Here is a 45,278-nt window from a genome sequence, read left to right as displayed (position 1 = left end):
TAGCTCGATGATATCCTCGGTCAACCGCTCCTCGTCTGGCAGACCGCAAGGGATCTTGCGCTGCGTGGAGCGATGCTGCCCAAGGATACGGCAAGCCCGGCGCTCAGATACGCCAAGGCTTTGCCGCACATGATCAATGCATCGACGGCGGCGAGAAGGGCTCAGAAGTTTCCCCGTGCAGCCTCGGCCAGAACCATCTTGTCCAGCGTCAGATCAGATACCGCGCGCCTGAGCCGCTGGTTCTCCGTTTCCAACTGCTTCAGGCGCTTCAGTTGATCCCGTCTCATGCCGCCATACTCCTTGCGCCATCGGTAGTAGGTCTGCTGCGTCACGCCAATCTGGCGAACGGCAGTTGCTGAACTAGTTGGCCCCGACCGAAGGGACGTTTGAGCGCCAACTGTGTTTTCCAACTCTTGTGTCTCAGATATGAACGGCCGCTTCCGCCCATCTGAACCATCCGACCAATTCCCTCAGATTTCCGCAACGTCGGCATTCCCGACCTTGCGGCCAGCGCACCATACTTGCCGATACCCACGGAGCACCGGTCCTAGGCTGCGAGGTCCGGTAACTGCGCATTCCGGACCTTGGGCAGTTTCGGTAGATGTCCGGTTAGCTGCAGCGGTGACCAGACATGATTTCTGTGCAGGTCCGGTCCCAATGCGGAACCGGAAAATGGGTTGTCAGGATGCGGTGAAGCGGTATCCTTCAGACGCCTTTTCGATGTTGCCAATCCCCGGATAGGCGAAGTGATACCCCAGAACTCGGTGTCCATCGGTCGCCACACGATCCAGAAGAGCCTTGCGACTGGCAATAGCCATGTCCGGGATCGAATCGAACCCGAAGGCCCAATCTGGATGCTGGACGCTCAGGAACTCGCTGGCCATCGCGTCTCCGGTGATGATCAGTCCGTCACCGCCATCGACAAGAACAGAGATATGGCCCGGTGTATGTCCCGGCGTGTCGAGCACGCTTACACCGGCAGCGATGCCGTCGCCTTCCTTGACCAGTTGAACTCGGTCCTGGACTGCCAAGAGATCACGTCGCGCACCCTGGGCGAACGGTTTGAAATCATCAGGCATCATCCCTTCGGTCTCAGGGTCGGTCCAGAAAGCAAACTCAGTTTCACCGACATAATACGTTGCATTGGGCAGAGCGAGCGAGCCGTCTTCCAGAAGCGTGCCCCAGACATGGTCTGGATGGGCATGGGTGAATACGACCTTGTTTATCGAGGCGGGGTCGATCCCATTAATACTGAGGTTTTCCAACAGTTTTCCTGCGGTCGGCTGGAATTTTTTGCCGGACCCGTTGTCGATCAGGATTGTCTCGCCTCCAACGCGCAGCAACGCATGGTTGGTCTCGGGCTGAACCGTTTCCGGGACCGAGCCCATGAGGCCCGTCATGAAGGCCTCGAATTCTTCCTTCGGTGCATTCGGGGCCAGCACGGCCGACGGGATTGTGAGGTGGCCGTCGCTGATCACTGTGAGTTCGATGTCACCGACCATAGTAGAATGCGTTTCGGACCCAAAAGCCCACCCTGACCGGGGCATGAATGGCGTGGCGGCGGCACTGACGGAAAGGGCCAGAAAGCGGCGGCGATGAAGATGGGTAATGTTCTCGTAAGTCATTGGCGTCCTCCCATAAGCCCCATCCAATTCGCAGAGCAATCTGCCGAAGTTTCCAATTTGGCGGGACAAAGGTGAGCATAGGGGCACCTGTCTCGTCCCACCAAGCGATATCTTTTCGGCTAGACACGGATGAAACTCGAAAGCCGACATCCGACAGATAACCTCGGATGTCTCCAATGTCGGCAAACTTGCCCTTCAGGCATCAGCGGTAGCGCCGGTGCGCCTTCGACGAGGCCGACGGCAGCGAACTGCGCAATCCTGCCGTTCACGCTCTGTGAGCGCTTCGCAGGTGCAGCATCACCCCCTGAACCGAAAGCAGCCATTCATGTTCGACGCAGAGAACGGCGGCAGGGAGCCCACTGCCGACCCATCGAGAATTCGCTGCGCGCGCTCGCAGAGAGATCATAGCAGCAATCCAGCGAAAACCGACAATACAACGCGACGAGAAAAGCCGCATTCGGGCAAGCCGCAGCAATGTTTCAGGGGCGAATGAGCAAGTTGCGGACGTTCCGGACTCGTACAGCCGCAGCGAGCGCGATTGCTGAAATCCGCGCCAGTTCTTCGCGACTGCGGCGACGCGAGTTCCCCGGCGCAGCGAATTTCCCCAGACCGGTCATTGGTGGGAGCCATCCACCCCATCTGCCCTGCAGGACCAGGCTGTTCTTCCACCCAAAAGTCAACTCGGGAATTGTGACCCCGTCGAATTGGGCAAAACAACTTGCAGGTCGTCTCGACACTTGCGGATGCCAGTCGGGACGGCATACTTGGTCCATGGCAATTCGATTTCTGTGTGTCCTGTCCCTTTTGATCGCGACACTTTCTTCGGCCTTCGCCGAGACAGATCGCCGGGTGGCGCTGGTGATCGGCAACGCGGGCTATAGCCACGTCCCGCTGCTCGCCAACCCGGCCAACGACGCGACCGATATCGCCGCCGCGCTGAAACGGCTGGACTTCGACGTGACGCTGGCGCTCGACGCCGACGACACCGCGATGCAGCGGCTGTTGCGCGACTTCGCAGGCGCCGCGCGTGAGGCGGACCTCTCGCTCGTCTACTACGCCGGCCACGGGATCGAGGTCGATCAGACGAATTACCTGATCCCGGTGAATGCAGAGTTACGCCGCGATCTCGACGTGGATTTCGAGGCCCTGCCGCTCGACCTCGTGATGCAGTCGCTCGTCGGCGCGGGGGGACTGAAGATCGTGCTGATCGATGCCTGCCGCGACAATCCCTTCGCCGCGCAACTGCAATTGGCAAAGGGCACGCGGTCGATCGGCACCGGGCTCGGCCGGGTCGACCCGATCGGCGGCGTGCGTGCGGGCGGCATCCTCGTTGGTTACGCCGCGCGCGAGGGCACCGTAGCGCTCGACGGCGCGGGGCGCAACTCGCCGTACGCGGCGGCGCTGCTCGAGTACCTCGAGGAGCCGGGGCTGGAGATCAGCCAGCTCTTCCGCAAGGTCCGCGACCGGGTGTTCGACCTGACCGGCGGGGCGCAGGAGCCGTTCACCTACGGGGCCTTGCCAAGCGGTGAGTTTTTCCTTGGTGAGGCCAGTGTTCAGCCTGCCGTTGCTCTGGCCCCACCGGTCTCCCCCCAGGTATCCCAACTCAACGACGAATTGTCTGTCTATTCCGCGGCAGAGAAGCTTGGCTCATTGCGTGGTTGGGCGTTGTACTTCGATCAGTTTCCGAGGGGACGATTGGAGAAAAGCGCAATCGCACGCGAAGAACAGCAGCTGATGAACGTCATTCAGTCACGCGTTTTCGGAAGGTATCGCGGTGCCAGCGAGACCGCGGCGTTGGACAACGAATTGCGAAAAAGCGCCCTTGGCATTTTCGGCATCGGCGATGAACTAGCGCGCGACATTCAGTCGGAGCTAAAGGACCGGGGCAACCAGATTGGTGTTGTTGATGGTCAGATCGGCGCAAGAACGATGCGCGCTCTTGCCGCTGTTCAGGCGGCAAACCGTCTGCCCATAACAGGTTTGCCAACTCGCGCGACATTATCGGTCTTGGGCCAGATCGGGCCCGAGGCGCCAGCGGCCGACCTGTCTGCCACATCCGGACCTATTGCCAAGGTGATTGACCGGGACGCGGCTGCATTGCTTGAAGGCGACCCTCGGCTTGATCGGCTTCTGCAGACATTCCACGAGCGAGAGATCATTTACGGGTATTTCGGCGGGCGTCTGTATGCTGCGGTTTATCTTGGCACCACGATCGGAGAGCCTGATCTGGCCCGGTACAATCGTGAGACGGGCGGCGCGCTGGTCGAGATCACCACTGCCGCAGAACAGGAATTTGTTTCGGACCTGGTCAGGTATGACCGCAAGCTCTGGACAAGGGGAAATTCTGGTCTTCGGTCGGATTATGGGCCAACCATCGGATTGTCGAAAGCAGGTGGACGGTTGCGCTGGCGTTCCGGAGCAGCGCTTGCTTATTCAGCCCCGGTTTCAACTTTTTCCGGCGTTACAAGCTCGGAAATCGCATATGGCCGGCTTGTGCCGGATGAGCCGCTCTCGAAGGATGCGCGGATTGTTGGCCGGGTTCGTTGGGCAATGTCGCTTCAACCATCGCACTCGATCATTCTCGAAATTGAATAGAGTTTAACGCGGGCGGATCTTCAGCTGCGTCCCCCGGTTGACTTCTCAACATCCACGACATCCTGGCAACGGCGATCCAACCCGAGTTTCCCAAGTGATCTGACGTTTTCGCTCGGGCGATCGGTGTATTTCTATTATTCTTTAGTCAGTTGAGCGGCATGAGGGCGATTGGTAATGTCTCACCCAGCGGGTGCGGGACAGAGGGACGATCTGAGGCTCGACTTCGACCGTCGCGTGCGGTCGCTCCCGCGGCGGACGACCGGTCTGGGTTTGGGCCATTTTGACCGAATTCAACGACTGCTTTCGGGAAGCTGTGCTGCAGCGCCGCTACGGATTTCGGAATTTGGCGATCTCATGGACGCAGGTTTTGCCGCACAAGCAAAAGGCAGAAACGTCCGCTGACTTGACCTCGGTTGGGCGTGTGACGAAGATCCGGTCCACTTTGCCGAAGGCAGTTGATGAATGCGCACGGGAGGCGATGCTGCGATGCGGAGAATGACCGCAAGGTCGGCGAAGCGGACCTACCAACGGTGCATTAAAGGGTTTTCTCTAGTATCCAATCGAGCACTGGAAATCAGGATCGGATCGGTATTCAGGTTCGGAATGTGATTGGACCGACAGGCGCAATTGGCGCATCGTTTCCACATGCACAGACTTGCTGCACTCTTGATGTCTGGAACACTCACCTCGATTGCCGCCGCCGATGGTATCGAGGTGGATCTCGAACTGGTCTTAATGGTCGATGTCTCCCGGTCCATGACGGAGAATGAGATGGAGATCCAGCGTCGGGGCTATGCTGCTGCCTTGCAGTCGGATGCCGTCTTCGCTGCGGTTCAGTCTGGATTGCTGCAACGGGTCGCAGTGAGCTACGTCGAATGGGCCGGCACGCAGGAGGTGATCGTTGACTGGCGGCTTCTCGAAACAAGGGAGGACCTTGCTGCCTTTGCGGAGACGCTGACGGCTGAGTTCAATCCGGCACTGCGGCGCACCTCGATTTCCGAAGCGTTGGTGTTTGGCGCCCAACTGATCGACACAAACATCTACGATGGTCTGCGCCGGGTTATCGACATTTCGGGCGATGGTCCAAACAACCAGGGACGGCCCGTGACCCAGGCCCGCGACGCTGTTCTGGACAAAGGCATCGTTATCAATGGTCTCCCTCTAATGACTCGAGAAGGCATGGGGAGTGATTGGCATCTTGAAGGTCTCGACGTCTACTATGAAAACTGCGTCACAGGGGGGGCAGGATCTTTCGTGATCCCGGTATTGGGCTGGGCTGATTTCGCTGAAGCGGTACGGCAGAAACTCATCCTGGAAATAGTCGGCGTTTCACAACCAGAAAAGCTTGTGCCTGTGCAAATGACCACGCGGAACCCGACCGACTGTTTAATCGGTGAAAAGATCTGGCGGCAGCGTCGGCTTTATTGGAACGAGCCATAGCGCACCACCCTGATCTGCCGCGGCTATGTACTTCAAAGATCCAGAAACGAACGCTGGCCTTTAGTTGCGAAGCAACTGGGGGGCCGGTAACTGCGCTTTACTGCCGGTGACTGCGCATGAACCCTTCGCACGTGCAGCATCTCCGCCAGTGCCGCGCCGAGAGCGATCTGACGGCACATATCCGTGTCGGCGCCGCGCGTGAGGGGCGAGCGCACGCTGTAGGTGCCACGTCCCTCGGCGTCGAAACCGGCTACGAAGCAATGGATATAGCCGGTCGGCAGTTCCGGGAAACGTGGGAAGGCGGCCGCGTCTGCATCGCTGATTATGACAGCCCACGGCTTCCCACCATTAATGAGAACGTGCTCGAAAGCCCGTGCGAGGACCCGGATAGCCCTCGGATCCGTTACGCGCACCAGGCGACCGTCCCTCCTGTAGTCGTAGCATGAGGACGCAAATGACCGGGCGATCCTGCTGGCGTCTTTCTTCATGGCCCGTTGCAGGGAGCGGCTCATGTGAGCGGCCATGCCATCGCTCTCTGCTGGGGAACACAGAGTAGCCTTAATAAGGCTACTTCCTCCAAAACGCTCTTACACGTGCGCGTACGCGTGTAACGCAGGAACGGGGAAAGTAGCCTTAATAAGGCTACTCTGCACTGCAGAATCTCAGTATGTGCATCACCTGATCTCAATTTGACTCCTCGGCTCGTTTTGTTGCGTCTTCTTTCAAGACCTCGCCGGCAGCTGAGAGATAGGCGCCCCGCAGAAACTTTCGGCCACCTGTGCTCGAAATCCTGGCTCCTTTTGACGTCAGCTTCGTACCAAGCCCACGATTGATCTGGGACGCGTCATTGCCAAGCGCCCATTCGTTATAAATTGTCCTGATCGTAGTCAGGGAGATGTCGTTCTGCACATCGGTGAAGACCAGGCAGTCATCCATGAAGCGCTGGATCACGTCCTGTTCGGCCAAATAAGCCTCGGTCTCCGCAGCGATGGATGGAGGCAGGTCGCCCATTCCGTCGCGCAGATAAAACGCCAGACCGTCAAGCATCCAACGCAGGATCCCCGGAGCTTCCTCGTGCAACCGGTCCTTAAGTGTACTATCCGGGCTGTCAGGCGTGTTGGGCCACGGCACCATACGCAACCGTCGACGAGTGGCCGCATCTACGGTTTTTATGGTCAGTTTCTCGTTGGCGACCATTGTCAGCTTTCCGGCCGGCCAAAATTCGAAGCTGTCTTGGCGCATGAAGTTGGCGCGCATGGGAGCTTCATTTCCGGACCAGGCTTTCACGCGGCCCATGTCCCATGCGCGGCCTTCCTCGGGTTCAGAAACCACGACGTGGCGCTTTCCCCGCAACACGGCGATTTCCTGTGCATGAGCTCGACGGCCGCTGCGGTCGATGGTGAATGCCGATTCCTGAGCGGTCACCTGGTAGTCACCCAGCGCGTATCCGATGGCCTTGATGAAGACGCCCTTTCCGTTGCCGCCGCCTCCATAGAAGAAATGGACGGTTTCCTCATTCATCTGTCCGGTCAGGCAGAGCCCGCCATATTTCTGAAGGTAGGCGATCACGTCTTCCTGCCCAGCGTGGGCCTCTTGCAGGAACTTCAGAAATGTCGGGCAATCGGCTGAATCGGCGGGCGTAAAGCGCCTCGGCTGGTCGGCCCGTTCCGGCAAGATCGTGTTGCGCATCGCCCTGCAACGTCTCGCCCGTCACTACGAAGAAGAATATGGACCGGGCCGCGGCATGATCGGTTGAGCCGACAAAGACGATTACCTCGTGTCTCGGGCGCTCCTCGGAGCGCCCGTTTTTTCGGGAGGTCCATCCGTACTGGCCGTTATTTCCGATCTGCCTGACGTGGCGTGCAAAAGCTCAGACGATCGCCTCGTCCACCGCCCCGGATAGTTTTTCGAGCGCGCAGGGGGCATTTCTTGACGCAAAACAAGGCGCGCCAGCCTGCCTTCGATCATACTGCCGACGACCCCATTCCGGTAGAGGGTTCGAGCCATGACCTACAGCATTCCCCTCAACGACCCGCCCGAAATCGAGCAAGAGGCGCACCAATGCTGGTCTGCAGCCTATGAAAGCTGGACCACGGCGTGTTCGCGGATCATTCGCGGTGCGCAGGCGGTCAGCGAAGAGGCAATCGAGGCCGAAATGGCGCGCTATCCGGGCGCGCTCACCGACGAAGGGTCGGCAACTCTGGGGGGCGTTGGCCTGTTGGAGCATTTCGGGAACGTTCATTTCGAACCCGTTTCCGGTGCCGCGCTGACCACGGACATGCTGGCCGCACGCCTCCGGCAATACGGCTATATCTACATGCTCTTCTGGGCGCGGGGGCGGACGGGAGATGTCTTCAGCCACGCCGTCGTCGTGTCGCATGCCCACGGCGGCAGGATGCGGGTCATGGATCCGGGAAGAGGACGGGGGCTGATGATGCGGCCCACGGATTACTATCGCAACGCGCTGGCGATTTTCGTCGGAACCCACGCGCGGGCGCACGAGTCCTGATTGCGGAACGAAACGTCTTCATTGCGGAACGAAACGTCTTCGGAAGTCCGGGAACACCGGTTTTCGTACCGAAAAACGCCCGGTCAAGTAGACCGGGCGATGCAAACGTCTCTTGATGCGTGCGGTCAGGCGGCGGCGCCGGACGCCTCCTCGCGCAGCCAGTTGAGGACCGTTTCCGGCGAAGAGACGCCATAGGGGTCCTCGCCATGGTTGTCGGAAATGCCGGGCTCTTCGAACCAGGCTTCGACCACGCCGTCCTTGATCACCGCTGCGTAGCGCCAGGAGCGCAGGCCGAAGCCGACATTGTCCTTGCGCACCAGCATGCCCATGCGGCGGGTGAACTCGCCCGAGCCGTCCGGGATCACCTTGACGTTTTCCAGTACCTGACCCTGCGCCCACTTGTTCATGACGAAGCTGTCATTGACCGACATGCAATAGATCTCGTCGATGCCAAGGGCGGCGAAATCGGCGAAACCATTCTCGAAACCGGGCAACTGGTAGGTCGAGCAGGTGGGGGTGAAAGCACCGGGCAGGGAGAACAGGATCACGCGCTTGCCGGCGAAGTAATCCTCGGTCGTCATGTCCTGCCAGCGAAAAGGATTGGGGCCGCTTACGGATTCGTCGCGGACTCGGGTGTGAAAGGTGACTTTCGGAAGTTTGTAGCCGACTTGCATTGGGCAATCCCCGTAAATGTTCTGAACGTCTGGGTCGCGCAGGACCGTCGCGCAAGGTAGGACCGAGGCTGCCAGGCGCGCTTTGGGGCAGGCATGCAAATGCGGCAAATCCGCCATGCATTGCGGGACATCCCGAAATCTGATGTTACATTTGACCATACGGCCCTATCAGACGGGGCGGAGAGGTAGCATCATGCGCGATCTGAAGATCCCCGGCGAACGCCATCCCGAAAAGGCCCACCGGTCGGACAATGCCCAGCCCAAGAAACCGAGCTGGATTCGCGTCCGCGCGCCGGGCGGAGAAGGGTATAACAGCACCCACAAGATCCTGCGCGAGAACAATCTGCCGACCGTTTGCGAAGAGGCCGGATGTCCGAACGTGGGCGAATGCTGGTCACGTGGCCACGCCACGATGATGATCATGGGCGAGATCTGTACCCGCGGCTGCACCTTCTGCAACGTGGCAACGGGGCGGCCCGATGCGCTTGACGTTTTTGAGCCGGGCCGTGTGGCCGATGCGGTTCAGAAACTGGGCCTGAAACATGTCGTCATCACCTCGGTGGACCGCGACGACCTCGAAGATGGCGGGGCGGAACATTTCGCGCAGACCATCCGCGCCATCCGCCACCGCTCTCCGGAATCCACGATCGAGATCCTGACCCCGGATTTTCTCAAGTGCGACCCGAAAGTTCTTGAAATCGTATTGGAAGCGAAGCCGGACGTTTTCAACCACAACCTCGAGACGGTGCCGGGCCTCTACCCGACCGTGCGTCCGGGCGCCCGCTATTTCCACTCGCTTCGGTTGCTGCAACGGGTAAAGGAAATCGACCCCACGATGTTCACCAAGTCGGGCATCATGGTGGGCCTCGGCGAGGATCGCCAGGGCGTGCTGCAGGCGATGGATGACATGCGCTCGGCCGATATCGATTTCCTGACCATCGGCCAATACCTTCAGCCGACGCCGAAACACCATGCGGTGGAACGGTTCGTGACACCCGAGGAGTTCAAATCCTACGAGAAGGCCGCCTATGGCAAGGGCTTCCTCATGGTCTCGGCCACGCCCCTGACACGTTCCAGCTATCACGCTGGTGACGATTTCGAGCGCCTGCGCAGTGCGCGCCTGAAAAAGCTCGGCCGCGCCTGAGAAAACCCGGCGGGCGGGCGCGTGCTTTCGCGCGCGCGCCGCTGCCAGAGGCTCAGGCCCCGATTCACTCGATCGGGGCGAGGCTCGCAAGGTAGAAGGCAAGCGCTTCCAGGTCTTCCTTGGGCAATTGCGCCAACCCGGCAATCACCGATTCCATCTCGTTGCTGGCGGTTTCATCCCGAGGGCTGTGACCGCTTTCGAGAAACCACGCGACCTCGTCCCGGCTCCAGTCCAGCGCGGCCGGGGTCACGTTAGGCGCGACGCTGCTGCCCGAGAGGCCCGGCGCGCCGGCCATCCAGCGGCTCCTGTCCAACCCGCCCCAACGATCCCGCGGCGTGTGGCACTCCGCGCAATGGCCGAGCGCCTCGGCAAGGTAACGTCCGCGTTCGACCCGCTCGCTGGGCGCCGCGCCGACGAAATTCGGATCGAGATAGCGTTTCTTCCAGAGCCCGATCGTGCTGCGTAGCGACCATGGCAGGGAAATCTCGTGCGGTTGCGGCACCTCGTCGGAGGCGGGCAGGCTGTCGAGAAACGCCTTGAGGTCGGCAATATCCTGCAACTCCATCCGGATATAGCTCGTGTAGGGCATCACCGGGTAGAGATGGCGCCCGTCCGGCGTCACGCCGCGCTTGAGCACGGAGGCTAGCCCTGCAAGATCGTAGCTGCCAATGCCATGCACCGGATCGGAGGAGATATTCGGCGTAATGAACTCGCCGAACTCGGTCGAAAGCCGTCGACCGCCCGACAGAATCGGCGCCTGCTGCGCTTCCGCACCCCGATCCGCATGGCATGACGCACAGCCCGCCGCGAGGAAGACCTGCCGGCCGGCAACGGCATCGCCTGCCATTTGGGGCAGTTCCTCGGAACTGAACGGGAGCGGACGTGTCAGCCAGAAAGCCAGCGCCAGCCCCCCGATCACCAACAGGAAAAACAGGGTTAGAACGCGGCGCATGCCGATTTTCCTTTCGGGACTCGGGCTTCGGGACGGAGGCACCATAGGGTTTCCCGCGTGCTAACGCAAAGGTTGCATCCTGTCCTTATCGGCATGGTTCCGCTACGGCAGGACGGGTGGCGATTTTCGAGGCAGGGCGTGCGGAAAACGCCGGCTTCAGAAGCGCGGCAGGCCCGGTCGGCGCCCAATCTGGTCCGCTTGCATCCAGTCCGGCAGAATGCCCAGCCGTTCCAGCCCGACAAGGGCCAGGCAGAGCGCGATCACGGCGAAGACGAGCAGAACCCGCTTGAGCGAGGGCGGGTGCTGCGCCCAGCGTTTCATGCGTATGAACCAGTGAGCGCTGAGCATATGGCCTCCGGGATCGGTTCTTGGTGCGCGGCTCAGACGGCCTCGGGGGCGTCTTGCGGATCGTCGATGAAACGGACGGTGCCGATATAGGGCAGGTTCCGGTTGCGTTGGGCGAAATCGATTCCATAGCCCACGACGAACTTGTCCGGGATCTCGAACCCGGTCCAGCTGGCCTTGTAGGCGACCTCGCGCCGGGCGGGCTTGTCCAGCAGGCAGATCGTGCGCAGCCGCTTTGGATTGCGCGCGCCAAGGAAGGCCGCGACGCGGGTCATCGTGTGTCCCGTGTCGATGATGTCCTCGACTACGAGCACGTCGCGCCCTTCAATTTCACCGCGCAAGTCCTTGAGAATACGAACTTCCCGACTGGATTTCATCGCGTTTCCATAGGAGGAGGCCTCGAGGAAATCGACCTCGACCGGCAGGTGCAACTCCCGCACGAGATCGGCAATGAAAACGAAGGAACCGCGCAACAGGCCGACGACAACGAGCTTGTCGGTATCCACGAATTCAGCCTCGATCTCGCGCGCCAGCTCCTCGATCCGGGCGGCAATGGACTTGGCGGAGATCAGCTGATCAATGACGTATGGTCGCGAAGACATTGGCTTCCCTTGAATTTGCCGTCCAACTCTACGACATGTGACGCCGATCCGAAAAAAGAACCCGGGGGCCAAACGCCGCACGATGCACACATTCTCCGACAAACGCGTCATGCCGTACACCGCGGACCAGATGTACGAACTCGTTGCAGATATCGAGTCCTATCCGAAATTCCTGCCATGGACGGCGGCTGCGCGGATTCGCGACCGGCATGAGGAAGCTGACGCGGTGGTCGAGATCGCGGACATGATGGTCTCGTTCAAGGTGTTTCGGGAGAAATTCGGCACGAGGGTCACGATGAGGGCTCAGGAACGCACGATCGTGTCGGAATATCTCGACGGACCGTTCAAATATCTGGTCTCGAAATGGGCGTTCCGGGACGTGGAAGGCGGCTGCGAAGTGGACTACCACATCGATTTCGAGTTCAAGAACAAGATCCTTCAGAAAACGGCAGGGGTCTTCTTCACCGAAGCGCAGCGCCAGATCATGGGCGCATTCGAAAAGCGGGCCAACGCGCTCTACGGCTGGAAAATGCCCTGAGCCCCTTCATCTTTCTCCAAATATCTCTGCCGGAGGCAACGGCCCGAAGGGGCGTTCCGCCTTTTTCATCGAAAAAGGCGCCACTGCGCGGCGCCTGCCTCCGGCGGGGATATTTCCGGTCAGAAGAAGCGGGAGCGGATCACTCCGCTCCCACCTTGCCTTTACGAGATGATGTCGTAGGCACGCTCTCCGTGGACCGAAAGGTCGAGGCCATTGGTCTCGGTTTCGGCGTCGACGCGCATCGGCGTGATCGCGCGAACCACGAGTACGAGTGCGATGGTGACGACCACGGTGAAGGCGCCGACAATGGCAAGCGCGCCGAGTTGTGCGGTCCATGACCCGGCGCCGAAACCCGCGATCATGATCGTGCCGAAGATGCCGCCGACGCCGTGGACGGCGAAGACATCCAGCGTGTCGTCGATCTTGAACACGTTTCGGACCAGGGTGACGGCTTCCTGGCAGAGGATGCCGGCGATGGAACCGATGATCAACGCCTCCACCGGGCCGACGAAACCGGAGGCCGGGGTGATCGATGCCAGGCCCGCAATTGTACCGGTGACCATGCCGACCAGCGAGGGCGTGCCGTATTTGATTTTTTCCCAGAGCGCCCAGGTGAGCGAGGCGGCGGCGGCCGAGATATGGGTGACGGTCATGGCCATCGCCGCGCCGCCATCGGCAGCAAGCTGGGAGCCGCCGTTGAAGCCGAACCAGCCGACCCAGAGCATGGCCGCGCCGATCATCACGAAGCCGGGCGAATGTGGCGGCCTGTTGCGGTCGCGGCGGGGGCCGAGGAAGATCGCCACGATCAGCGCCGCGAGGCCGGCGGTTTCATGCACGACGATTCCGCCGGCGAAATCCTTCGAACCGATCTCACCGAAAATTCCGCCATCGGCGAGGAAACCGCCGCCCCAGATCCAGTGCACGACCGGTGCGTAGCAAAGCAGCATCCATAGCGTTGAGAAGAGCAGGACGAAACCGAAGCCGACCCGTTCCACATAGGCCCCGACGATCAGCGCGGGGGTGATGATGGCGAAAGTCATCTGGAAGGCGAAGAAGAGGATCTCGGGCAGGGTGCCGGAAACCGTCTCGGGGGTGATCTCGAGCAGGAACATCTTGCCCAGGCCGCCCCAGAACCCGCTCGTGCCGTCGCCGAAAGCGATGGAATAGCCAAAGGCGAACCAGGCGATGCTCATTGCACAGGCGATCGCGTAGCATTGCATGAAAACGCTGAGCACGTTTCGCGCGCGCACCAGCCCGCCATAGAACAAGGCCAGCCCCGGCAATGTCATGAAAAGGACCAACGCCGTCGCGACGATGATCCAGGCGGTATCGGCTCCCACCATGTCCCTTCCTTCCCGTTTTTTTTGCCCGTTTCGCGGGCGTTTCGGGGTGTGAAGCGTGAAGGGGCTGCGCAGAAAAGAGGCTTCGACTGCCATTGGGTGGGCAAAATGTATGCGCGACGGCAAAAGATGGAAAATTGGGCTAAAACTGTGCAGGGTGATTAAATTCGAGCCGGGAATGAAACTCTGCCGGTCTCCGGCTTTGCGGCGTCAGAACGGGACGCGAGATGCGGGTTTCAGCGATTCCGAAGCGCGGCGAGCAGCATCTCCAGCGCATGGCGCAGCGTGGTCTGGCGGACCTCCGAGCGTCCCGGTGCGCCGAACTCGATGGTCTCGACGAGGGTGGGGCTGCCGGTTGCTGCAAGGCCGAAACAGACGCGCCCCTCGGGTTTGAACTCGCTGCCGCCCGGTCCGGCAATTCCGGTAACGGCGACGGTGATATCGGCGTCGGAGTGCGCCAGCGCGCCTTCGGCCATTTCGCGTGCGACTTCCTCGGAGACGGCGCCAAACGTCTCCAGCGTTTCGACCGAGACGTCGAGCATCTCCATCTTGGAGGCGTTCGAATAGGTGACGAAGCCTCGGTCGAACATGTCCGAGGAGCCCGGGATCTCGGTGAGTGCGCCGGCGATCAGCCCGCCGGTGCAGCTCTCGGCGGTGGCCAGCCTGATGCCGAGGCGCCGGCTGTGGGCGAGCAGGGTTTCGGCAATGTCGCTGATGGACAGGGCAGTTTCGTCGGTCATGTCGGCAGGGCCTCGGGCAGGAATCTGAGAAGTGCCAGCATGACCGCGAGCGTGCCGATTGCGGCAAGCGCGCCTGCCACGAGGTCGTCGACCAGGCGCAACACGGGCCGTGTGTCGCGGTCGAACAGGTGCCGCGGGGCGGAGAGTAGCAGCGTGTAGAGCAGCACGGGCGTTGCGAGGGCGATGATGGCGCCGGCGGAGAAACTGGAGCCCAGAAGGTCCGCCAGCGGGATCGCGGGCGCCGCGGCGAGCCATATCCCGGCATAGCGGTCGATGACGGTCACCTTCGCATCCGGATCCTCGCGCAGCGCGCGGGGCAGGGCCCAGATCGTCGCGACGAGCACGAGCGCCCAAATGGCGGCCAGCGGCTGCACCGCGCCGGTGCCCCGGTAGACAAGGATTGCCGTCACCAACCCGGCAAGTGACGCCAGCAGCCGTCCGAAAAAGGGAATGCAGCCGAGATAGCCGACGGTTGCCACGATTCGGAGCATTGCTCAGCCCATCAGGTAGGTGTGCGATATGAAGGCGGCGGCGGCGACGACAAGGGCCGCCATGACGCCGGCGATCACATCGTCGAGCATGACGCCGAGGGAACTGTGCAGGCCATCGGCCCAGGACACCGGCCAGGGCTTCCAGATGTCGAAGATCCGGAACATCACGAAACCGCCAATCCAGCCGGGATAGGGAAAGATGTCGCCATCCAGCCCAGCATGCCAAAGCCCGAAGGACAGCGGCCAGAGGGCGATCCACATGCCGACCACCTCGTCGATGACGACCTCGGACGGGTCCGTGTTCCCGGCCCCTTCGATATAGAGCGCGGTCGCGCCCCAGCCGGAAATGAAGGCGATGAGCGTGCCGATGGCGAGTGCCGGGAAGCCGCCATTCATGTGAAGGAGATAGGCGAACGGGATTGCCGCAGCCGAGCCCCACGTGCCGGGCGCCGGCTTGAGCAAGCCGACCCCCAAAAAGGTGGCGATCAGTTTCGCGCCCATCATGCCGACACCAGCGTTGCGGTTGCGATGGAAGCAATGCCTTCCTCGCGGCCGGTGAAGCCGAGCCGCTCGGAGGTGGTCGCCTTGACCGAGATACGGTCGGCCTCCAGCCCCATGATCGCGGCCAGCGCGGCGCGCATGGCGGACGCATGCGGTCCGATCTTGGGGCGTTCGCAGACCAGCGTGCAGTCGATATTGCCGATCCGGTAGCCACGGGACGCCGCCAGTTCCACCGCGTGGCGCAGGAAAATCTCGCTCGCGGCCCCCTTCCATTGCGGATCGGAGGGCGGGAAATGCTGGCCGATATCGCCCTCGGCCAGCGCGCCATAAATCGCGTCGGTGATCGCGTGCATGCCGACATCGGCATCCGAATGCCCCTGCAGCCCGCGCGGATGCGGCACCGTCACCCCGCAGAGCACCACGTGGTCGCCCGTGCCGAATCGATGCACGTCATAGCCGTTGCCCAGCCTCACATCCATTTTTTGTCCTTTCCGAAGGATCTGCTCGGCGCGCTCGAAATCGCTGGGCAGGGTCACCTTGATATTGTCCTCATGGCCTTGCGTGATGGCCACGTCCAGCCCGGCGGCCAGCGCCACCTCCACGTCATCGGCCGCGAGGCCGGGATGGGCGTCATGGGCGGCGCGGATGGCGGCGAGGTCGAATCCCTGCGGTGTCTGGGCCCGGAACAGGCCGTCGCGCGGAGTCGGGAAGAGAACCCGTCCGTCCTCGCCACGCCAAAGCGCATCGGTCACGGCCAGCGCCGGGGCGGCGCCGGGGAAGTCTGCCAGCGCATCGAGCACATGCTCTATGACCCTGTCCGGCACCAGCGGGCGGGCGCCGTCATGGATGAGAACATGGCTTACCTGCGGGCCGAGCGCTTCCAGGCCTGCTGCAACGGAGGCATCCCGGCTGTCGCCACCCGAGACAAGTGCTACATCTTCGGGCAAGAGCCGCTTGGCCAGCGGCGCGTCGTCGGGATTGATCACCACGACCACTTCATCCACCCGCGCATGACCGCGAAAGCGATCGACCGTGTGGGCAAGGATCGCACGGCCGGCAAGCGGCTGATATTGCTTCGGAACCGGACCGCCGGCGCGACTGCCCCGGCCCGCGGCGACGATCACGGCCGCGACATGCTCCACCGCTCGCGGGGGCGTGCTGTTTGTCTCGCTGGTTTTCATGGTTCCCGTCTATTCGGTGACGAAAGGCAGGGCAACGGCCAAGCCGAACGGCGGTCTGCGCGCCTAATTTTAAGGCGATGTTTGTTTTTCGGTCACTTTATGCCTCGGTCCACCTTGGAATAGGTGGGGAGTTCACGATACGACAGCTGAGTATGCACAAGGATTGAGCACTTGACGGTTTGCGTTGCAAACTTGACCCTGAAACCGCCTGTTCTTCTGGCCCCGCTGGCGGGGATCACCGATTTGCCTTTCCGGCAATTGGTATCCCGTTTCGGAGCGGGACTCGTGGTGTCCGAGATGGTCGCCAGCCAGGAAATGGTTCAGGCCAAACCCGGGGTCCGGGAAAAGGCCGAATTGGGATTCGGGCAGGGCAATACCGCGGTGCAGCTTGCCGGGCGCGAGGCGCACTGGATGGCCGAGGCGGCGCGGGTCGTCGAAGACAACGGCGCGCAGATCATAGACATCAACATGGGCTGCCCGGCCAAGAAGGTGACGAGCGCCAGCGGCGCGGGCGCCAGTGGCTCGGCGCTTATGCGGGATCTGGACCACGCGCTGAGCCTGATCGAGGCTGTTGTGGGAGCCGTGTCGATCCCGGTGACGCTCAAATGCCGGCTGGGATGGGATGACGAGTGCCGCAACGCGGCCGATCTCGCGCGCCGGGCCGAGGCGGCTGGCGCGCAAATGGTCACGATCCACGGCCGCACGCGGCAGCAATTCTACAAGGGGCACGCGAACTGGGACGCGATTGCCGAGGTCAAACAGGCCGTCTCGATCCCGGTGATCGCCAATGGCGACATCGTGGACAGCGCCTCGGCCCGCGCGGCGCTTGCGGCATCGGGCGCCGACGGGGTGATGGTCGGGCGTGGCGCGCAGGGGCAACCCTGGCTGCTGGCCCGGATCGCGGCCGATATCTATGGAACGCCGGCGCCGAAGGTGCCCAAAGGGCGGGAACTCGCCGAAATGGTGGCCGGCCATTTCGAGGCCATGCTCGCATTTTACGGGGCGCGCCTAGGCAACAAGATGGCGCGCAAGCATCTCGGTTGGTACCTCGACAGGGCCGGCGATCCCGCCGGTCTGCGCCGGCGCCTCCAGACAGAGAACAACAATGACGAGGTGCTGCGAATGATCGCGGATGCCTTCGCCACGAGCAGTATGGAGGCCGCGTAATGCCCGGTTCCGGAACGATCTGGGCCTCTTTGCCCATCCCCGCACTGGTCCTTGACCCAGAAGACAGGATCACGGCCATCAACCCGGCGGGCGAACTGTTCTTCAACAAGACGATCAAGGCGCTGGAGGGCAGCCTGGTCTATGACCGGCTGGCCATCGACGCGCCGGTCGAAAAGGCGCTGGCGCGGGTGCGCAAGAACCGCTCGCCGCTCTTCATCAACGACGTGGATGTCGGTACCGGGGAGAAGGCGCCGGTCATCTGCAACGTGCAGGTCGCGCCGATCTCGAACGATACCGAACGGTTGCTGTTCCTCGTCTCTCCGCGGGAGATCGCGGGGCGGCTAGGGCGGTCCATCTCCGCCGACAAGGCGGCGAAATCGGCGATCGGCATGGCCGAGATGCTCGCCCACGAGATCAAGAACCCGCTCGCCGGCATCACCGGCGCGGCCCAGCTACTGAGCATGAGCCTGACCAAGGAAGACCTTGAACTTACCGACCTGATCGTGGCCGAGAGCCGGCGCATCGTGAAGTTGCTCGACCAGGTGGAGCAGTTCGGAAACCTGCGCCCGCCGACACTCAAGCCGGTGAATATCCACGACGTTCTGGACCGGGCGCGGAAATCGGCGGTGCTGAGCTTTGCGGCCCATATGAAGATCGTCGAGGATTACGACCCCTCGCTGCCGCCGACCTTTGCCGATTCCGACCAGCTCCTGCAGATATTTCAGAACCTTCTGAAGAACGCCGCGCAGGCGTCGGGCGGCGCGCCGGGAGAGATCCAGCTTCGCACCTTCTACGATGCCTCCCTGCGCGTACGCCGCAAGGGACAGTCAACTTCGCGCGTGCCGCTTCAGATCGAGATCATCGATGATGGCCCCGGCCTGAAACCTGAAATTGCCGACGAGATTTTCGAGCCATTCGTGTCGGGCCGGGAAAACGGCACCGGGCTCGGGCTGGCTCTGGTCAGCAAGATCATCGCCGAACACATGGGCTGGATTTCGGTCGACTCGGTGCCTGGGCGCACCGTTTTCCGCATCTCACTGCCTGTCGCACCCAAACAAACAGCAGAACAACTCGACGAGGAGACATAGATCTAATGGACGGAACCGTTCTTGTCGCCGATGACGACCGCACCATCCGCACAGTCCTTACCCAGGCGCTGACGCGCGCCGGGTGCAAGGTTCACGCAACCTCCTCGCTGGTGACGCTCATGCGTTGGGTCGAGGAAGGCAAGGGGGATCTCGTGATCTCCGACGTGATCATGCCCGATGGCAACGGTCTGGAAACCCTGCCGAAAATCGCCGAGGAACGGCCCGGCCTTCCGGTGATCGTGATCTCGGCCCAGAACACGATCATGACGGCGATCCAGGCGGCCGAAGCGGATGCCTATGACTACCTGCCCAAGCCGTTCGACCTGCCGGACCTGATGAAGCGCGCCTCCAAGGCACTGGAGATGAAGCGGCGCGCGCCGGTGTCGCGGCCGATGAACGAGCTTCCCTCCAGCAGCACCGAGGACCTGCCGCTGGTGGGCCGCACGCCGGTCATGCAGGCGCTCTATCGGCTCGTGGCGCGCGTGATGAATACCGATCTCGCGGTGCTGATCACGGGCGAATCCGGCACTGGCAAATCTCTGATCGCGCGGGCTATCCATGATTTCTCCGACCGCCGCACGCTGCCCTTCGTGGTCGCGGGGACAGAGGAGCTTTCGACAACCGACGGCCCGGCGACCATCCTGGCCAAGGCGCGCGGGGGCTCGGTGCTGTTTGACGAGGTGGCCGATCTCGATATGGAAACCCAGGGCCGGATCGTGCGGATGCTGGATGCGCTGTCCGACAGCGCGCCGCGCGTCATGGCGACCTGCCAGGGCGACCTGATGCAGAAGATGGAAGCAGGCAGCTTCCGTCAGGATCTCTATTACCGCCTTGGCGGCGTGAGCCTGAACGTTCCGTCCTTGCGCGAACGGGTGGACGACATTCCGCTTCTGACCGAGCATTTCCTGGCCCGTGCAGAACGGGACGGGTCCGGAACCCGCCGCATGTCGCAGGCGGCCATGGATCTCGTGCGTGCCTATTCCTGGCCCGGCAACGTGCGGCAGCTTGAAAACACCGTGCGGCGCCTCGTGATCACCTCGCCGGAGGAAGAGATCGGGCGCAACGAGGTCGAGATGGTGCTGGGTAACCAGCCGGAAATCGAACCGCTCGTGGGCGGTGGCGATGGCGAGAAACTCTCGGCCTCGGTTGCCAAGCACCTGCGGCGCTATTTCGACCTGCATGGCGGCGTGCTGCCGCCGCCGGGGCTCTACCAGCGCATCCTCAAAGAGGTCGAGATCCCGCTGATCGAGATCGCTCTGGATGCTACGGGCGGAAACCAGGCCAAATGCGCCGATCTTCTGGGCATCAACCGAAATACGCTTCGCAAGAAGATCACCGACCTCGATATTCGCGTGACACGCCGCCGCAAGTTGATGTAAAACCGCAACAGAGCCGTGGCGTCGAGGGCACTTTACTCGTTCAGACTACGGGATATGGCGGTAAGTTGCCCGGAGTCCTCAAAATCTGGGTGGCATAATCATCACGGGGCACAATTTGGCAGGCGCTTCCAGGCGGTTGAATTGGGACGGAATCACCCGCATGCGCAGCGCGCGGCGGGTGCAGACAGCCGCGACCTTTGCCTTGGTCGTGCTGGCGCCCGTGCTCGTGATCTCGACATTCCTGCTGATGGGGCCGCTCGGGCAGGGGGTGGGATCGCCCGCCCTCCGACTCATACTGCTGACAGATCTGATTTATATTCTCGTCGTGGCCGCGATGGTGCTGCGCCGCGTGATCGCGATGTTTGCGGCCCGCCGGGCGGATTCGGCCGGCTCCAAGCTTCACCTGCGGCTGACCGCGGCCTTTGCAGTGATCGCGCTGATTCCCGCCGTGCTGGTCGCGATCTTTGCCGGGCTGACGATCAATATCGGGCTGGAGGGATGGTTTTCGGACCGGGTGCGCAACGTGGTCGGCGCCTCGCTGGCAGCAGCGGAGGCCTATGAGCAAGAACATGTGCGGGATCTGGGAACCGATGCGGGCATCCTGGCAACCTATATCAACGTGGCCCGCTCGACCCGTTTCGCGCTGTCGGATGGCGAGGTGCGGCAGGTTCTGACGCAGGGCCAGCAACAGGTGCAGCGCGGGTTGCGCGATGCGTTCGTGATCGATTCCGCTGCCAGGATCAGGGCACGCGGCGAGCGGTCCTACCTGTTCAGCTATGATCCTCCCACCGCGGAGGAAATCGCGCGGGCCGAGGCCGGCGAGACCGTGATCATCCAGGATTGGGATGCCGATGAGTTCCGCGCCCTGGTCAAGCTGAAGGCCTTTGGCGACAGGTATTTATTCGTGAGCCGGGAAGTGGATGGCGACATCCTTGCCCTTCTGGACGAGACCCAGGAATCGGTGCGTCTCTATAACCAGCTCGAGAACGAACGCGGGCGGATTCTGTTCGAATTTTCATTGCTCTATCTCGGGTTCGCGATGATTCTCGTGCTTGCGGCGATATGGATGGGGCTGTGGTATGCCGAGCGGCTATCCCGCCCGATCGGGCAATTGGCCGGGGCGGCGGAAGCGGTTGGCGAGGGTGACTTGTCGGTGCAGGTGCCGGAACAGGAGAGCGATGACGAGATCGCCACGCTGGGCCGCATCTTCAACCAGATGACCCGGCAACTGAGCGCGCAACGAGAGACCTTGCTGGAAACCAATGCCCAGATCGAGGCACGGCGACGGCTGTTCGAAACGGTGCTGACCTCCATCACCGCCGGCGTGATCGGGCTGGACCCGGAGGGGCGCGTGGATTTCATGAACCCGGCCGCCCTGCACCTGCTCAGGCTGCCGGAGGATGCCGGCGACCAGCATGAGGCGCTCGCCATGGCGGTGCCGGAGTTCGCAGGTGTTCTGGCGCGACTGCGCTCCGACGACCGCTCGGTGACCCAGGAAGAGATCCGCATAACCCGTGACGGTCGGATGGAAAACCTGCTGGTGCGGCTGGCGGCGCGGTTGGCGGCGGACGGGCGGCTCGAAGGCTACGTCGTGGCCTTTGACGACGTGACGGAGCTTGTAACGGCGCAACGGATGGCCGCCTGGGGCGATGTCGCCCGGCGGATCGCGCATGAGATCAAGAACCCGCTCACCCCGATCCAGCTTTCGGCGGAACGGGTGAAGCGCAAGTTCGGGCGCAAGCTGGAAGCGGAGGATGCGGAATCCTTGAGTTCGATGACCGATGTCATCGTGCGTCAGACAAACGACCTGCGCCGCATCGTGGACGAGTTTTCCAAGTTTGCCCGCATGCCGGAACCGGATCGCCGAGATTCGGACATGACCAAGCTGGTGAAGGATGCTGTAACACTGCAACGTCAGCAGCTTGGCGCGGCTCTGCGGTGGGATCTGCCGAAGGAGCCGACACCGGTTCTCGTGGACGAAACCATGATCGGGCAGGCACTAACGAACATCATAAAGAACGGCGGAGAAGCCATTGAAAGCCTTCAGGAAAAAGGTCTTCCAGAAGGGTTTTCTCCGGAGATCCGGGTAAGGCTTTGGACAGAAGGTACCCACGCTATTCTTCAAGTGGCCGATAACGGCATCGGTCTGCCAGAGGACCGAGGGCGGCTTTTCGAGCCCTATGTCACGACACGGGCGAAGGGAACCGGGCTCGGCCTGCCCATCGTCAAGAAGATCATCGAGGAACATGGCGGAACGCTGGAACTGCGCGACGCTCCTGTCTTCGAGGGAAATGAACATCACGGGGCGCTGGCCGAGATCCGGCTACCGCTCAAGGCCGCGACAGAGCAGGCGGCGGAATAGTATTAGTGAGGGAGATCAAGAATATGGGCGACATTCTTATCACCGATGATGAACGGGATATCCGCGAATTGGTCGGCGATATCCTGCGCGACGAGGGATTCTCGGTTCGGCTGGCGGCCAATTCCGAGGAATGCATGGCTGCCATCGAGCAGGAGCCCCCCGCGCTCATGATCCTCGATATCTGGCTGAAGGACAGCAAGATGGACGGGATCGACATTCTCAAGTCGGTCAAGCGCGACAAGCCTGAGATCCCGATCGTGATCATCTCCGGGCACGGCAATATCGAGATTGCCGTCGCCGCGATCAAGCAGGGCGCGTATGATTTCATCGAGAAGCCCTTCAATATCGACCAGTTGCTGGTGGTGATCCGTCGGGCGATGGAGACCTCGCGCCTGCGCCGCGAGAACACGGAGTTGCGCCGCAAGGACGTGACCTCGGCCGAGATGATCGGATCGAGCGCTGCCTTCAAGGCATTGAAATCGCAGCTCGACAAGGTCACGAAATCAAATGGAAGGGTGATGCTGACCGGGCCGGCCGGTTCCGGCAAGGAGATGGCGGCGCGCTATATCCATGCTTCGTCGAACCGGGCGGATGCGCCTTTCGTGAGCGTCAATTCCGCCTCGATCGAGCCGGAGCGGATGGAGGAAGTTCTCTTTGGCCGCGAAAGCAACGAGCGCGGCGTGGAGCCGGGCCTGCTGGAAGAAGCGCATGGCGGCATGATCTATTTCGACGAGATCGCCGATATGCCGCTCGGGACCCAATCCAAGATCTTGCGGGTGTTGGTTGATCAGCAATTTCAGCGGGTTGGCGGAGGTGACAAGGTTCGCGTGGATATCCGCGTCGTTTCGTCGAGCAACCGCGACCTGCCGGGCGAAATCGCCGCCGGCAAGTTCCGCGAGGAGCTTTTCCACCGCCTCAATGTCGTTCCGATCCGGGTGCCGGGGCTGGACGAGCGGCGGGAGGATATACCGGAGCTCGCCAAACATTTCATCGCCGCGTTCAATGAAAGCCAGGGGCTGCCCTTGCGGCGGCTGAGCGAGGATGCGGTGGCCATGCTGCAAACGATGCATCTCCCCGGGAACGTACGGCAGCTCAAGAACGTCATTGAACGTGTTCTTATCCTTGGAGATTCTTCCGGCGATATTGGCGCGAAGGAACTGGAAGGCGCGGAGCCGGGCGAGGCCGAGGAGGGGCGCGTGGTTCTCTCGGGGGCGCTGGCAACGCTGCCGCTGCGCGAGGCGCGCGAGCTGTTCGAACGCGAATACCTGCTGACCCAGATCAACCGTTTCGGGGGCAATATCAGCCGCACGGCGACCTTTGTGGGCATGGAACGTTCCGCCTTGCACCGGAAGCTGAAATCGCTTGGCGTGGTCACGTCTTCCAAGGCCGGCACGCGGGTTGCCCATCTGGAAGACAACCCCGAGGCGGCCGATTAACGCCCTCCTCGGCGAGGGGCCTTGTGGAGGCGGGCGTTGACGCTCCCCGCCGGCTCTGCCATGGCTGTCACAACAAGTTGAAAGCCCGGTACGTGAACAGGCCGGGATCGAGGCGCGATGAAAGTCATCATCTGTGGGGCGGGCCAGGTCGGCTGGCAAATTGCCCGTCATCTGGCCAGTGAACAGAACGACGTGACGGTTGTGGACAACAACCCCGAACTCGTTCGCCGGGCAACCGATACGCTCGATGTCCAGGGCATCTCGGGGTTCGCGAGCTATCCCGACGTGCTGGATCGCGCGGGCGCGCGCGATGCGGACATGGTCATCGCCGCGACCCATTCGGACGAGGTCAACATGGTCACCTGCCAGGTGGCCCATTCCGTTTTCGGCGTGACCCGCAAGGTTGCGCGTCTGCGCGCGCAGAGCTATCTGGAAGCGATCTACCGCGACCTTTACAAACGCGATCACATGCCGATCGACGTGGTGATCAGCCCCGAGCGCGCAGTGGCCGAGGCCGCCTTGCAACGGATCGCGGCACCGTCGACCTTCGACACCGAGAGCTTCCTTGAGGGCAAGGTGCAGCTTCTCGGGATCGATCTCGAAGAGGATTGTCCGGTCCTGAACACGCCGCTGCGGCAGTTGACGGACCTGTTTTCCACCCTGCGTGCGGTCGTGATCGGCATTCGTCGCGAAGGACGGCTTTTCGCGCCGGATCCGGGCGACCAGCTATTCGAGCAGGACCAAGTCTACATCGCCTCCTACCAGGGAGATGTCGAGCGCACGCTGGAAATCTTCGGAAAACCCGGGCGAAAGCAGGAGCGGGTGGTCATCATCGGTGCGGGCAATGTCGGCCTCGCCGTGGCCAAGGCGCTGGAAAAGAGCCAGACCCGCATTCGCGCCCGCGTGATCGAGCGCAATCGGGAACGCGCGGAGAAGGCGGCGGACGAGTTGGAACGCACGATCGTGCTCCATGGCGACGGGATGGATTCCGATGTGCTGGCCGAGGCCAGCATCGACCGGGCCGATGCCGTGATCTGTGTCACCGATGACGACAAGGTCAACCTGCTGGCGGCGGTGCGGGCCAAGTCCGCGGGGTGCAAGATGACCATCGCGCTGATCAACGATCCGACCATGGCCACGCTCATGGGGCCGCTGAATATCGACGCCTATATCAACCCGCGTGCCACGACGGTGAGCTCGATTCTGCGCCATATCCGGCATGGGCGGGTGCGCGGCGTCTACTCCATCGGCGATGCCGAGGCCGAGATCATCGAGGCGCAGGTTCTGTCCACCTCGCCGATCTCGGGCAAGGAGATCCGCGAGATCGATTTTCCTGAAGGCGCGTTGCTCGGGGCGATCCTGCGCAGCGGCGAGGTGATCAAGCCGGTCGGCACAACCCGGGTTCTGGAAGGGGATATCGTCATGATCTTCGCGATGGCGGATGACGTTCCCGAGGTGGAGCGCCTTCTTCAGGTCTCCATCGATTTCTTCTGAGCCCGTAGCCCGGTCATGTCGCGCCTGCTGTCCCTGCCGCTGATTGTCCTCATGATGGGGATAAGCGCGCTGTCGATGCTTGTCCCTGCTATCTATGCCATGTCCCTGCAGGAATGGAGGACCGCGCATGTCTTTGGCCTCTCGGCCGTGCTATTCGGGTTTCTCTCCGGCATCCTCGGCGTCGCGCTCGCCAATTACCGGGCGCCCAGCCCGTCGCGCAGCCACCTGGCCGCGCTCGTGGCGGCCTATACAGTGATTCCGCTGATGCTGGCCGTGCCGTTCCAGCAAGGGGTACAGTCGACAACCTACGCCAATGCCTGGTTCGAGATGGTTTCCTCCATGACCACCACCGGGGCGACGCTGTTCGAGCCGAGCCGGCTTTCGCCGGTCTTGCACCTGTGGCGGGCAATGGTGGGCTGGATGGGCGGTTTCCTGGCCTGGGTGGCGGCATTCGCGTTGCTGGCGCCGATGAACCTTGGCGGTTTCGAGGTGATCTCCTTCGAGGGCGTCGGGGCCGGGGTGCGGCCGGGGCGTCGGCATGGCACCATGATCGTGGGCGATCCGCGCGAGCGCCTGCTGCGGGTGACGCTGCAATTGCTGCCGATCTATGTCGCCCTGACGCTGGCGCTGACACTGCTTCTGGTGATGGTCGACGAAGAGCCGCTCGTGGCGATCTGCCACGCGATGTCGACAATCGCGACCAGCGGGATCAGCCCAGTCGGCGGGCTGAATGGCACGCAATCGGGGTTGGCCGGGGAGATGGTGATCTTCTTCTTCTTCGCCTTCGCCGTGACCCGGCAGACCTTTGCCGGAACCTTCACGCCGCGCGGCGCAAGCAACCTCGCAAAGGACCCGGAGGCCCGGATCGCGCTGGCTGTTGTGCTGACGGTGCCCAGCCTGCTGTTCCTGCGCCACTGGATCGGCGCCTACGAGGTGAACACGGTGGACGATCTGCAACGCGCGCTGCATGCGCTCTGGGGCTCCACCTTCAGCGTGCTCTCCTTCCTGACCACGACGGGCTTCGTCAGTTCGGAATGGGATGTCGCCAGCACCTGGTCGGGGCTCAAGACGCCGGGCCTGATCCTGCTGGGGCTGGCGCTTGTCGGCGGCGGGGTGGCCACTACCGCAGGCGGGGTGAAGCTCTTGCGGGTCTTCGCGCTCTACCAGCATTCCGCCCGCGAGATGGAGCGGCTTGTCTACCCGTCCTCCGTGGGTGGCTCGGGGCAGGCGGCGCGGCGGATGCGGCGGCAGGGGGCCTATGTGGCCTGGATCTTCTTCATGCTGTTCGCGCTCTCGATGGCCGGGGTCGCCAGCGCGCTGGCCATGACCGGCATTCCCTTCGACGAGTCCCTCGTGTTGACCATCGCCACGCTCTCGACCACGGGACCGGCGGCGCATGTCGTGCTGGACCACCCGCTCACTTACATGACGCTGGGAGATCCCGGGAAATTCGTTCTGGTCATTGCAATGGCGCTCGGTCGGCTGGAGACGCTGGCCTTGCTTGCGCTGTTCAATCCGCAGTTCTGGCGTCGGTGAGGCACCATGGAGCGGGATGCTTTGACGCAATCGCGGGAATCCGGTGAGGTTCGGGCTGGAATCTGCCCCAAACACATATCATAGTAGCTTCCAAGGGCGATGCCGCGCCCATCACGAGAGACAGCGATCCGCTAACTATAACAAAACAAGGCAAGAATAATGGCTGCAGATAAGCAGAACTTGCAGGATGCATTCCTTAATCACGTTCGCAAGACCAAGGTGCCCGTCACGATCTTTTTGATCAACGGCGTGAAGCTGCAGGGCGTCATCACCTGGTTCGATAATTTTTGTGTATTGCTGCGCCGCGACGGACAGTCGCAGCTGGTCTATAAGCACGCAATTTCCACGATCATGCCGGCGCAGCCGATCAACCTGTACGAGGGCGAAGACTGACCCGGCCCGAACATGAAGGCGACGCGCCCGACGGTACCTCCGAGCGGGCCTTTGTCCTGCACCCCGACATAATCTCCGACAAGGACCGGCGCGAAGCGCAGGCGGGCCTGGCGGAGGCCGTGGCGCTTGCCGCCGCGCTGCCTGGCCTGGAGATCGTGGGCAGCGAGGTGGTGAAGCTGCGCGCGCCGCAGCCGGGCACGCTGTTGGGCACCGGAAAGCTCGAGGAGTTGGGCGCGCGGCTGAAGGCGGCGGACGTCTCGCTGGTGCTGGTCGATGGACCGGTGACGCCGGTGCAGCAGCGCAATCTGGAAAAGGAATGGGGCGTAAAGCTCCTCGACCGCACGGGGCTGATCCTGGAGATCTTCGCCGACCGTGCCGCCACGCGTGAAGGCGTGTTGCAGGTCGAACTGGCCGCGCTCAGCTACCAGCGCACCCGGCTTGTCCGCGCCTGGACCCACCTTGAACGGCAGCGTGGCGGGCTTGGCTTTGTTGGCGGCCCCGGCGAGACCCAGATCGAGGCCGACCGCCGCGCCATCGACGACGCGATCATCCGCATTCGCCGGCAGCTGGAAAAGGTCGTGAAGACCCGCGCCCTGCACCGGGCCTCCCGTGCCAAAGTGCCGTTCCCGGTAGTCGCACTGGTGGGTTATACCAATGCCGGGAAATCGACGTTGTTCAACCGGCTGACCGGGGCAAATGTTCTGGCCAAGGACATGCTCTTTGCCACGCTCGACCCGACCATGCGCGGGGTGACCCTGACGACCGGGCAGAAGGTGATCCTGTCGGACACGGTGGGCTTCATCTCGGATCTGCCGCACCAGCTCGTCGCCGCCTTCCGCGCAACGCTGGAGGAGGTGCTTTCGGCGGATCTGATCCTGCATGTGCGCGACATCTCCCATGCCCAGAGCGATGAGCAGGCCGAGGATGTCGAGGCAATCCTGCACGAGCTCGGCGTCACGGACGAGACGCCGCGGCTGGAAATCTGGAACAAGATGGACCTGTTGCCGGATGCCGCCCGAGGACCGCTGGAAACGCTCGCCGCGCGGCGCGAGGATGTCCTGACCTTGTCGGCCTGGACCGGGGAAGGGATGGACCTGCTCGTAGAGGCGATCACGGAAGCGCTCGATGGTGCGCGCAGCTCCGAAACCCTGTCGCTGGATTTCTCCGAAGGAAAGCAACATGCCTGGCTGCACGAGCAGCGGGTCGTGACGGACGAGAAGCAGACCGAATCCGGCTGGCTCGTCGATGTCCTCTGGACCAAGGCACAGGCACGGCGCTACCGGGACTTGTAAGCACCAGATCTGTCGAAAGGAGTTGGCGCCGCGGGCCGGGCGCGCGCTTCGCGGGCGTGAACGATCCTGTGGATCGTGCCTCCGGCGGGGGTATTTCACGGAAAGATGAAACCAGACGGCCTCTCCATCATCTTTCCCCAAATATCCTGGGGGCAGCGCTCGCAGGGCGCGGGGGGCAACGCCCCCCTTTTTCACTCCTGTCCCGTCGTCTGGCGGGAATGGCCGCGACTTAACGTGGTTCCAGCAGCGTGATTCCAACAGCACCCGCCCGGGCCAGCTCCGGGTCCAACGTCATCGGGATATATTCCCCACGCCGCCAAAGCTCTCCCAGGTCGTCGTAGTGACGGCTGAGCGGGTGGCCGGACTGGCCCGTAGCGGTAATGAAGACCGAGGCATCGGGGTCGGCAAAATCATAGACGCCACGATAGCCGGCCGCCTGCACGTTGCTGAACGGCGCATCGCCTTCGCCAGCGGTAAGTGCTCGGTTCAGCGTGTGGTCGCCTCCGGATGTGGATTGGCGGATGTTGACGAACCATTTCAACACCGGCGTGTTCCCCAATACGAGGTGATCGTGATGCGCCTCGTGCGCGTCTCCCCAGCGCAGGCTCTCCAGAGCGCTGCCGTAGTTATCGGCGATCCATAAGAGCGCCTCGTCGAGCGCAATGCGGGCCGTGTCGGAGCAGGTTTCGCGGATCGTCGATTGCTGAATGTCACACCAGGCAGAAGCACCATCGATATCCCGGAACACCCGCTCGATGAAGAGCGGTTCGGGATGGATGAACGCCTCGGCCAGCGGGCCGAGATCGTCCACGATCAGTTTGTGCTGCAACTGCCGGAGCCAGGCAGCATAGATCAGTGGCTCGGGCAGGTGCTCGTTCATCTCGCCGTTCCAGTTGGCCAGAAGCTCCAGCGCGCGCTGGCGCTGGCGCTCCGGTGTTCCTTCCGGCGCGGCCTCGCCTGTATACCACAGGTCGCGCGCGATCAGGGGCAGCAGGGTGCGCGCGGTAGTGGAGACGGTGTCGAGCTGGGCCGCGATAAAGCTCTCGCGGGTGTGGACCTCGCGTTCCGCCATCAGCTTCTGCCAGCGCAGGATACGTTGCGTATCGCCCCACAGGTAGCTGACATGATTGGGAAAGGCGCGGTCCGTTGTCTTGTTGTTGGTATTGCCGACGATCCCGCCGGCGGGATCCACGATGCGCGGGTTCTGCTCATAGGGAAGAAACCCGTGCCAGCGGTTGCGTTCCTGCCAGCCGAGCGAGGGCAGGCGCCCCTTGCTGTCATGTTGCGGGTCGCGGGCGGGCAACCGGCCCATGAGCTGCAGGGCGACACCTTCCCGGTCGGCCAGGATCATGTTGACCGCGGGGGCGACATGATAGGCCCCGGCCGCGATCGCCGCTTCGATCGTATCGGCCTTCATCAGCCCCAGGGCGGCCCGGAACGAGCTGTCCTCGCTCGAAAGCGCCGTCCAGGCGAGGGCGGCGACATGGCCGGAGGGCGTAATGCCGTCGAGACCGAAATGACTGCGTGGCAGGACGGGGCCGTTCTCTGTCCAGCGCAGGGTGATCGTGACGGGATCGGAATCCTTCACATCGATGATGGAACGTTCTGTCCGGAACGCTTTCCACCCATCCGGCGCGCGGTAGCTCTGGGTATCGGCCGGGTTCAGTTCCTCCATGTAGAGGTCCTGATCATCGGCATAGGCCGAGGTCAGCGCCCAGCCGAGCTTTTCCGACCGTCCCGCCATGATGGCGGGAAGCCCCGGGATGGTAGCGCCGATGACGCCGCCCGATTCCAGTTCCAGCCGGGCCAGGTACCAGATCGTCGGCGCAGACAGGCCGAGATGGGGATCGTTGGCGACAAGCGCGGCCCCGGCGGCGGACCGGTTGGCGGTGGCGGCCCAGGCATTGGAGGCGCCGGAGAGGCGGGGCGGGTTGACGGGGTTCAACGGGTCGCGCGGCCAGACCGGTGCCCGGGCGAATTTGGGAAGGCCGGGGAAGAGGGAGCCGTAATCGGGCGCACCCATCTCTGCGTTGCCGGGGACGTCGGGCAGGATATCGACCAATCGCTCGTTGGGCAGAATGAGCGATGCGCTGGCGCGCAGGATCTCGTTTTGCATCTGCGTGGCGAGATCCAGCGCCATGATCTTGCCGATGGCAATGGAATCGGCTGGCTGCCACGGCGCGATCTGGGGTTCGAACAGGAAAAACTCCGGCGCGCCGCGTCCGAGCGCCTCGGTATTGATGGTCTCGATCCAGGCATTCACGCCTGCGGCATAGGCCTTGAGCGCGGCCAGGCTGGTCGGGTCCAGCGCGTCGACCGAGTCCGTGGCCGCCCGGTAGAGGTCCAGCCGGCGCAGGAATTCGTCGGTCTTGACGGTTCGGGCTCCGAAAAGCTCCGACAGGCGTCCCTGCGCGGTGCGGCGCAGCAACGTCATTTGCCATAGCCGGTCCTGCGCATGGGCAACGCCGAGGCCGAAGAACACGTCTTCGTCGCTCTGCCCGAAAATATGCGGGATATTGGCATTGTCGCGGACGATCTCGACCGGGGCATTGAGGCCATCGAGTTGCCATGTGGCGTCGTAATCGGGCAACGAGCGGCTGGCAAAGAAGTAAACCAGCATCGCGGCACCCGCCATCAATGTCAGCAAAGCCGTCAAAAGCCGCAATGTCCAGCGGAAGACCCGTTCCATACTGCCCCTTTCCGTTGACCTTGGCGCATAGCCCGTTAGGTCTGGACGCAACCTAGAGCAAGCACAAACAGGGGGAAAGATATGGCGCGTGTTGCATTTCTTGGATTGGGAGTCATGGGCTACCCGATGGCGGGGCATCTGGCGAAGGCCGGTCACGAGGTGACGGTCTACAACCGAACGACGGCGAAGGCGCAGGCATGGGTCGAACAGCATGGCGGCAAGCTTGGCAAGACACCGTCCGAGGCGGCGGCGGGCGCTGATTTCGTCATGGCCTGCGTCGGCAATGACGACGACCTGAAACAGGTCTGCACCGGCGAGCATGGCGCCTTCGAAGCGATGGCGGCGGGGACGGTCTTCGTCGACCACACCACGCTTTCGGCGCGGATGACGCGGGAAATGAATGCAGCGGCCGACGCTCGGCAGGTCTGTTTCGTCGATGCGCCGGTCTCGGGCGGGCAGGCGGGAGCGGAAAACGGTCAGCTCTCGGTGATGTGCGGCGGAGACGAAGGGGCGTTCCTTCGGGCCGAGCCGATCATCGGCGCATATGCAAGGACATGCCGTCGCCTTGGCGGGAGCGGTGCCGGGCAGTTGACCAAGATGTGCAACCAGATCGCCATTGCCGGGATCGTGCAGGGGCTCTCCGAGGCGTTGCATTTCGCCGAGAAGGCCGGGCTGGATGCGCATGGCGTGGTCGAGGTGATCCGCGGGGGCGCGGCGGCCTCCTGGCAGATGGATAACCGGGCAAAGACGATGCTGGAAGATCATTACGATTACGGCTTCGCGGTCGACCTGATGCGCAAGGACCTGAAGATCTGCCTTGGCGCGGCGGATGAGATCGGGGCCACCGTGCCGGTGACGGCGCTGGTCGACCAGTTCTACAAGGACGTGCAGAACATGGGCGGCGGGCGTTGGGATTCCTCGGCGCTCTTCAAGCGGATGCGTTCGCTGGGCTGAGCCGACGCGGACACAGATTTTCCACGCCGCGCAGCGGCGCGACCCCCGCTCGGGCTCTGCCCGGCGGGGATTCCCTGTCGTCGGTTCCAGCGCCTGCCACTGGCTGCGGCAGGGAGCGCTGCCCCCGTCGTCGCAAGCGACGCCCCCCCCCCCGGGATATTTTCGGTCAGAAGAAGCCCGGCGTGGTCGGGATTTCCCCTCTTCGTCATATTGCGGGTATTCTCAAAACAGTTTCCGCCGGATTGTCGCTTCGGGGTGAAAGCCCCTTCTAATCCGTTGACTTGTGGGCATAGATGGAGCCATGGATGAGAGCCAGCCCGTCGATGCGCCTGAAGCGGGGCCCGTGAGGCGCCGCAAGGTGATCTATGTGCCCGGCTACGACCCGTTCAATGCCCGCAGGTACCGCGAACTCTACCGAAGCGAGTCCCGCGAACAGGCGGCGCTCTCGGGCTATTCGATCACCATTTCCGCGCGCGACAAGCCAGAGCATTACGGTTGGCATGTCGCGGCAGACATGGAAGGCGCGCAGGTCGAGAGCGAGGTGGTCCTGTTGGCCTGGTCCGATATCGTCAAGGAGTCGATGGAGCGCGGGTTGTGGCAGACCTATCTGCAAATGCTGCGCACGATGCGGGTCTATGCCTGCTCGGGGGCGTTTCGCGGCATCTTGCAGTTGAACAAGGGGCCGGTCATCGGCGCGTTCTACCCGGTCGTCTTTCTGGTCCTGCAATTATTATTCGCGCTGGCAGTCGCCTTTGGTCTCGGCTGGGGGATCGCGCAAATCGCGCCGTGGTGGCTGGGCTTGGCCGGGCTGGCGGTCGTGGCGCCGATCCTGCGCTGGTTCGCGCGGCATGACAACTTGATCCTTGCCCGCTACCTGCTTCACACCTTTGCCTTTTCCTGCGAAAGCGGCGGCGCGTACCCGCCGGCCTTGGAGGCCCGGATAGCCACGTTCGAGCGGGTCGTTGCCGAGGCGCTGGAAGCGGATGTGGACGAGGTACTGGTCGTGGGGCATTCGCTGGGTGCGCATGTCGCGATCTCCATGCTGTCGGACCTGATCCGCGCTGGTAAGCACCGCCCGCATGGGCCGGTCCTGTCGCTTCTGACCCTTGGCCATGTGATCCCCATGGTCTCGTTGTTGCCGGGAGCGGCCCGGTTGCGGGCGGATCTGAATTTCCTCTCGGCCTGCGAGGCGTTGTGCTGGATCGACGTGACCGCGCCGGGGGATGGCTGCACCTTTGCGCTGACCGATCCGGCGGCGATATCGGGCGTGGCGCCGGAGAACCAGCGATGGCCGCTGATCCTGTCGGCCGCCTTCAGCCAGACGCTGAGCCCGGAGCGGTGGAAGGCCCTGCGCTGGCGCTTCTACCGGTTGCATTTCCAGTATCTCTGCGCTTTCGACCGCCCGAACGACTATGATTACTTCCGCATCACGGCGGGGTCGCAGACGCTGTGCCAACGGCTTGGCCACCGCAAACCGTCGCCCGGTGTGAAGCGTCGATGCGTGTCGAAACAGACCAGCATGGAGCTACGCGATGTCTGATCTGCCGCCGAAACCGCGTGCGCGCCCCGAGCGGGTGTCATTGCTGCGCTATGTGCGGCTCTTTCGGCAGGATATCCTTTCGGCGCAACCGGCGAAGCTTTACAGGGCCTGGATGGCCGAGTTCCGCACGCCGTTCTTCCATTCCTACATGATCAACCAGCCGGATCTGGTGAAGACGGTGCTGGTCGAACGGCCCGACGATTTCCCGAAATCGGATCGGGTGCGGGAGGGGTTGGAACCGCTCCTGGGCAACAGCGTCTTCGTGACCAATGGCGAGGTTTGGAAGCGGCAGCGGCGCATCATCGACCCGGCTTTCGAGGGCGGACGGCTGCGCGAGGTGTTCCCGGCGATGTGGGACGCGACGCAGGCGGCGGTTGCGCGGCTCTCGGCGCGGGCTGGCGCGGAGCCTGTGGAGATCGAGGCCGAAACGAGCCACGCCGCCGCCGACGTGATCTTTCGCACGCTGTTTTCCATTCCCATCGAGCACGAGGTGGCGGCGGCGGTGTTCGACGAGTTCCGTGCTTACCAGCGCACCCAGCCGCTGGTGAACCTTGCTGCGTTCCTGCCGATTCCGCGCTGGTTGCCGCGTCCGCACCGCCGTTCCACGCGTCGGAGCGCGGAGGTGATCCGGGGGTTGATCGCGCGGTTGACGGAGGAGCGGCAGGCGCAAATCGCCACCGGAACCGCGCCGGACGACCTTGCCACCAAGATCATGACCACGCGCGATCCGCAGACCGGCGAGCGTTTCGATTCCGCCGAGATGGTCGACCAGGTGGCGATTTTCTTTCTCGCCGGGCACGAGACGTCCGCGTCGGCGTTGGCCTGGGCGCTCTACTTGCTTGCGCGCTATCCGGAAGCTCAGGAGCGGATCGCGGCGGAGGCCACGGAAGCCCTGAACCCGGAAAAGGAAGATTTTTCAGCGATTTCCAGGCTGAACTTTACCCGAGATGTGTTCCGGGAAGCGCTGCGCCTGTACCCGCCGGTGCCAATGATGGTACGGCAGGCCACAAAACAGGAGCGCTTCCGGGATCGCGTGGTGCGAAAGGCCAGCCAGATCGTGATTTCGCCCTGGCATCTGCACCGGCAGCCGCGTCTTTGGGACAATCCCGACGGGTTCGACCCGGACCGTTGGAAGACCGCGAATGGCAAGCGGTGCCAGCGCGAAGCGTTCATTCCGTTTTCCGCCGGTGCGCGCGTCTGCACCGGCGCAGGCTTCGCGATGATCGAAGGTGTCCTGCTGCTGGCGATGCTTGTCCGGACATTCCGGATTTCACCCGTCGAGGGGCGCGAACCGGTTCCGGTGGCGCATCTGACAGTGCGGGCAAGGGACGGGATCTGGCTGCGGCTGGAGCCGCGTCAGGTCTCGGAGAGCTTGCGCTGATACTCGCGCAGCACGAAAAGGCGGATTGCCGAGGCGAGGCCCATTTCCAAACCGCGATCACGGTCGATCTCGGCGGCGAGCGCGTTGATCGGCTGGCCGCGTTCGGCGGCGATCTCGCGGAAGGCCTTCCAGAACTCGTCTTCGAGCGACACGCTGGTGCGGTGACCGGAAAGGGTTAGCGAGTGCTTGACCGGACGGTTCACCGCCGCCGCTCCGCGCGCAGGCGGATTTCCGGGCCATAGAGGTCCAGCCCATGTTCGAGATCCGGGAACCGAGCCAGCACCTCGGCGCGCTGGCGGCTGTTGCCGGGGAGGGGATGCAGGGCATTGGCATGCAGGGTCTCGACCGCCAGCCCGTCCACGGCGATCAGCGCGTGTTCCTCGGTCATCAGTTGGACGTAGGTCACCGCACGGGCGGGCGCTGCCTTGATGCCGAGCAGGCCGATCATCTCGCGCGCTTCGATCAGCACGCCATTCTCCGGGCCGCCCGGGAGCGTCAACAGCAGCCCGGCCAGGGGCGAGAGGCGAATGTCCATGCGCGGGCTGCCGCCGGCAAGGGCGTTGCGTGGTACCGTCACCGGGCCGATCTCGGGCATCTCGGCCATTTGCTTGGGGCTCACGGCGCGCTTGCCGATCCAGTGCAGGGGCAGGGCGCCCTTGTCGATGGTCAGGACCACATCGTCGATTTGAAGCTGGCCGGCTGGTTTCGGGCCTTGTGGCGTCATCACCCGAGTCTCGGCCGCGATGGCCGATTGCAGCCAGGCGCCGGGCAGAAGCGGCATGTCGGGAATGTCGATCCGCGCTTCAGCCGTCAGCACAAAGGGGCGCGGCGCCGTGCGCGCGGCGTTCACGGGGCGTGCCCGTGCAAAGGCCTTTCCGGGGATGTTTTCCATGCCCTGGCTCTCTCGCTTTCCTGCCTCGATCCGCCCATGGGCGGCGGCGTCTTGTGCGCCGTTCGTTGTTGCGAGAATCATCGCTCCGCCGCTGCGTCTCAGCAAGCGCGCAGAAGGGGAATGCCGGGTCTTGTGACGATTTTGCCCTAGTCTTTCCCGGTGTCGTCCGGGTCCAGACGGCCTTGCTCGTGCAGCTTGCTCTCGCGCAGGGCTTCGTCGCGGGCACGCTTCTTCTCGGCCTTGGTCAGGCCATGCAGCACCGCGTTGCGGTCGGCCTGTTCCCTAGCCTGTTTCCGGGCCCGCTCCTTGCGGGCCCGGTTGAGATTGATCGGCTTCGCCAAGATCAGGCCTTCGGCTTCGGGCCGACCATGTTCTCGGGGCGCACGACGGCGTCAAAGGTCTCCGCGTCCACGAAGCCGAGCGCGATGGCCTCTTCCTTCAGCGTGGTGCGGTTCTTGTGCGCGGTCTTGGCAACCTTGGTGGCGTTGTCGTAGCCGATGGTGGGCGCCAGTGCGGTAACCAGCATCAGGCTCTCGTCGCGCAGCTTCTCGATGCGCTCGCGGTCGGCCTTGAGGCCCACGACGAGGTTGTCGGTGAAAGCAGAGCAGACATCGCCGAGAAGTTGCATGGATTGCAGCACGTTATAGGCGATCATCGGCTTGTAGACGTTGAGCTCGAAGTGACCTTGCGAGCCGGCCATGCCAACGGCCATGTCGTTGCCCATCACGTGGCAGCAGACCTGGGTCATGGCTTCGCACTGGGTCGGGTTGACCTTGCCGGGCATGATCGAGGAGCCGGGCTCGTTCTCGGGCAGCAGCAACTCGCCGAGGCCGCAGCGCGGGCCGGAGCCCAGCAGGCGGATGTCGGATGCGATCTTGAAGAGCGAGGCGGCGACCGTCTTGAGCGTGCCGGAGATCTCGACCATTGCGTCGTGGGCCGCCAGCGCTTCGAACTTGTTGGGCGCGGTGACGAAGGGCAGGCCGGTGATCGCGGCCATGTTGTCGGCGACCTGCACGTCCCAGCCCTCGACAGTGTTCAAGCCGGTGCCGACGGCAGTGCCGCCCAGGGCCAGCTCGTTGATGTCATCGAGCGCGATCTCGATCCGTTCCATCGACTTGGCAACCTGGTGCACGTAGCCCGAGAACTCCTGGCTGAGCTTGATCGGGGTGGCATCCTGGGTGTGGGTCCGACCGATCTTGATGATACCGTCGAACTCCTCGACTTTCGCCTCCAGCGCGGCATGGAGCTTCTTCAGGCCCGGCAACAGCACCGCCTCGGCCTGCATCGCGGTGGCGATATGCATGGCGGTCGGGAAGACGTCGTTGGAGGACTGACCCATGTTGCAATGGTCGTTCGGGTGGATCGGATCCTTGGAGCCGATCACGCCGCCCAGCATCTCGATGGCGCGGTTGGCGATGACCTCGTTGGAGTTCATGTTGGACTGGGTGCCCGAACCGGTCTGCCAGACGACGAGCGGGAAGTTGTCATCGAACTTGCCGTCGATCACTTCCTGGGCGGCGTCCATGATGGCCTTGCCGAGCTTTTCGTCCAGCTTGCCATTCTCGACATTGGCCATCGCGCAGGCCTTCTTGATGACGCCGAGCGCGCGGACGATCGGGATGGGCTGCTTTTCCCAGCCGATCGGGAAGTTCATGATCGAGCGCTGCGTCTGCGCGCCCCAATACTTGTCTGCGGGAACTTCGAGCGGGCCGAAGCTGTCGGTTTCGGTGCGGGTCTGGGTCATGGATGATCCTCCGGGTGAACGTTGCCAGCCGTTTATCCTCCACAGGACGCGGGGGCAATTGAACGGTGCGCCGCAGGGGGGCAGCGGGGGCAATCACGCAGGAATGCAGTTCAGCGTGTCGCCCTTAGCGGCAACTCGGCGTCGAAGGGTCTTTCGGGCTGTGTCGACCGATCGCAACTCTCAAGCTGGCTTAACCAAGTGGCGTCCCGGTCGCCTTGCGTCCAGAACGGCCGGCGGACGCGCGACGGATCGCGGGCCTGTAGGAATTGCAGCAGGAAGCGTGTACGGTCTCGGCCCTCCTCGACGTCGAGCACTTCCAGTTTCCCGGGATCCGCGCTCATCACCGGGCCACGCGCGCTGCGGGCGAGCCCAGAAACCGTGCTGACCGCGTCGCGATAGATCTCGAGCCCCTTTCGAAGCGGCACTTCGAAATAGTGCCGTGGGCCTGTGTCGCGTTCGACGAACATGTAGTAGGGCAAGATTCCAAGCCGCACCTGATCTGTCCAGTTCCGCGCCCAGACCTCGGGATCATCGTTGATTCCCTTGAGCAGCGGACCTTGGCTGCGCAGCACGGCGCCCGCGTCGCGAAGGCGTCGGATGGCTTCATGCGCTACCGGGTTGTCGACCTCGCGCCAATGGTTGAGATGAACCATGATCGCTATACTTCGGCCGGCACGCGTTACCCGTTCCACCAGGCGCAGGAAGTCGTCCGCGTCCGGATCGGTCACAAAGCGCTGCGGCCAGAAGGTCAGGCTCTTGGTCCCTATGCGGATATTCTGCACACGGTCCAACTCGGGCTCCAGAAGTGGGTCGATCAATTCGGCAAGACGATGGGTTGCCATGATCATCGGATCGCCGCCGGTAAAGAGCACGTCCGTCACATCGGGGTGCGCATGAAGATAACGGCGCAGGTTTTCCGCCTCTTTGCTGGCGAATTTGAGCGAGGTGTCGCCGACGAACTGCGCCCAGCGGAAGCAGAAGGTGCAGTACGCGTGGCAGGTCTGACCGCGGGCGGGAAAATAAAGCACGGTTTCGCGATACTTGTGCTGAAAACCTGACAAGTGCTCATTGCCGACCTTGGGTACGTTTTTCTCGCGCTGCCCGGAGGGGTGCGGGTTCAGGTGAGCGCGGATGTTCTCAGCGGCGCTCTGGATCTCGGCCATTGGTGCGTCCTTTTCGACCAACTTGAGGATATGTCCGTAGTCGCTCGGTGCGAGCATCTCTGTCGCCGGGAAGACCAATCTGAAGATCGGGTCGTCTGGCCCGCAATCCCAGTCAATCAAGGTGGATGTAACATGGCTGTTAACGCGGAATGGCAGAACCTTTGCAACGATACGGAGCGCGAGCCGGGTTTCCTCGTGCAGGCGGTGCCATTCGGGCATGCGGGACAATGTCTCGGCGCCAATAGCACGGTATCTGGTCTCAGAGACGGGCACTTGCATATTCTGTTTCCAAATCTAACGCGCACGCTTGGAAGGTAACGAGCCGTTACGTCATCCAGATCGACAGCCGATGCTGTCCGGATCGCGCTTCGACATTTGCCGTCCCAAAAATGCGCACACGGCGCGGCGCCTAATCTCGTGGCGCGAAATCTGTTCGTAGCTGAGGAAATGTTAACGATTCGCCTGAAGCGCGCAAGAAATTGCTTCGTAGCGTCGACCAGGAAACGAAAAACGCAACCAATAGGTTGGGATTTCCGAGGATCGTCCACGAATTGTCAACAAGCGGATCGCGATGAAATTCCGCTTTCTCTGCCTGCAAGGCCGGGTTCAGGGGAGCAATTAGCATTCCGACTAGCCGGCACCAAATTTGTAGTTGCCTTCCGACGATGCCCTACTTCCGGAAACTGTCGAGGCTCACGATCTCCGCGTCGCGCTTCTCGTCCTCGGCGGGCACGACATTTTCAGCCAGCGGTGCTTCCGGAACGTCTCCGTCTTCTTCGACCTCGGAGAGATAGTCTTCATCGTCGTCATTGGAAGAGTTTTCAAAGCGCAGGCCGAACTCCACGGACGGATCAACAAAGGTGTAGATCGCGTCATAGGGAATGTAGAGCGGCTCGGGGCTGTCGCCGAAATTGAGCGTGACCGAGAAGCCCTCGTCTGTGACGTCGAGATTATCGAACCAGTGCTGAATAACGACCGTCATTTCCTCCGGATAGCGGTCATGCAACCAGTCCGCGATGGCAACATCGGGATGCGTGGTATCGAAGGTGATGAAGAAGTGATGCTGGCCGGGCAATCCAGTCCGGGCAACTTCTCCCAGCACATTCTGGATCAGGCTGCGCATGGCCCTATGCATGAGCTTTCCGTAGTCGATGCCTTCCGACATGGGCCTCTGTTTCCTTCTTGTCGTACCACCCGTGATGTTGCGCTCAGCATAGGGGATTCGAAGGGGATTGGTAGTCCTCCCCGTGTGGGCGCAGTGATCCCGAAATTGATTTGTTTCGACCCTTGTAAAAATACGGGGTCTCTACTCCGCGAGCTTTGCAGCATTCGGCGGGATTGTCGCGTGTTTTTCAGCAGCTGCCTGAGAAAATTCCGGCAAGAGATTGCTAAAGAACGAAAATTTTGGAAATTTTTGCCGGGGTGCCGCTTGCTTCGCATCATTTGCGGGTGCTTCGGCTGCACCTGGGGGCCGGGGCGAACAGCGAGGGACCATACATATAGCCAAAACTGATCCCATTTGGCTTTGTCGTTCTTGCGCTTGCTGGCTGCGCGTCCGAGCCTGAGCCGGTCTAAGTCCAGCCGACCTTCGACCAGGAACTGCCAGTTGCTTGGCAGGGTATGAACTGGCCGTGCTCGAAGATTCCGGCGCAACTGTCTGCACACCGATTCAGCAAGGCGATTCCGGCGGCCTCTCAGATGGGGACCGCCAGAGCTTGTTGAGATGAACGCGGATCTGCATCGTCGACTCACGCCGGCGACATCAATTTAGGCGCGCGTTTTCGTTCAGGAAAGCCGCTGGCCGGTCATGCACAGGGCCAGCGCGTTTTCCGGGACCAATCCCAGTTTTTCGAAAAGACCGAGGAAATCTAGGCAGTTGAACGCCTCGACAATGCGTCCATCCACGATGCGCGCCACCAGCATCCCGCTTCCGGAGATCGTCTGACCGGTCATCAGCACGGTCGCGTCGAACGTGGCCATGACCGAGATCCACTCGCCTTCCTCGACGGTTTTCTCAAGCGTGACCCGCGTCACCTTGAGCTGTTCCAGCAAGGCGGCGACGAATTCGTGGAATTCCTCCCCGCCAATCTCAAGGTCGGGCATCAGCCCGCTGGCCTCTGCCGAAGCATCGAAAAACGCCTCGGCTTCCTCAACGGCTCCTGCAACCCAAACTCGGTCGTAGAAAGCTTGAATCAGTTCCATTTTTCCTGTCATTGCGCACCTCTGTTTTGCACAATGCTAGGCCAAGGGACTGAAAAAACCCTGAACGGATACTCGCCTATAATTGGAAAGGTGCAGGTTTCTGTTGCCAGGTACCTGCGAACCCCGCCAGACCTTGCTAGAGGCCTGGGCTTAGATTTCGGTATTGGTCACTGCATTACGCAGCGACGGCCACCGGAGCACGATTGTCATTGGCAATTATGCTTTACGGACCGATAACGGTGGTACCTCACCGAGCAAAAGCTAACCCCTTTAGACGTCCGTCGATCCTATTTCGGCCCCATGATCCCCCAATGCGGGATTTATGGTGGAGCCGCCGGGTACCGCCCCCGGGTCCGAGCCGTTTATTACGAGCGCGTTTATCGCCATAGTCCCCGAGGGAACGTACCAAAAGTAAGCGCTTCCTGGCCCCGGTTCAAGCGGCAAGTCAGTATCTTTGCATGATCTTTGCATCCGGGACATCGAAGGTGTAGGCGAAGAAGACCGCAGGTCTTTCCGGAGGACGCCGATGCCCAGTGTTTTTTCGTCCAAGATGCGTTTTCGCAATTTGAGCGAGGCCGAGATCCTCGCCCTGGCGATCTCCTCGGAGGAGGATGACGGCCGGATCTATCGCAATCTCGCTGCCAAGGTGCAGACTGAGTACCCTTCGACGGCCGCCATATTCATCGACATGGCGGAGGAGGAGGACACGCATCGGCAGCGGCTGATCGAGATGTTCCAGGCGCGTTTCGGCTCCGACATCCCACTGATCCGCCGCAGCCATGTAGCCGGATTCTATGACCGGAAGCCGGAATGGCTCACCAGCCAGCTCCCGATTTCCCGGATGCGCGAGATCGTGGCCGAGATGGAGTTCGAATCGCGCAGCTTCTACGAGAAGGCCGCGGCCAGGGTCACCGATGCCGAAACACGGCGTCTTCTGGGCGATCTGGCGGCGGCGGAGGCCGGGCACGAACACAGGGCCGGCGAGCTGGCCGAGACACATCTGACAGAGGAAGCCCTTGGCGAGGAAAATCTGCAGGCGCATCGGCAATTCATCCTGACCTGGGTGCAACCGGGACTGGCGGGTCTGATGGATGGTTCGGTCTCGACCCTGGCGCCGATCTTTGCCGCGGCCTTTGCCACAGGCGATACCTGGAACACCTTCCTTGTCGGGCTCGCGGCCTCGGTGGGGGCGGGGATCTCGATGGGCTTTACCGAAGCTGCCTCTGATGACGGCGCGATTTCCGGGCGCGGCAGCCCGCTCAAACGCGGCATTGCCTCGGGCGTCATGACCACGCTGGGTGGGCTCGGCCACGCGCTGCCCTACCTGATTCCCGATTTCTGGACCGCCACGATCATCGCCGTGATCGTCGTTTTCATAGAGCTGTGGTCGATAGCCTGGATCCAGAATCGGTTCATGGAAACGCCTTTCTGGCGGGCCGCGATGCAGGTCGTGCTTGGCGGCGGTCTCGTTCTGGCCGCCGGTATCCTGATCGGCAGCGGGTAACGCCGCGCCGCAGCAGAAACGCTTGACAGCATCGCGCTCTGGCGCATCCTTTTTTGCGAAAACGGGGAACAGGAACCAGGGCCGATGATAACGGTCGAGTATGTGCGCCTCATGGCGCGTTACAACCTTTGGCAGAACAATGCCTTGATCGCCGCGGCCGAGACGCTGGATCAAGCCGCGCTTGACGCCGATCGTGGCGCCTTTTTCGGCTCGATCCTGGCGACCTTCAATCACCTGCTATGGGCCGACCAGATATGGATGTCGCGGCTGGATGGTTGGGCAGCACCACAAGTCGGCATCTCCGGCAGCGTTTCGCTCTGGCCGACGCTCGCGGCCTGGAAGGCCGACCGAATGCGCGCGGATGGCCGGATTCGTCTGTGGGCGCAACGACTTAGGCCGATAGACCTGCGTGGGCCGTTAATCTGGTATTCCGGATCGCAGGGCCGGGACATCTCGCGGCCCGTTGCAACCTGTGTCATGCACATGTTCAATCATCAGACCCATCACCGTGGTCAGGTCCATGCGATGCTGACGGCGGCGGGCGCGACGACGACGGATACCGACCTGGTGTTCATGCCCGAAGACACGTGAAACGAGGCGCCGCGAGCGTGGCCCTCTAGCAAGGAGAGTGCCGAGATGCGCGCATTGATCGTTGAAAAGAACGAAGACGGTAAGACCTCGGCAGGGGTGCAGGAGATCGACGAGAGCCGACTGCCCGAGGGAAATGTCACCGTCGCGGTCGAGTATTCCACCGTGAACTACAAGGACGGGCTCTGCATCGGGCCGGGCGGCGGGCTGGTGCGCGTCTACCCGCATGTACCGGGGATCGACTTCGCCGGTACGGTCGAGACGAGCGACGATGCGCGCTACAAGCCCGGCGACAAGGTCGTGCTAACCGGCTGGCGCGTGGGGGAAGCGCATTGGGGCGGCTATGCCGAGAAGGCCCGGGTGAATGCCGATTGGCTCGTGCCGCTGCCCGAGGGCCTGAGCACGAAGCAGGCCATGGCGGTGGGAACCGCCGGCTTTACCTCGATGCTGGCGGTGATGGCGCTGGAAGCCCACGGGTTGAAGCCGGAGAATGGTGAAGTGCTGGTCACCGGCGCCTCGGGCGGTGTCGGGTCGGTCGCGACCGCGATCCTGGCCAACCTCGGCTATGACGTCGCCGCGGTGACCGGGCGTCCGGAACAGTCGCAATATCTCGCCAACCTGGGCGCTTCCAAGCTGGTAACCCGGGACGAGTTGGCGGAGACGATCAAGCGGCCGCTGGAAAAGGAAACCTGGGCAGGCTGTGTCGATGCCGTGGGCGGGTCGATGCTGGCACGTGTTCTCGGCCAGATGAAATACGGCGCCTCTGTCGCGGCTGTCGGCCTCGCCGGCGGCGCACAACTCCCTGCGACGGTCGTTCCTTTCCTGCTGCGCGGCGTTAACCTGCTTGGCATCGACTCCGTCATGCAGCCCTATGAGAACCGTCTCGTAGCCTGGAAACGCATCGCCTCCGACCTGCCGATGGAAAAGCTCGAAGGGATGATGGTGGACGCGACGCTGGCCGATCTGCCGAAGCTGGGCGCCGACATCCTCAAGGGCCAGGTGCGCGGCCGCGTTGTTGTGGACGTGAATGCCTGACGGCGGTCCCTTCGGGCATATCTCCGTTTCTTTTGCTTCATGGCGGCCGCGAGAAACCAATCGCGGCCGTTGACAGGGGCTTCGCCGCCACGCTCTTGTCAGCACCCTCCGGAAGTATTTTTTCCGGGAAGAAAAACGGCTTCTTGTTGGCGGAAATACTCTCGCCGAAGGCACGATCCAAAGGATCGTTCGCGCGTGAGGGGCGCGCGCTGAATTCGGGGCCCTGCGGGAGACTGGGAAGAATTCAGGCCAGGAGGCAATTTTTCACTTGAAGCCTCCGGCGAGGGCCGGTACATCCCCGCTCACTCTCGGATGCGGGCGTAGCTCAGGGGTAGAGCATTACCTTGCCAAGGTAAGGGTCGTGAGTTCGAATCTCATCGCCCGCTCCAAGAGAGACCGGAAATCGGTCACATAGCCAGTGAAGCGCGGGCGTAGCTCAGGGGTAGAGCATTACCTTGCCAAGGTAAGGGTCGTGAGTTCGAATCTCATCGCCCGCTCCACTGTCAAGAAATCAGACACACCCTCTATAAAATTTGCTTATTTATCAGATTTTTAGAGCAAAACCGTCGGGTCAATCTAAAGACTATCTTTGCGGATTGTGGCAAAATCAGAGAGAACTGATTTCAGTCGAGTTCGAATCTCCAAACTGTAGCCAACACGACGTTGAAGCACTAGAGCGTGTCGCGGCCTATCTGATTCAGGCTTCCCAGATTGGTTGTGATGTGATTCCCTTCTGTTGAGGCAGATATAGGGGTCTCAGAT

40 protein-coding genes, 2 tRNA genes, 1 other RNA gene and 2 pseudogenes are annotated in these 45,278 nt (G+C 62.4%); 23 read left to right on the top strand and 22 right to left on the bottom strand.

Annotation, left to right across the window (positions count from 1 at the left end; genetic code table 11):
* Both BLR85_RS17100 and BLR85_RS17095 read right to left on the bottom strand, forming a co-directional pair.
* Positions 1 to 362, bottom strand: a pseudogene (locus BLR85_RS17100) (transposase); the annotation flags it as partial.
* A gap of 318 nt (positions 363 to 680) precedes the next feature.
* Positions 681 to 1,625: an MBL fold metallo-hydrolase gene (locus BLR85_RS17095; protein ID WP_212635099.1), complete on the bottom strand. Its 945-nt coding sequence runs from the start codon at positions 1,623 to 1,625 to the stop codon at positions 681 to 683.
* A gap of 771 nt (positions 1,626 to 2,396) precedes the next feature.
* Between BLR85_RS17095 and BLR85_RS17090 the strand changes: the two genes are divergently transcribed.
* On the top strand, positions 2,397 to 4,220 hold the full coding sequence (locus BLR85_RS17090; protein WP_093159030.1) for a caspase family protein: 1,824 nt from the start codon (positions 2,397 to 2,399) through the stop codon (positions 4,218 to 4,220).
* Positions 4,221 to 4,829: 609 nt separating this feature from the next.
* Positions 4,830 to 5,660, top strand: a complete 831-nt coding sequence (locus BLR85_RS17085) for a DUF1194 domain-containing protein (RefSeq protein ID WP_244520759.1) — start codon at positions 4,830 to 4,832, stop codon at positions 5,658 to 5,660.
* Between the two features lie 32 nt (positions 5,661 to 5,692).
* Here the strand turns inward: BLR85_RS17085 and BLR85_RS17080 are convergent, their stop codons facing one another.
* The gene (locus BLR85_RS17080; protein ID WP_093159026.1) at positions 5,693 to 6,184 is read right to left on the bottom strand and encodes a hypothetical protein; all 492 of its coding nucleotides are present in this window, start codon (positions 6,182 to 6,184) and stop codon (positions 5,693 to 5,695) included.
* A 160-nt stretch (positions 6,185 to 6,344) separates the two neighbouring features.
* Entirely contained in the window at positions 6,345 to 7,349 is a 1,005-nt protein-coding gene (locus BLR85_RS17075) for a phage/plasmid primase, P4 family (RefSeq protein WP_093159022.1), read from the bottom strand.
* Between BLR85_RS17075 and BLR85_RS29910 the strand changes: the two are divergent.
* Together BLR85_RS29910 and BLR85_RS17070 are read left to right on the top strand one after the other, a co-directional pair.
* Positions 7,303 to 7,416 (top strand): annotated as a pseudogene (locus BLR85_RS29910) (DUF6456 domain-containing protein); the annotation flags it as partial. The gene BLR85_RS17075 and the pseudogene BLR85_RS29910 overlap by 47 nt on opposite strands.
* 249 nt (positions 7,417 to 7,665) lie before the next feature.
* Positions 7,666 to 8,169, top strand: a complete 504-nt coding sequence (locus tag BLR85_RS17070; RefSeq protein WP_093159017.1) for a hypothetical protein — start codon at positions 7,666 to 7,668, stop codon at positions 8,167 to 8,169.
* 125 nt (positions 8,170 to 8,294) lie between these two features.
* Here the strand turns inward: BLR85_RS17070 and BLR85_RS17065 are convergent, their stop codons facing one another.
* Positions 8,295 to 8,843 carry a peroxiredoxin gene (locus tag BLR85_RS17065; protein WP_093159013.1) on the bottom strand — a complete coding sequence of 183 codons (549 nt, stop codon included), beginning with the start codon at positions 8,841 to 8,843 and terminating at the stop codon, positions 8,295 to 8,297.
* A 193-nt stretch (positions 8,844 to 9,036) separates the two neighbouring features.
* Between BLR85_RS17065 and lipA the strand changes: the two genes are divergently transcribed.
* Entirely contained in the window at positions 9,037 to 9,987 is a 951-nt protein-coding gene (gene lipA / locus BLR85_RS17060; RefSeq protein ID WP_093159008.1) for a lipoyl synthase, read from the top strand.
* 64 nt (positions 9,988 to 10,051) lie between these two features.
* Here the strand turns inward: lipA and BLR85_RS17055 are convergent, their stop codons facing one another.
* From BLR85_RS17055 to hpt, 3 genes are all read right to left on the bottom strand, one after another.
* Entirely contained in the window at positions 10,052 to 10,939 is an 888-nt protein-coding gene (locus BLR85_RS17055) for a c-type cytochrome (protein WP_170844611.1), read from the bottom strand.
* Positions 10,940 to 11,095: 156 nt separating this feature from the next.
* On the bottom strand, positions 11,096 to 11,287 hold the full coding sequence (locus tag BLR85_RS17050; RefSeq protein WP_093158998.1) for a hypothetical protein: 192 nt from the start codon (positions 11,285 to 11,287) through the stop codon (positions 11,096 to 11,098).
* Between the two features lie 32 nt (positions 11,288 to 11,319).
* Complete coding sequence (gene hpt, locus BLR85_RS17045) at positions 11,320 to 11,886, bottom strand: hypoxanthine phosphoribosyltransferase (protein WP_093158993.1); 567 nt, start codon at positions 11,884 to 11,886, stop codon at positions 11,320 to 11,322.
* A gap of 82 nt (positions 11,887 to 11,968) precedes the next feature.
* Between hpt and BLR85_RS17040 the strand changes: the two genes are divergently transcribed.
* Positions 11,969 to 12,424, top strand: a complete 456-nt coding sequence (locus BLR85_RS17040; protein WP_093158989.1) for a type II toxin-antitoxin system RatA family toxin — start codon at positions 11,969 to 11,971, stop codon at positions 12,422 to 12,424.
* Between the two features lie 161 nt (positions 12,425 to 12,585).
* Here the strand turns inward: BLR85_RS17040 and BLR85_RS17035 are convergent, their stop codons facing one another.
* The 5 genes from BLR85_RS17035 to BLR85_RS17015 form a co-directional block, all read right to left on the bottom strand.
* Positions 12,586 to 13,767: an ammonium transporter gene (locus tag BLR85_RS17035; protein WP_093158984.1), complete on the bottom strand. Its 1,182-nt coding sequence runs from the start codon at positions 13,765 to 13,767 to the stop codon at positions 12,586 to 12,588.
* Between the two features lie 233 nt (positions 13,768 to 14,000).
* Entirely contained in the window at positions 14,001 to 14,504 is a 504-nt protein-coding gene (locus BLR85_RS17030) for a CinA family protein (protein ID WP_093158979.1), read from the bottom strand.
* Positions 14,501 to 14,995, bottom strand: coding sequence for a phosphatidylglycerophosphatase A (locus tag BLR85_RS17025; RefSeq protein ID WP_093158974.1), 495 nt, complete (start codon positions 14,993 to 14,995; stop codon positions 14,501 to 14,503). Before BLR85_RS17025 ends, BLR85_RS17030 begins: the two co-directional genes overlap by 4 nt.
* A 3-nt stretch (positions 14,996 to 14,998) precedes the next feature.
* Positions 14,999 to 15,499 (bottom strand): phosphatidylglycerophosphatase A family protein, encoded by a 501-nt coding sequence (locus BLR85_RS17020; RefSeq protein WP_093158969.1) that lies wholly within the window; start codon positions 15,497 to 15,499, stop codon positions 14,999 to 15,001.
* Positions 15,496 to 16,677: a bifunctional 2-C-methyl-D-erythritol 4-phosphate cytidylyltransferase/2-C-methyl-D-erythritol 2,4-cyclodiphosphate synthase gene (locus tag BLR85_RS17015; RefSeq protein ID WP_093158965.1), complete on the bottom strand. Its 1,182-nt coding sequence runs from the start codon at positions 16,675 to 16,677 to the stop codon at positions 15,496 to 15,498. The genes BLR85_RS17020 and BLR85_RS17015 overlap by 4 nt, the downstream gene beginning before the upstream one ends.
* Before the next feature lie 192 nt (positions 16,678 to 16,869).
* Here BLR85_RS17015 and dusB point away from each other — a divergent pair, with 192 nt between their 5' ends.
* The 9 genes from dusB to hflX all read left to right on the top strand — a co-directional run bounded on the left by dusB (position 16,870) and on the right by hflX (position 28,824).
* Positions 16,870 to 17,844: a tRNA dihydrouridine synthase DusB gene (gene dusB, locus BLR85_RS17010; RefSeq protein WP_244520758.1), complete on the top strand. Its 975-nt coding sequence runs from the start codon at positions 16,870 to 16,872 to the stop codon at positions 17,842 to 17,844.
* On the top strand, positions 17,844 to 18,932 hold the full coding sequence (locus tag BLR85_RS17005; protein WP_093158955.1) for a two-component system sensor histidine kinase NtrB: 1,089 nt from the start codon (positions 17,844 to 17,846) through the stop codon (positions 18,930 to 18,932). Before dusB ends, BLR85_RS17005 begins: the two co-directional genes overlap by 1 nt.
* A gap of 5 nt (positions 18,933 to 18,937) precedes the next feature.
* Positions 18,938 to 20,311 (top strand): response regulator, encoded by a 1,374-nt coding sequence (locus tag BLR85_RS17000; protein ID WP_093158950.1) that lies wholly within the window; start codon positions 18,938 to 18,940, stop codon positions 20,309 to 20,311.
* A 160-nt stretch (positions 20,312 to 20,471) separates the two neighbouring features.
* Positions 20,472 to 22,673 (top strand): sensor histidine kinase NtrY-like, encoded by a 2,202-nt coding sequence (locus BLR85_RS16995; RefSeq protein ID WP_093158946.1) that lies wholly within the window; start codon positions 20,472 to 20,474, stop codon positions 22,671 to 22,673.
* 23 nt (positions 22,674 to 22,696) lie between these two features.
* Positions 22,697 to 24,109 (top strand): nitrogen assimilation response regulator NtrX, encoded by a 1,413-nt coding sequence (ntrX, locus tag BLR85_RS16990; RefSeq protein ID WP_093158941.1) that lies wholly within the window; start codon positions 22,697 to 22,699, stop codon positions 24,107 to 24,109.
* Between the two features lie 117 nt (positions 24,110 to 24,226).
* Positions 24,227 to 25,603, top strand: coding sequence for a Trk system potassium transporter TrkA (trkA, locus tag BLR85_RS16985; RefSeq protein ID WP_093158936.1), 1,377 nt, complete (start codon positions 24,227 to 24,229; stop codon positions 25,601 to 25,603).
* Positions 25,604 to 25,618: 15 nt separating this feature from the next.
* On the top strand, positions 25,619 to 27,139 hold the full coding sequence (locus tag BLR85_RS16980; RefSeq protein WP_093158931.1) for a potassium transporter TrkG: 1,521 nt from the start codon (positions 25,619 to 25,621) through the stop codon (positions 27,137 to 27,139).
* 159 nt (positions 27,140 to 27,298) lie between these two features.
* Positions 27,299 to 27,532 carry an RNA chaperone Hfq gene (hfq, locus tag BLR85_RS16975; protein WP_093158927.1) on the top strand — a complete coding sequence of 78 codons (234 nt, stop codon included), beginning with the start codon at positions 27,299 to 27,301 and terminating at the stop codon, positions 27,530 to 27,532.
* On the top strand, positions 27,529 to 28,824 hold the full coding sequence (gene hflX / locus BLR85_RS16970; RefSeq protein ID WP_093158922.1) for a GTPase HflX: 1,296 nt from the start codon (positions 27,529 to 27,531) through the stop codon (positions 28,822 to 28,824). The genes hfq and hflX overlap by 4 nt, the downstream gene beginning before the upstream one ends.
* A gap of 229 nt (positions 28,825 to 29,053) precedes the next feature.
* Here hflX and BLR85_RS16965 read toward each other — a convergent pair whose 3' ends face one another.
* The gene (locus BLR85_RS16965) at positions 29,054 to 31,513 is read right to left on the bottom strand and encodes a penicillin acylase family protein (RefSeq protein ID WP_093158918.1); all 2,460 of its coding nucleotides are present in this window, start codon (positions 31,511 to 31,513) and stop codon (positions 29,054 to 29,056) included.
* 81 nt (positions 31,514 to 31,594) lie between these two features.
* Between BLR85_RS16965 and BLR85_RS16960 the strand changes: the two genes are divergently transcribed.
* The 3 genes from BLR85_RS16960 (at position 31,595) to BLR85_RS16950 (ending at position 35,388) form a co-directional block, all read left to right on the top strand.
* Positions 31,595 to 32,467 (top strand): NAD(P)-dependent oxidoreductase, encoded by an 873-nt coding sequence (locus tag BLR85_RS16960; protein WP_093158913.1) that lies wholly within the window; start codon positions 31,595 to 31,597, stop codon positions 32,465 to 32,467.
* Positions 32,468 to 32,768: 301 nt separating this feature from the next.
* Complete coding sequence (locus BLR85_RS16955; protein ID WP_093158908.1) at positions 32,769 to 34,007, top strand: alpha/beta hydrolase family protein; 1,239 nt, start codon at positions 32,769 to 32,771, stop codon at positions 34,005 to 34,007.
* Entirely contained in the window at positions 34,000 to 35,388 is a 1,389-nt protein-coding gene (locus BLR85_RS16950) for a cytochrome P450 (RefSeq protein WP_093158904.1), read from the top strand. The genes BLR85_RS16955 and BLR85_RS16950 overlap by 8 nt, the downstream gene beginning before the upstream one ends.
* Here BLR85_RS16950 and BLR85_RS16945 read toward each other — a convergent pair.
* The 8 genes from BLR85_RS16945 to ssrA all read right to left on the bottom strand — a co-directional run bounded on the left by BLR85_RS16945 (position 35,364) and on the right by ssrA (position 41,830).
* Positions 35,364 to 35,591, bottom strand: coding sequence for a ribbon-helix-helix domain-containing protein (locus BLR85_RS16945; RefSeq protein WP_093158900.1), 228 nt, complete (start codon positions 35,589 to 35,591; stop codon positions 35,364 to 35,366). The two genes, BLR85_RS16950 and BLR85_RS16945, sit on opposite strands and share 25 nt — an antisense overlap.
* Complete coding sequence (locus tag BLR85_RS16940) at positions 35,588 to 36,361, bottom strand: Hint domain-containing protein (protein ID WP_093158895.1); 774 nt, start codon at positions 36,359 to 36,361, stop codon at positions 35,588 to 35,590. The genes BLR85_RS16945 and BLR85_RS16940 overlap by 4 nt, the downstream gene beginning before the upstream one ends.
* Before the next feature lie 65 nt (positions 36,362 to 36,426).
* Positions 36,427 to 36,621: a DUF4169 family protein gene (locus BLR85_RS16935; protein ID WP_139188433.1), complete on the bottom strand. Its 195-nt coding sequence runs from the start codon at positions 36,619 to 36,621 to the stop codon at positions 36,427 to 36,429.
* Positions 36,622 to 36,623: 2 nt separating this feature from the next.
* A complete protein-coding gene (gene fumC / locus BLR85_RS16930) occupies positions 36,624 to 38,024 on the bottom strand; it encodes a class II fumarate hydratase (protein ID WP_093158886.1) in 1,401 nt (466 codons plus the stop codon).
* Between the two features lie 110 nt (positions 38,025 to 38,134).
* The gene (locus tag BLR85_RS16925) at positions 38,135 to 39,406 is read right to left on the bottom strand and encodes a KamA family radical SAM protein (RefSeq protein ID WP_093158881.1); all 1,272 of its coding nucleotides are present in this window, start codon (positions 39,404 to 39,406) and stop codon (positions 38,135 to 38,137) included.
* Positions 39,407 to 39,857: 451 nt separating this feature from the next.
* Positions 39,858 to 40,352 carry an SspB family protein gene (locus BLR85_RS16920; protein ID WP_093158876.1) on the bottom strand — a complete coding sequence of 165 codons (495 nt, stop codon included), beginning with the start codon at positions 40,350 to 40,352 and terminating at the stop codon, positions 39,858 to 39,860.
* 620 nt (positions 40,353 to 40,972) lie between these two features.
* Positions 40,973 to 41,389, bottom strand: coding sequence for an ester cyclase (locus BLR85_RS16915; protein WP_170844610.1), 417 nt, complete (start codon positions 41,387 to 41,389; stop codon positions 40,973 to 40,975).
* Positions 41,390 to 41,478: 89 nt separating this feature from the next.
* Positions 41,479 to 41,830, bottom strand: a transfer-messenger RNA (tmRNA) gene (ssrA, locus tag BLR85_RS16910).
* An 85-nt stretch (positions 41,831 to 41,915) separates the two neighbouring features.
* Here ssrA and mbfA point away from each other — a divergent pair.
* From mbfA to BLR85_RS16885, 5 genes are all read left to right on the top strand, one after another.
* Complete coding sequence (gene mbfA / locus BLR85_RS16905; protein ID WP_093158866.1) at positions 41,916 to 42,893, top strand: iron exporter MbfA; 978 nt, start codon at positions 41,916 to 41,918, stop codon at positions 42,891 to 42,893.
* Positions 42,894 to 42,977: 84 nt separating this feature from the next.
* The gene (locus BLR85_RS16900; RefSeq protein ID WP_093158861.1) at positions 42,978 to 43,484 is read left to right on the top strand and encodes a DinB family protein; all 507 of its coding nucleotides are present in this window, start codon (positions 42,978 to 42,980) and stop codon (positions 43,482 to 43,484) included.
* 45 nt (positions 43,485 to 43,529) lie between these two features.
* A complete protein-coding gene (gene acuI, locus BLR85_RS16895; protein WP_093158856.1) occupies positions 43,530 to 44,516 on the top strand; it encodes an acrylyl-CoA reductase (NADPH) in 987 nt (328 codons plus the stop codon).
* Between the two features lie 314 nt (positions 44,517 to 44,830).
* A tRNA-Gly gene (locus BLR85_RS16890) sits at positions 44,831 to 44,905 on the top strand.
* A 36-nt stretch (positions 44,906 to 44,941) separates the two neighbouring features.
* A tRNA-Gly gene (locus tag BLR85_RS16885) sits at positions 44,942 to 45,016 on the top strand.
* The last annotated feature ends 262 nt before the right edge of the window (positions 45,017 to 45,278 follow it).

Origin of the sequence: Aliiruegeria lutimaris (assembly GCF_900099935.1) — a bacterium.
Classification (GTDB): domain Bacteria; phylum Pseudomonadota; class Alphaproteobacteria; order Rhodobacterales; family Rhodobacteraceae; genus Tropicimonas; species Tropicimonas lutimaris.
This window is presented reverse-complemented; position numbering and strand designations above follow the sequence as displayed.

Coding starts and splice junctions, on each gene's coding strand:
- BLR85_RS17095 (WP_212635099.1), bottom strand. CDS start 1,625: ATGACTTACGAGAACATTACCCATCTTCATCGCCGCCGCTTTCTGGCC.
- BLR85_RS17090 (WP_093159030.1), top strand. CDS start 2,397: ATGGCAATTCGATTTCTGTGTGTCCTGTCCCTTTTGATCGCGACACTT.
- BLR85_RS17080 (WP_093159026.1), bottom strand. CDS start 6,184: ATGGCCGCTCACATGAGCCGCTCCCTGCAACGGGCCATGAAGAAAGAC.
- BLR85_RS17075 (WP_093159022.1), bottom strand. CDS start 7,349: ATGCGCAACACGATCTTGCCGGAACGGGCCGACCAGCCGAGGCGCTTT.
- BLR85_RS17070 (WP_093159017.1), top strand. CDS start 7,666: ATGACCTACAGCATTCCCCTCAACGACCCGCCCGAAATCGAGCAAGAG.
- BLR85_RS17065 (WP_093159013.1), bottom strand. CDS start 8,843: ATGCAAGTCGGCTACAAACTTCCGAAAGTCACCTTTCACACCCGAGTC.
- lipA (WP_093159008.1), top strand. CDS start 9,037: ATGCGCGATCTGAAGATCCCCGGCGAACGCCATCCCGAAAAGGCCCAC.
- BLR85_RS17055 (WP_170844611.1), bottom strand. CDS start 10,939: ATGCGCCGCGTTCTAACCCTGTTTTTCCTGTTGGTGATCGGGGGGCTG.
- BLR85_RS17050 (WP_093158998.1), bottom strand. CDS start 11,287: ATGCTCAGCGCTCACTGGTTCATACGCATGAAACGCTGGGCGCAGCAC.
- hpt (WP_093158993.1), bottom strand. CDS start 11,886: ATGTCTTCGCGACCATACGTCATTGATCAGCTGATCTCCGCCAAGTCC.
- BLR85_RS17040 (WP_093158989.1), top strand. CDS start 11,969: ATGCACACATTCTCCGACAAACGCGTCATGCCGTACACCGCGGACCAG.
- BLR85_RS17035 (WP_093158984.1), bottom strand. CDS start 13,767: ATGGTGGGAGCCGATACCGCCTGGATCATCGTCGCGACGGCGTTGGTC.
- BLR85_RS17030 (WP_093158979.1), bottom strand. CDS start 14,504: ATGACCGACGAAACTGCCCTGTCCATCAGCGACATTGCCGAAACCCTG.
- BLR85_RS17025 (WP_093158974.1), bottom strand. CDS start 14,995: ATGCTCCGAATCGTGGCAACCGTCGGCTATCTCGGCTGCATTCCCTTT.
- BLR85_RS17020 (WP_093158969.1), bottom strand. CDS start 15,499: ATGATGGGCGCGAAACTGATCGCCACCTTTTTGGGGGTCGGCTTGCTC.
- BLR85_RS17015 (WP_093158965.1), bottom strand. CDS start 16,677: ATGAAAACCAGCGAGACAAACAGCACGCCCCCGCGAGCGGTGGAGCAT.
- BLR85_RS17005 (WP_093158955.1), top strand. CDS start 17,844: ATGCCCGGTTCCGGAACGATCTGGGCCTCTTTGCCCATCCCCGCACTG.
- BLR85_RS17000 (WP_093158950.1), top strand. CDS start 18,938: ATGGACGGAACCGTTCTTGTCGCCGATGACGACCGCACCATCCGCACA.
- BLR85_RS16995 (WP_093158946.1), top strand. CDS start 20,472: ATGCGCAGCGCGCGGCGGGTGCAGACAGCCGCGACCTTTGCCTTGGTC.
- ntrX (WP_093158941.1), top strand. CDS start 22,697: ATGGGCGACATTCTTATCACCGATGATGAACGGGATATCCGCGAATTG.
- trkA (WP_093158936.1), top strand. CDS start 24,227: ATGAAAGTCATCATCTGTGGGGCGGGCCAGGTCGGCTGGCAAATTGCC.
- BLR85_RS16980 (WP_093158931.1), top strand. CDS start 25,619: ATGTCGCGCCTGCTGTCCCTGCCGCTGATTGTCCTCATGATGGGGATA.
- hfq (WP_093158927.1), top strand. CDS start 27,299: ATGGCTGCAGATAAGCAGAACTTGCAGGATGCATTCCTTAATCACGTT.
- BLR85_RS16965 (WP_093158918.1), bottom strand. CDS start 31,513: ATGGAACGGGTCTTCCGCTGGACATTGCGGCTTTTGACGGCTTTGCTG.
- BLR85_RS16960 (WP_093158913.1), top strand. CDS start 31,595: ATGGCGCGTGTTGCATTTCTTGGATTGGGAGTCATGGGCTACCCGATG.
- BLR85_RS16955 (WP_093158908.1), top strand. CDS start 32,769: ATGGATGAGAGCCAGCCCGTCGATGCGCCTGAAGCGGGGCCCGTGAGG.
- BLR85_RS16950 (WP_093158904.1), top strand. CDS start 34,000: ATGTCTGATCTGCCGCCGAAACCGCGTGCGCGCCCCGAGCGGGTGTCA.
- BLR85_RS16940 (WP_093158895.1), bottom strand. CDS start 36,361: ATGATTCTCGCAACAACGAACGGCGCACAAGACGCCGCCGCCCATGGG.
- fumC (WP_093158886.1), bottom strand. CDS start 38,024: ATGACCCAGACCCGCACCGAAACCGACAGCTTCGGCCCGCTCGAAGTT.
- BLR85_RS16925 (WP_093158881.1), bottom strand. CDS start 39,406: ATGCCCGAATGGCACCGCCTGCACGAGGAAACCCGGCTCGCGCTCCGT.
- BLR85_RS16920 (WP_093158876.1), bottom strand. CDS start 40,352: ATGTCGGAAGGCATCGACTACGGAAAGCTCATGCATAGGGCCATGCGC.
- BLR85_RS16915 (WP_170844610.1), bottom strand. CDS start 41,389: ATGGAACTGATTCAAGCTTTCTACGACCGAGTTTGGGTTGCAGGAGCC.
- mbfA (WP_093158866.1), top strand. CDS start 41,916: ATGCCCAGTGTTTTTTCGTCCAAGATGCGTTTTCGCAATTTGAGCGAG.
- BLR85_RS16900 (WP_093158861.1), top strand. CDS start 42,978: ATGATAACGGTCGAGTATGTGCGCCTCATGGCGCGTTACAACCTTTGG.
- acuI (WP_093158856.1), top strand. CDS start 43,530: ATGCGCGCATTGATCGTTGAAAAGAACGAAGACGGTAAGACCTCGGCA.